At 37.0% G+C, this 57,671-nt stretch carries 51 protein-coding genes (2 of these 51 cut by a window edge); 35 read left to right on the forward strand and 16 right to left on the reverse strand.

Going from position 1 to position 57,671, the window contains the following annotated elements; genetic code table 11:
• From JKA74_RS01475 to JKA74_RS01485, 3 genes are all read right to left on the reverse strand, one after another.
• A protein-coding gene (locus JKA74_RS01475) for a toll/interleukin-1 receptor domain-containing protein (protein ID WP_201429377.1) crosses the window boundary here: on the reverse strand, positions 1–165 show its 5' portion. Its footprint begins 420 nt before the window's first position; the window shows 165 of its 585 coding nt (coding positions 1–165); the start codon lies at positions 163–165; the stop codon falls past the left edge of the window.
• Between the two features lie 749 nt (positions 166–914).
• The gene (locus JKA74_RS01480; protein WP_201429378.1) at positions 915–1,499 is read right to left on the reverse strand and encodes a hypothetical protein; all 585 of its coding nucleotides are present in this window, start codon (positions 1,497–1,499) and stop codon (positions 915–917) included.
• Positions 1,500–1,708: 209 nt separating this feature from the next.
• Positions 1,709–2,971 (reverse strand): acyloxyacyl hydrolase, encoded by a 1,263-nt coding sequence (locus JKA74_RS01485; RefSeq protein ID WP_201429379.1) that lies wholly within the window; start codon positions 2,969–2,971, stop codon positions 1,709–1,711.
• 450 nt (positions 2,972–3,421) lie between these two features.
• Between JKA74_RS01485 and JKA74_RS01490 the strand changes: the two genes are divergently transcribed.
• Both JKA74_RS01490 and JKA74_RS01495 read left to right on the forward strand, forming a co-directional pair.
• A complete protein-coding gene (locus JKA74_RS01490; protein WP_201429380.1) occupies positions 3,422–4,033 on the forward strand; it encodes a hypothetical protein in 612 nt (203 codons plus the stop codon).
• Between the two features lie 20 nt (positions 4,034–4,053).
• The gene (locus JKA74_RS01495; RefSeq protein WP_201429381.1) at positions 4,054–5,463 is read left to right on the forward strand and encodes a hypothetical protein; all 1,410 of its coding nucleotides are present in this window, start codon (positions 4,054–4,056) and stop codon (positions 5,461–5,463) included.
• A 117-nt stretch (positions 5,464–5,580) separates the two neighbouring features.
• Here JKA74_RS01495 and JKA74_RS01500 read toward each other — a convergent pair whose 3' ends face one another.
• The 4 genes from JKA74_RS01500 to JKA74_RS01515 form a co-directional block, all read right to left on the reverse strand.
• Complete coding sequence (locus tag JKA74_RS01500) at positions 5,581–5,991, reverse strand: magnesium citrate secondary transporter (RefSeq protein WP_201429382.1); 411 nt, start codon at positions 5,989–5,991, stop codon at positions 5,581–5,583.
• Positions 5,988–6,275 (reverse strand): hypothetical protein, encoded by a 288-nt coding sequence (locus JKA74_RS01505; RefSeq protein ID WP_201429383.1) that lies wholly within the window; start codon positions 6,273–6,275, stop codon positions 5,988–5,990. Before JKA74_RS01505 ends, JKA74_RS01500 begins: the two co-directional genes overlap by 4 nt.
• A 128-nt stretch (positions 6,276–6,403) precedes the next feature.
• Entirely contained in the window at positions 6,404–6,778 is a 375-nt protein-coding gene (locus tag JKA74_RS01510) for a DUF423 domain-containing protein (protein WP_201429384.1), read from the reverse strand.
• A gap of 1 nt (position 6,779) precedes the next feature.
• Complete coding sequence (locus JKA74_RS01515; protein ID WP_201429385.1) at positions 6,780–7,451, reverse strand: YggS family pyridoxal phosphate-dependent enzyme; 672 nt, start codon at positions 7,449–7,451, stop codon at positions 6,780–6,782.
• A gap of 213 nt (positions 7,452–7,664) precedes the next feature.
• Between JKA74_RS01515 and JKA74_RS01520 the strand changes: the two genes are divergently transcribed.
• The 4 genes from JKA74_RS01520 (at position 7,665) to JKA74_RS01535 (ending at position 10,541) form a co-directional block, all read left to right on the forward strand.
• Positions 7,665–9,218: a GH3 family domain-containing protein gene (locus tag JKA74_RS01520; protein WP_201429386.1), complete on the forward strand. Its 1,554-nt coding sequence runs from the start codon at positions 7,665–7,667 to the stop codon at positions 9,216–9,218.
• A 4-nt stretch (positions 9,219–9,222) separates the two neighbouring features.
• Complete coding sequence (locus tag JKA74_RS01525; RefSeq protein ID WP_201429387.1) at positions 9,223–9,846, forward strand: LysE family translocator; 624 nt, start codon at positions 9,223–9,225, stop codon at positions 9,844–9,846.
• 130 nt (positions 9,847–9,976) lie between these two features.
• On the forward strand, positions 9,977–10,222 hold the full coding sequence (locus JKA74_RS01530; RefSeq protein WP_201429388.1) for a ribbon-helix-helix protein, CopG family: 246 nt from the start codon (positions 9,977–9,979) through the stop codon (positions 10,220–10,222).
• On the forward strand, positions 10,209–10,541 hold the full coding sequence (locus tag JKA74_RS01535; protein WP_201429389.1) for a type II toxin-antitoxin system PemK/MazF family toxin: 333 nt from the start codon (positions 10,209–10,211) through the stop codon (positions 10,539–10,541). Before JKA74_RS01530 ends, JKA74_RS01535 begins: the two co-directional genes overlap by 14 nt.
• Here the strand turns inward: JKA74_RS01535 and JKA74_RS01540 are convergent.
• The 5 genes from JKA74_RS01540 to ald all read right to left on the reverse strand — a co-directional run bounded on the left by JKA74_RS01540 (position 10,538) and on the right by ald (position 16,844).
• On the reverse strand, positions 10,538–11,533 hold the full coding sequence (locus tag JKA74_RS01540; RefSeq protein WP_201429390.1) for a formimidoylglutamase: 996 nt from the start codon (positions 11,531–11,533) through the stop codon (positions 10,538–10,540). The genes JKA74_RS01535 and JKA74_RS01540 overlap by 4 nt on opposite strands.
• Positions 11,524–12,753: an imidazolonepropionase gene (hutI, locus tag JKA74_RS01545; protein WP_201429391.1), complete on the reverse strand. Its 1,230-nt coding sequence runs from the start codon at positions 12,751–12,753 to the stop codon at positions 11,524–11,526. Before hutI ends, JKA74_RS01540 begins: the two co-directional genes overlap by 10 nt.
• Before the next feature lie 117 nt (positions 12,754–12,870).
• Positions 12,871–14,547, reverse strand: a complete 1,677-nt coding sequence (hutU, locus tag JKA74_RS01550) for a urocanate hydratase (protein WP_201429392.1) — start codon at positions 14,545–14,547, stop codon at positions 12,871–12,873.
• Between the two features lie 189 nt (positions 14,548–14,736).
• A complete protein-coding gene (locus JKA74_RS01555; RefSeq protein WP_201429393.1) occupies positions 14,737–15,558 on the reverse strand; it encodes a mechanosensitive ion channel family protein in 822 nt (273 codons plus the stop codon).
• A 164-nt stretch (positions 15,559–15,722) separates the two neighbouring features.
• On the reverse strand, positions 15,723–16,844 hold the full coding sequence (gene ald, locus JKA74_RS01560; protein WP_201429394.1) for an alanine dehydrogenase: 1,122 nt from the start codon (positions 16,842–16,844) through the stop codon (positions 15,723–15,725).
• Positions 16,845–17,175: 331 nt separating this feature from the next.
• Between ald and JKA74_RS01565 the strand changes: the two genes are divergently transcribed.
• From JKA74_RS01565 to JKA74_RS01660, 20 genes are all read left to right on the forward strand, one after another.
• Positions 17,176–19,593 carry an alpha-ketoacid dehydrogenase subunit alpha/beta gene (locus JKA74_RS01565; protein ID WP_201429395.1) on the forward strand — a complete coding sequence of 806 codons (2,418 nt, stop codon included), beginning with the start codon at positions 17,176–17,178 and terminating at the stop codon, positions 19,591–19,593.
• A 210-nt stretch (positions 19,594–19,803) separates the two neighbouring features.
• Entirely contained in the window at positions 19,804–20,457 is a 654-nt protein-coding gene (locus JKA74_RS01570; RefSeq protein WP_201429396.1) for a c-type cytochrome, read from the forward strand.
• A 544-nt stretch (positions 20,458–21,001) separates the two neighbouring features.
• Positions 21,002–22,279, forward strand: coding sequence for a c-type cytochrome (locus JKA74_RS01575; RefSeq protein WP_201429397.1), 1,278 nt, complete (start codon positions 21,002–21,004; stop codon positions 22,277–22,279).
• A gap of 36 nt (positions 22,280–22,315) precedes the next feature.
• Entirely contained in the window at positions 22,316–25,423 is a 3,108-nt protein-coding gene (locus JKA74_RS01580; RefSeq protein ID WP_201429398.1) for a TAT-variant-translocated molybdopterin oxidoreductase, read from the forward strand.
• A gap of 18 nt (positions 25,424–25,441) precedes the next feature.
• Positions 25,442–26,815, forward strand: coding sequence for an NrfD/PsrC family molybdoenzyme membrane anchor subunit (nrfD, locus tag JKA74_RS01585; protein ID WP_201429399.1), 1,374 nt, complete (start codon positions 25,442–25,444; stop codon positions 26,813–26,815).
• Between the two features lie 2 nt (positions 26,816–26,817).
• On the forward strand, positions 26,818–27,345 hold the full coding sequence (locus JKA74_RS01590; protein WP_201429400.1) for a DUF3341 domain-containing protein: 528 nt from the start codon (positions 26,818–26,820) through the stop codon (positions 27,343–27,345).
• 10 nt (positions 27,346–27,355) lie between these two features.
• Positions 27,356–27,994 carry a c-type cytochrome gene (locus JKA74_RS01595; RefSeq protein ID WP_201429401.1) on the forward strand — a complete coding sequence of 213 codons (639 nt, stop codon included), beginning with the start codon at positions 27,356–27,358 and terminating at the stop codon, positions 27,992–27,994.
• 28 nt (positions 27,995–28,022) lie between these two features.
• Positions 28,023–29,384 (forward strand): quinol:cytochrome C oxidoreductase, encoded by a 1,362-nt coding sequence (locus tag JKA74_RS01600; RefSeq protein WP_201429402.1) that lies wholly within the window; start codon positions 28,023–28,025, stop codon positions 29,382–29,384.
• Positions 29,385–29,408: 24 nt separating this feature from the next.
• Positions 29,409–30,467, forward strand: a complete 1,059-nt coding sequence (locus tag JKA74_RS01605) for a cytochrome c oxidase subunit II (protein ID WP_201429403.1) — start codon at positions 29,409–29,411, stop codon at positions 30,465–30,467.
• Between the two features lie 11 nt (positions 30,468–30,478).
• A complete protein-coding gene (locus JKA74_RS01610; RefSeq protein ID WP_201429404.1) occupies positions 30,479–32,350 on the forward strand; it encodes a cytochrome c oxidase subunit I in 1,872 nt (623 codons plus the stop codon).
• Positions 32,328–33,425, forward strand: a complete 1,098-nt coding sequence (locus JKA74_RS01615; protein ID WP_201429405.1) for a COX15/CtaA family protein — start codon at positions 32,328–32,330, stop codon at positions 33,423–33,425. Before JKA74_RS01610 ends, JKA74_RS01615 begins: the two co-directional genes overlap by 23 nt.
• Entirely contained in the window at positions 33,412–34,314 is a 903-nt protein-coding gene (cyoE, locus tag JKA74_RS01620) for a heme o synthase (protein WP_201429406.1), read from the forward strand. Before JKA74_RS01615 ends, cyoE begins: the two co-directional genes overlap by 14 nt.
• 2 nt (positions 34,315–34,316) lie before the next feature.
• Positions 34,317–34,910: a cytochrome c oxidase subunit 3 gene (locus JKA74_RS01625; protein WP_201429407.1), complete on the forward strand. Its 594-nt coding sequence runs from the start codon at positions 34,317–34,319 to the stop codon at positions 34,908–34,910.
• Between the two features lie 25 nt (positions 34,911–34,935).
• Positions 34,936–35,679: a cytochrome c oxidase subunit 3 gene (locus JKA74_RS01630; protein ID WP_201429408.1), complete on the forward strand. Its 744-nt coding sequence runs from the start codon at positions 34,936–34,938 to the stop codon at positions 35,677–35,679.
• Between the two features lie 11 nt (positions 35,680–35,690).
• A complete protein-coding gene (locus tag JKA74_RS01635) occupies positions 35,691–36,017 on the forward strand; it encodes a cytochrome C oxidase subunit IV family protein (protein ID WP_201429409.1) in 327 nt (108 codons plus the stop codon).
• A gap of 275 nt (positions 36,018–36,292) precedes the next feature.
• Positions 36,293–36,925: a hypothetical protein gene (locus JKA74_RS01640; protein WP_201429410.1), complete on the forward strand. Its 633-nt coding sequence runs from the start codon at positions 36,293–36,295 to the stop codon at positions 36,923–36,925.
• 1 nt (position 36,926) lies between these two features.
• Positions 36,927–37,514, forward strand: a complete 588-nt coding sequence (locus JKA74_RS01645) for a DUF420 domain-containing protein (protein WP_201429411.1) — start codon at positions 36,927–36,929, stop codon at positions 37,512–37,514.
• Between the two features lie 53 nt (positions 37,515–37,567).
• Positions 37,568–37,840 (forward strand): hypothetical protein, encoded by a 273-nt coding sequence (locus JKA74_RS01650; protein ID WP_201429412.1) that lies wholly within the window; start codon positions 37,568–37,570, stop codon positions 37,838–37,840.
• Positions 37,841–38,002: 162 nt separating this feature from the next.
• Positions 38,003–41,665 carry an ATP-binding protein gene (locus tag JKA74_RS20925; RefSeq protein WP_201429413.1) on the forward strand — a complete coding sequence of 1,221 codons (3,663 nt, stop codon included), beginning with the start codon at positions 38,003–38,005 and terminating at the stop codon, positions 41,663–41,665.
• A gap of 25 nt (positions 41,666–41,690) precedes the next feature.
• Positions 41,691–45,101 carry a hypothetical protein gene (locus tag JKA74_RS01660; protein ID WP_201429414.1) on the forward strand — a complete coding sequence of 1,137 codons (3,411 nt, stop codon included), beginning with the start codon at positions 41,691–41,693 and terminating at the stop codon, positions 45,099–45,101.
• Between the two features lie 118 nt (positions 45,102–45,219).
• Here JKA74_RS01660 and JKA74_RS01665 read toward each other — a convergent pair whose 3' ends face one another.
• Positions 45,220–45,972, reverse strand: coding sequence for an ABC transporter ATP-binding protein (locus JKA74_RS01665; RefSeq protein ID WP_201429415.1), 753 nt, complete (start codon positions 45,970–45,972; stop codon positions 45,220–45,222).
• 3 nt (positions 45,973–45,975) lie between these two features.
• Positions 45,976–46,707, reverse strand: a complete 732-nt coding sequence (locus JKA74_RS01670; protein WP_201429416.1) for an MlaE family ABC transporter permease — start codon at positions 46,705–46,707, stop codon at positions 45,976–45,978.
• A gap of 368 nt (positions 46,708–47,075) precedes the next feature.
• On the opposite strand from JKA74_RS01670, the gene JKA74_RS01675 reads away from it, so the two are divergent.
• Genes JKA74_RS01675 through JKA74_RS01685 form a run of 3 tightly spaced genes read left to right on the forward strand, consistent with a single transcriptional unit; the run spans position 47,076 to position 50,905 of the window.
• Positions 47,076–47,780, forward strand: a complete 705-nt coding sequence (locus JKA74_RS01675) for an SDR family oxidoreductase (protein ID WP_201429417.1) — start codon at positions 47,076–47,078, stop codon at positions 47,778–47,780.
• Positions 47,781–48,902 carry a DegT/DnrJ/EryC1/StrS family aminotransferase gene (locus JKA74_RS01680; protein ID WP_201429418.1) on the forward strand — a complete coding sequence of 374 codons (1,122 nt, stop codon included), beginning with the start codon at positions 47,781–47,783 and terminating at the stop codon, positions 48,900–48,902.
• Positions 48,903–48,952: 50 nt separating this feature from the next.
• Positions 48,953–50,905: a polysaccharide biosynthesis protein gene (locus JKA74_RS01685; protein WP_201429419.1), complete on the forward strand. Its 1,953-nt coding sequence runs from the start codon at positions 48,953–48,955 to the stop codon at positions 50,903–50,905.
• A gap of 1,106 nt (positions 50,906–52,011) precedes the next feature.
• On the opposite strand, the gene JKA74_RS01690 is transcribed toward JKA74_RS01685, so the two are convergent.
• The gene (locus JKA74_RS01690) at positions 52,012–52,389 is read right to left on the reverse strand and encodes an HU family DNA-binding protein (RefSeq protein WP_201429420.1); all 378 of its coding nucleotides are present in this window, start codon (positions 52,387–52,389) and stop codon (positions 52,012–52,014) included.
• 416 nt (positions 52,390–52,805) lie between these two features.
• On the opposite strand from JKA74_RS01690, the gene JKA74_RS01695 reads away from it, so the two are divergent.
• The 6 genes from JKA74_RS01695 (at position 52,806) to JKA74_RS01720 (ending at position 56,660) form a co-directional block, all read left to right on the forward strand.
• Positions 52,806–53,654 carry a DUF5677 domain-containing protein gene (locus JKA74_RS01695; protein ID WP_201429421.1) on the forward strand — a complete coding sequence of 283 codons (849 nt, stop codon included), beginning with the start codon at positions 52,806–52,808 and terminating at the stop codon, positions 53,652–53,654.
• A 140-nt stretch (positions 53,655–53,794) separates the two neighbouring features.
• Positions 53,795–54,400: a tetratricopeptide repeat protein gene (locus JKA74_RS01700; protein ID WP_201429422.1), complete on the forward strand. Its 606-nt coding sequence runs from the start codon at positions 53,795–53,797 to the stop codon at positions 54,398–54,400.
• Positions 54,401–54,721: 321 nt separating this feature from the next.
• Positions 54,722–55,147 (forward strand): MarR family winged helix-turn-helix transcriptional regulator, encoded by a 426-nt coding sequence (locus tag JKA74_RS01705; protein ID WP_201429423.1) that lies wholly within the window; start codon positions 54,722–54,724, stop codon positions 55,145–55,147.
• Positions 55,148–55,194: 47 nt separating this feature from the next.
• A complete protein-coding gene (locus JKA74_RS01710; protein ID WP_201429424.1) occupies positions 55,195–55,647 on the forward strand; it encodes a RidA family protein in 453 nt (150 codons plus the stop codon).
• The gene (locus JKA74_RS01715) at positions 55,644–56,141 is read left to right on the forward strand and encodes a DOMON domain-containing protein (RefSeq protein WP_201429425.1); all 498 of its coding nucleotides are present in this window, start codon (positions 55,644–55,646) and stop codon (positions 56,139–56,141) included. The genes JKA74_RS01710 and JKA74_RS01715 overlap by 4 nt, the downstream gene beginning before the upstream one ends.
• 93 nt (positions 56,142–56,234) lie before the next feature.
• Positions 56,235–56,660 (forward strand): nuclear transport factor 2 family protein, encoded by a 426-nt coding sequence (locus tag JKA74_RS01720; RefSeq protein ID WP_201429426.1) that lies wholly within the window; start codon positions 56,235–56,237, stop codon positions 56,658–56,660.
• A gap of 337 nt (positions 56,661–56,997) precedes the next feature.
• Here JKA74_RS01720 and JKA74_RS01725 read toward each other — a convergent pair whose 3' ends face one another.
• A protein-coding gene (locus JKA74_RS01725) for an NUDIX hydrolase (protein ID WP_201429427.1) crosses the window boundary here: on the reverse strand, positions 56,998–57,671 show its 3' portion. 13 nt of this gene lie beyond the right edge of the window; the window shows 674 of its 687 coding nt (coding positions 14–687); the start codon falls outside the window, past its right edge; it ends in the stop codon at positions 56,998–57,000.

The following is a 57,671-nucleotide window of genomic DNA, read 5'->3' on the forward strand; positions in this document are numbered from 1 at the left end:
TTGTTCAACTTTATCTTTGTCTAGATGAGAGTGAGATAAAAAAATACTCGTTACAGATGTTGATTTTGAGAAAATTCGATTTTCATTTACAAATCCTTTTAGACCTGAAAAACCTGCATTTTGGCTTACTATACTCCGAAACTGTGACTCTGTTATTATTGCCATTGTAAATTAATTTAATATCTTTTTCTTTATTTACCTCAGTTCGTAAAACTCTGAAACCTTCAATTGATAGGGACTTTTCAGGTTTTGGCGAATATTAAATGCTAAAAGTAGTTAATCAATCACAAAATTGGACGTTATAAATATAGAGTTTATCGAAAAGAGACAATTAATTCTTGCTTTTAGGCTACTAAATAAAGTAGTGGGGTAAGTGGGTAGGGAATTTGAGAGTTTGAAAGAGTTTTATAGGGGTCTGTTATTAAATTCATTGGTTAAATTATCAATCAAATTTGTCTTATTGCTCTCATGTTGCTTCATACTTTTTCCAATGATGAAAAAGTATGCAAAAAATCTAGGCAAAACGAAGTTTCCTCGCTACATGCCATCGCTGGCTCACCGTTTTGCCCTCCCTCCCGCTTTTTTCGCTAAGGCGAAAAGTGGGGGAGTTAGCTTTAAATCAATTGAGTAGGAACCATTAGTTTTTATTAGGGTCTGGCTAATAATATTTATCAATTAGAAAAATTCCACCGACAGTTATATCAAGAGAGTGGATAGATTCAATCCATTGTTTTACAGAAAGAACAAAGTTATTACTACCTGCTGCATTTTTAATTGTACCGAATTCGGTATAATTAAAATCCGGATTATAAAGGGACTCCCATTCCCCAAGCGTCCGCTTGGATCAAATAGCTGAAGGGGAAGGAGATTTCGAAAGAACTTTAGTGCAAGCCCTTCCTCATCTCTTCCAAATATTATTGAATACCAAAACTGAGTCCCATACCAAGGATGATTCCTCCCGGTGACAATATTTGCAATACTTGCTGGTCAATTTGTGATAATGTTGAACCGTCTTTTACTTCCCAAGGCTGGTCTTTCAAGGCCAAAGCATAACCAAGGGTTAAATTAAAGGTGTTATATTTTCCAAACCACCAGTTATAGCCCACTTTAAAGTTTAGGGTGCTGACACTTTCCAGTCGCATGTTGACTGTATTCGGTGAACCGTTGCCTGAATCAAATTCCACATCAATATCATCGATACCTGAAGATCTTGTCAAATTAACTCCGTAAGTGACCCCATGTCGATAAGACCTATCATAACGAAGTCCAATAGAAGTTCTAATTCCCCAGGTGCTTAAGCCAAGGCCACCTTGCAGGAAGAGTCTTTTATCAAGAATGTAATTAGCGGAAATTCCTGCTAATCCGGTGTACGTATTAATGCCTGTTCCAATGCCTAAATAAAACTGTGGTCTGTGATCGGGGTCATAATACTCTCCCGTCTGACCATTTAATTCTAATGAGATAAAGATAATACTCAAGAAAAGCAGGGCTTTTTTCATCTATTTATAATTAGATTATACTTTGATTATTTACAAATCGAGCACAAAATTATTCAATTAATATTAATAACCTATTAAGCTATATAATTATTCATTCTTTTCCTCGTCTAACGAACACAAGCTAGTGATTTTGGGGTGAGGTGATTTATCAAGCCTTTTTTAATTTCCATAGTGACACTTGTAAGTGACTTTAGTTGTAAGTAAAATTCCTATTCATACCGCTTCTGAAAAGTATAGGCTATCCGGAAGTCCAGAAACTCTGCTACCTGTCGGTGTGCCAGCAGATTAATGCCTGCACTGAGGTAACGGTTAATCCGGTACTTTATCCCCCAACGATGGAAGAGACGGTCGTAGTAAGGCGTTTGGTCAAAGATGTATACGCCCAAGCGTTGGCTAAACTGGAACCGTCCAAGCAAAAACTCATGCCCCAGCAGTAGGCTCGCTTTCACCGGGCTGGCATTAAGGCCTTCTCTGTGAAGTTTTTCTTCCAGCTTCTCATCGTGGTAGACTTCTGCTCCCAAAGTGAGCATACTCAGGCTTCCTACCTGTCTTCCGGCCTGCAAGGCGAGACCGCCTGCCAGATACCTTTTGCGATTGCCTGCTACATTGTAGCCTCGGCTCATAGCACCGAGTATAGCAATGTCGTAACGGGGGGAGTATTTTCTCCAGTATTTTTCAGTAGTTCGTGCGCCAGTGTACCAGGGGCGTGAAATAGGCTGGTAACTTAACGCTATTCCGGCAGTGGGCCAGTTGATGCCTTTGTTAGGTTGCCGCATGCCCCCATTGGAAATGTGCTGATAATTTATACCAGGATTTAGCCACCACTGTTCCGATAACTGCACCCAGACACCGACACCCACCAGCAAATAGATACTCAAGTGGGTACTGTACGACTGGTTGCCGGGATTGCTGATGCTATCATAAGGGTTGTTTAGGTATGAAAGTCCTGCTGCGCCTTTCAAGGAGAAAAGGACACGCTTGCTAATACGGAAAGTGGGTTCCAGAAAGTAAGCTGCGGTGCCACTCTTGCCCAATAAACCCACATCGTAATCGTAATAAGTTAGCAACAGTCCCTGACGAGGATAGCAGTGGCAAAGGGCATAGGTGGCAGAATCGTTGCGCTGCCAGCTAAGTAGGGCTTCTATGCCGGTTGGTCGTGCTCCGCTGGTGTTTTGCACATCTTCAGAATGCGCAAAAATAAAGCCATGTTGTACACCCAGGCCCACCGAAAATAGTGGTTCCTGCTTAGTTGTATTTGCTGTTATTTCTGTAGAGTCTGTCTGGGCAAGAGCATGGGTTGTAGCGCATGTGGCAAAAATAACTACCCCAAGCCATATCTGTGCCGGCACCTGCCTTTCAACATACCGATTGCATTGGCAGACATTTAGGCAAATCTTCTTGAGAAAACAGACCATTGTCAGCAGAACCATTGCCTGGAATTTTATCAACATCCATATTATATTTCTGTCCATATAATGCGTCTTTTGCTTTGACTAATTCACATGTTCCCTTCCCATCTTATACCACCACATGTTTAATCCCACGAAAGGAAAATCTGGTAGTTTATGATTATTGTTACGTGCTTCAGCTACATTATACGATTTTTTTATATCAGAATAAATTGATCCTGATGTTACCTCTGCATGGCAGATTTGTATTGAACCTTTTTTTATTGTTTACATACTTAAATAAGTGAAGAAAATCGAGCCGAAAAAGCTTATCACAAACTATTTTAAGCTTATTTCGGCTCTTTTTTGGTTTCAATCTACGGATTTAAGGTATTATAAAATCTTTAAATAATTAGATAAAAATAAGGTTTTGAATATTTGATCCGTTAGTTTTGAGTTTTGCTTTACTCAAATTTTCACAAAACGAATGGTAGTACCTTATATGGAAAACCCATTTCATTAAATAAAAATCTATTGAAAAAACTATTATTTTTAAGCACCTTATTTTTTATAGGGCAAAGTCTGATCGCCCAAACTAGTCAAGTCTCTTTTGAAACTTATTTCGAGTTTCCCCTTGATGAACAGAAAGACTATTTTAATGTTGCCATAGCTCCTACACTAGGCTACTTTTCATTAGATTCCTACAAAAGAAAAACTTCGAAGTGGGGTTTTGAACTAGGTTTGAGCAAGGCAAGCCCTGTTGCAGACACCATACTGATTGAAAAAGATAACAATACAGAGAAAAGAGTTTACCAACAATTTCAATCTATCAATCTCCAAATTTCAAAAGGAGTTGAATTCGCTTTGACTTCAAGGATATTTTTAACCTATGGATTACAGGTCTCCTTCAGATACGTCACTTATGATTTCACCATAATTGAAAATAATTATGCCAGTGAAGAGGGTGTTCTACAGTTCAGAGGAGGAATAATTCCGAAAGCAGGCCTAAAGTTTAAAGTATTTAATGAAGTGTACATTGGACTTGAATCCTTCTATTTCCTTTCTGTTAACAGTGCGGGAGAGTTTGGAAAAGATACATTCAATAGTTATGCAGGTATATCACCCTCATTATCAATCAGATTTTAAAATCAAATAAACGATACTCAATGCAAAAGAAATATCAAAAATCCACATTACTAATGCTGCTTGGCTTACTCCTTTTTTTCAAGCTGTCAGCTCAAGATGTAGAAAGAATCAAACTAAACGCAGAAGGGCGTCTTCTTAAAACCCTGCCTGTTGAAAATGGTGTTGTATTCATTACCATTAAAGGCATGGATATTAAAATCACCCGTTACAGTAATAGCTTCGAGAAGGAATGGAGTAAGGATTTAGATGTAGCCTACAGAGATACTAGCATACCTCTTATCGAGACTGTAACAACTCCATCTGGAAAATTCCTTTTTACTACTCAGGTTCATTCCAAAGGCTATCATAATAAAACTCATTATATTAATAAATTAGACTCAGAAGGAAAGCAAACGAAATTTGAAATTGAGGGTAGGGACGAACTGGGCAAAGAACTTCAAGCCATATTCTGCAATGATGACTACTTTTACTATTTAGCTACAGATAATGGTGACCAGAAACATGACAGAAAGAAAAGAGATGAAAAACTTATCCTTAATTCATTTGGGGCGGATGATTTTTCCTACTCTAGAAAAATATTAGATCTACCTCCTGTAGAAGGCGAAGAACAAATTTTCTGGGAGTTTATCGGTCATACAGACTCGGAATTTTATGTAGCTTCTAAGAAAGTTGATTATAGAGAAAATTTTTCTGAAGTAACGATCATCACATTTGACAACAAGGGAAACCGTCAAAGAAGCTTTAAATTAAATGTAAATCTTGAAAATGCCTATATCAGGCCAGCACGTTTAGATAAAACCCGTCATCGAATCTTTTCAGATCAGGAAAATTTAGATTACACCATTAACCCCCAAAATGGTTCAATATACCCAACATGGGGTGGCTTCACAGGGGTTTATTTTGGAGGAGATCATATTTATCTCTATGGGTTGCTTGGTCCAGATAAGTTTAAAAAGGTTGCAGCGAAATACGAGGGAGCTTATGTCATTAAATATGACCTGAAAGGAGAGCTAGTTTGGAAAAAAGAGCTTACAGATAATGCTGATTTGATCAATAACAAGAAATTCAATAAACATAATACACCAGGTTTAAGAGGTATTTCATTAGTAGTGTTACCTGATGAAACAATAAATTTCAACATTGATGTTGCAGCAGCATTTTCCGGCTCTTTATATAAATACATTATTAGTGCTGATGGTTTAAACAAAAAGGTGGAAGGCGTGGATATTTCCAGAAAGAGTTATAAGAATGCGCTGGCATTATATTACGATGATGCTAAAAACCATGGAAAGCAATTTATTAAAACCACCGATATTGGAAACGAAAAAGGAACCATTTTTGGGAATTTGCTTTATAATAATTTAGAGGTTCTATATGAGTTGAATGTTAAAGGTAGACAAATAAAAAATATCTACCTGTTAAAAAAATAGAAGGAAAGCCCCTGATGAATACCATTCATCAGGGGCTTTTTTTTTTTAGATACTAAACACAACTGAATTTATAGTAGTAATTAATCAAAAGAACCTTAAATAAAAATATGTGATTCTCTATTTTTTATGATTTACTCTTTCCTCCCACTGCTTTTTGCTTTTACGCGCAATTAGCCGGTAAAAAATGAGGGCACCCACTATATAAAATCCGATATCCAGGAAATCTGAAGTGAAATTGGCAGGATCTGTAATGGGCAAAACACCCTCAAAAATGACGCTGAATATTACAATAGCAATAGCGATATGACTTTTGGAAAGGTAATAAAAATTACCCGCAGGATGGATCCATTGTAAAATCTGTGTGGCTATTCCCAATACAATGGGCATACATAGTAAATCATCTAAATAGGCATGTATAAAAGGGATATAAACACCATAAATCCTTTCCAATATCTGATTAATAAGGAATAGTATAAGAGAAACCCAGAAAAGAGGATGTTTGAAAGTGTATAATTTATCTTCACTCATGCAGGTAGAATGGCTAAAAGCCAGGAAATAAATGCAATTATGGAGATGAAAATCAGGTAGAGGATATTGCCGGTTTTTTTAAAGAACTTTGTGAAAGCATTGTCGTCTTCTTTAATGGTGAACATCCATTTGTCCAATTGCTCTTTCCTTATCTCGCTAAGCTTATTGAGCCTTTCCTGCATTTCATCTTTTAATACCTCTCCGCAATTGCTACATCTCTGGTTCTTTTCTCCGGTTAAAACATTCCATGTTCCACAATTTTGACATTTAATACTCCGCTTCATCCTTTTCCTTTTTTTGCTTCACTTTCGCTGGGTGTGAAAGCCCATTCAATACATACAGGTTAAACGGTCTCGCTAATTGGCATGTTGGGAAAAAGGCTTTACAAATTGACCATTTCTGGATCAGGAGGTTATAAGCTTTTTCCTACACCTATGGCCAGCAATATCCAGGCAGCAATAAGAAAAATGCCTCCTATAGGTGTAATGGCGCCTAATTTAGTGATTCCCGTAGCACAAAGTAGATAAAGGCTTCCCGAGAAAATAATTATTCCCATTAAAAAAGAATAACCGGAAAACTGCATGAATTTATGGTCAAATTGTGCCATCATAATGCCTAGCAGAATTAAAGCCAGGCTATGGTACATTTGATATTTTACCGCAGTTTCATAGGTTTCCATCCTGCCGGTAGCAGTTAAGGTGTCTTGTAAAGCATGTGCTCCAAAAGCACCAAGAATTACAGATACGGCCCCGGATACTGCTCCAATTATAATAAATAATTTATGCATCTTATTTTTGATAATTTCTTTCTCCAAATATAGCACTTCCCACACGAACCATCGTACTACCTTCTTCTATAGCTATTTCATAATCACTACTCATACCCATAGAAAGCTCTTTCAGGTTTAATTTTTCATCATTGAATTGCTTTCGTGTGTTGTCAAAAATATTTCTTAAGGATTTGAACTCCCTTCTGATTTTGTCTTTGTCTTCCGTAAAAGTGGCCATGCCCATTAAACCTCTTACTTCTATGTGCTTCATTTCTTTGAATTCACCTGAAGCAAGCAGTTCTTTAAGTTCATTTTCATCCAGGCCGAATTTGCTTTCTTCTTCCGCAATATGTATTTGTAGAAGCACAGGTATTGTCCTTTCAACTTTATTCGCTTGTTTGTTGATCTCTTTCAACAACTTAAAACTATCCACAGAATGAATTAAATGTACATAAGGAGCGATGTATTTTACCTTGTTTCTTTGTAAGTGGCCAATCATATGCCATTCAATATCATTAGGCAAAACTTCGGCCTTTTCAGTCATTTCCTGCACTTTATTTTCCCCAAAAGCTCTTTGGCCGGCCTGGTAGGCTTCCATTAAATCCTCTTTTGGTTTGGTTTTGCTTACAGCTATCAAAAGACAGTCCGGTAATTTTTTTTTGATTTCATTTATGTTGGATGCGATACTCATTGAATATATTTTATTAATTTTCCGATTATATTTAAGTCATAAATGGACAAGAGTGTTTGAAACCATTCCTAAGATTTTGAAAGGGGAAGGAGTAGTTCAGCAAAGTAAATTAAAGTACGTTTGATCATATTTCACAATTAATTTTCAATGTAAAGGTTTAAAAACCTATTATAATTACATAATTTAAATTTTTATTATTTTCAATTTCTATAGATGGCACTTTTAGGAAACCTTATTAAAAGAGGAATACGGATCAGGGAAGGTTTGGATCAGGATTTTACACCTCCTTTTGATTTACAAAAGTCTGAACTGCGTAAAATGCTGATTGCAGCCAGAAATACGCAATTTGGCAAGCATTACGATTTTAATGCTATTCTTCTCAAACTCAAAAGTTACGACAATAAGGCTTTTTACGAGGCATTCAGTCAGCATGTTCCTATTCATACTTATGATAAAATGTATGAAGATTGGTGGTACAAATTAAGGGAAGGAGAAAAAGATGTGACATGGCCGGGCAAGATTAAATATTTTGCTTTGAGTTCTGGTACATCCGGAGCTTCCTCAAAACATATCCCTGTATCCCTGGAAATGGTAAAAGCTATTCAAAAAACGAGTGTAAGGCAAATTTTATCTTTATCCCGATATGAAGGTTTACCTTCTAAGGTATTTGAGGGAGGCACTTTAATGGTGGGAGGAAGTACAGATTTAAATGATAATGGTAATTATGCAGAGGGGGATTTAAGTGGAATTACCACTTCAAGAATTCCTTATTGGTTTCAAAGATTCTACAAACCCGGCAAAGCAATATCCCGGAAAAAGGACTGGGAGGAAAAGCTGGAGCAGATGACGCTTAAAGCCAAAGACTGGAATATTACCATCATTGCCGGAGTGCCAGCCTGGATCCAGATTTTACTGGAAAAAATCATTAAACATTATAATGTAGCCCATATACATGAAATATGGCCTAATTTCGAAATTTATGTTCATGGAGGGGTGGCTTTTGAGCCTTACCAGAAGAGCTTCGAGAAATTATTGGGGAGGAAAATAAACTATATCAATACCTACCTGGCTTCTGAGGGATTTATAGCTTTCCAGGCCAATCAGGGCGTGAACACCATGCGCCTGGTATTGAATAATGGCATTTTTTATGAATTCATCCCTTTTAATGAGAAGAATTTTGACGAAGACGGAAATCTTTTAGATAATCCTGAAACGGTAATGATAGACGATGTGGAAGAGGGTAAGGATTATGCATTGTTGATAAGTACTTTTTCAGGTGCATGGAGGTACCTGATTGGTGATACCATTAGATTTGTATCCAGAACGGAGACTGAAATAGTAATTACAGGTCGGACAAAGCACTTCCTGAGTTTATGTGGAGAACATTTATCAGTGGATAATATGAATAAGGCATTGATAGAAGTTTCACACCAACTGGGTTTTAGTATGAAAGAATTTACGGTGGCCGGAGTTTCTCACGATTCACTCTTTGCCCATCATTGGTTTATTGGTATTGATGATAAAGTAGATGTGAATATGCTTAGAGATCAGCTGGATGCCAAGCTGAAAGAGCTTAACGATGATTATGCTGTAGAAAGAACTGCGGCACTTAAGGATATAAAGGTGACGGTTCTACCAACAAATGTTTTTATTGAGTATATGGAAGAATTAGGTAAAGTGGGTGGTCAGAATAAGTTTCCAAGGGTGATGAAAGGAGATAAACTGGAAAGCTGGCTGAATTATTTATCAAATAGAAATTTAGTATAACTACATGCTTTCAGTAATATTTAATGGAATTTTATTCGGCTTGCTTCTGGCAGTCATGTTGGGGCCGGTTTTCTTTGCCCTCATTCAAAATAGTATTGTAAAAGGCCTAAAACCGGGCCTTTATATGGCTTTAGGTATTGCATCTGCAGACATTACTTATATTTTTCTGATGTACTTCAGCGTGCGACTCTTTAGTAACAACGATACAGTATCAGTGCTGTTGGGAAGCATTGGAGGAGCCATTATTTTCGTTACAGGTATACTGAGTTTGTTTAAGAAATCCCACACTTCTGAAGAGCAAGTAAAAACCATCAAAAAGGGTTTTACCAGACAATTTGTTAAAGGCTTTGCACTTAATGGAATCAATCCATTTGTTTTGCTTTATTGGTTAGGTGTGATGACGATGGTAACAGTTAATTATAAATACGACCATACAGAACTGGTTACCTTTTTTGTGGCACTTATTGCTACTCTGTTAGTTACAGATACAGGTAAAGTTGTTTTAGCACAGCGTCTTAGAGCCTGGATTACCGATCAAAGATTAAACTGGATGAATAAAATTGTGGGGGTAGCACTTATACTTTTTTCCTTTCGATTGTTTTATTATGCCTTTGAGCATTATCATTAATTAATATTTCCTGCTATTTTGGATATTTAGAAGTATTGTAAACTCCTTACTTTGAAAAGAGTTGAGTGTTTTTCGATAAATGAATTTTATCCTTTATAAATATGTTTTATATTTATAAATAACATTTATCATGACGACAATCACCACCTCTTTGCCAGATGATTTAGTGGAGAAATTAGCAGAAAAGGCGCAACAGTTGAATCTCCCGAAGAATAAATTGATTGAAAAAGCTTTAAATCTATACCTGGAGTACCTAAATAAAGCAGAATACATCCAATCCTATAAAAAGGCTTCTTCCGATACTGATATTTTAACTATAGCAGAAGAAGGAATGGAAGAATATTTAAAGCAATTGCCGAAAGATGAAACAAGCTGAAATTTGGTATGCAGATTTAAATCCGGTTAAGGGTAGCGAACAAGCCGGATATAGGCCTGTAGTTATATTAAGTGGTAATTTGCTGAATGAATACCTGGAAATTGTGATTGCCTGTCCTCTCACCACTAAAATTAAAAGGTATAAGGGAAATCCAATTTTACTACCAAACGATGAAAATGGATTAAAAGCTACCTCTGAGGTATTGGTATTTCATGTCAGGTCTATTTCAAAATCAAGGTTAATTGAGAAAATAGGACAGATTGAAGCAAGTGAATTAGACCTTATGATCAAGACTCTGGGGGAACTTATTAAGTACTAATTTTTTTCCGATACCCCTTTAATGAAATCTGTTACTAAATAGGAGAGGAGCTTCCCTGTAGTACCTGAGCTCAAGCTGTTTTCCAATTGAGAAGACGCTTCACATAAATGTAAATAAGTGGCCTCTGTTTGACGTCCGCATCGGTAGGCGAATTGCCTTGCTTGTGTACTGCTAAATCCGCTAGGGCTCATGGCACTGCTAAGTACACCTTCCACACTGTCTAAATCCAGCTCTATTCCACAACTTCCTTGTGTGATTTCAACTAGATCCTGAAAGGCGTCATCAAAAGAAATTTTATTTCTCAGGAAGATGTCTTCCCAAAAATAGTGATGAATGTCTTTATGTTTGGCCATGTCAGTAAGCATGGCCTGGCTGTTATAATTTTCATGGAGGCCCAGCATTGTATATTTTTCCATAAAGCCAGCTTCTTTTGCAAATCGGAAAGGATTCCCACTGTGTCGCCCTTCTTTTCTGCGGAAATCAGCATGTGCATCCATATTGATCACATGAATGGGTTTCCTGTTTTTACCCAAAAAGGCACCTTTTATAATAGGATAGGCATTTGCATGGCTTCCGCCTATAATAATAGGTGTTTTTCCTGCTGCAATAATTTCTTCAATAACAGGAAAAACCTGTTCATCCATTTTTTCTGTCGCTTCTCGATAGTCATTAACGGATGCATTTATATCTGCAAAAGCCGAAAAATCGAAAGCTCCAAGTATATGAATATTGCTTCCATTTAATCTGTCAGTATGCTGCACATTCAAAAATGAACTAAGGTAGGCGTCCCAGGCTGAATGGGTTCCTGCAATACCTAAATTGGCTTTCACCCCTATAGATTCCTGAATGCCCAGCACTACAAACTGAGCTTGCGCAACTTTCCAATTAATTCCAAAACTGACAGTTTCACCTAACTTGCTTTCACCTTCTCGCGAATTGCAATGGGTGTTGATTGTTTGTTGGTCAGCGTAATGAAAGTATTTTAATTCCATTTTCCGTTAATCATTACTTTGTCAATAGAATTGGAACCAAATGCATAAGGCAAATAGGCAAGGGAAGGGATTTTCTTGGTCAGAATAAGATTGGCTCTTTTTCCTACTTGGATAGATCCCACTTCATTCTCTACTTCCATGGCACATGCACCATTCAGAGTAGCTGCATTGATCGCTTCTTCCGGAGTCATTTTCATTTGAATACAAGCAAATGAAATCAATAGAGGAATATTTCCGCTAGGAGAGGAGCCCGGGTTATAATCTGTTGCCAAAGCCACAGCTGCACCGGCTTCTATCAGTTCCCTGGCCGGAGGAAAGCGCATCCGTAAAAAGAAAGCTGCTGAGGGCAATAGTGTGGCAATGGTGGAATTGTTGGCTAATAACTCAATTTCTTCTTTTCCAATTGTTTCTAAGTGGTCTACGGATAGGGCATTGTGTTCAATTCCTAATTGTACCCCACCACTGTTGTTCAGCTGATTGGCATGGATTTTTGCTTTTAAGCCATATTTGGCACCGGCTTCTAATATTCTGGTACTTTTTTCTTTGTCAAAAAATCCTGTTTCACAGAACACGTCTATGTAGTCAGCCAGTTTCTCTTCGGCAATAGCCGGCAGCATTTCGTTGATGACGAGATCGATGTAAGCCTCATGATTTTCTTTGTATATTACAGGAAAAGCATGTGCTCCCAAAAAAGTGGATTTTATGGGCAAGGCAGTATTTTCTTTGATCCTGCGGATTACTCTTAACATTTTTAACTCGGCTTCAACACTTAATCCATACCCACTTTTGATTTCCAAAGCACCCGTACCTGTTTGAATGACTTCTTTCACCCGAACCATTGCTCTTTCATATAAATCATCTTCGGAAGTATTGGCTAGTTTATTCGCTGAGTTGAGTATTCCTCCACCTTTTGCGGCTATTTCGGCATAGCTTATGCCTTTTATTTTGTCCACGAATTCTTCTTCACGACTTTGGGCAAACACGATGTGAGTGTGAGAATCACAAAAAGCCGGCAGAATAATTTGTCCCTTCAGATCCATCACTTCCTCATACTCAAAATCGACATCCATATCTTCCATAGAGCCAAATGCTGCTATCTTTCCATCTGTAACCTTTAAGTAGGCATCATGGATTACAGGCAGCTTTCCTAAATTGTTTCCCCGAAGCAAATCATTTTTTTCATGTGTTCCGTAAAGGGATTTTATGTTGATAAAGAGCATATTTTATTTTTTGTAGTTTGAAGTCGGGAGTCAGAAGTTTGAAGTCGGAAGTTTTAAGACAGTTGTTTGAAAAAGAGCGGAAATGAACTGATGATCAATCCATTTCCGTATTTTTATTTATTTATTCAATCTGTCTTTAATATTCAGGCCATGTTTTCTGGCAGTATCTTTGGCAATGTCATAACCGGCATCTGCATGACGGATAACTCCCATACCGGGGTCATTGCTCAATACTCGTTTTAATCGTTTTTCAGCATCTTCAGTGCCATCTGCTACTATTACCATGCCTGCATGGATAGAATAACCCATTCCAACACCACCGCCATGGTGCAAAGAAACCCAACTCGCACCACCTGCTGTATTGACCAAAGCATTAAGAATTGGCCAGTCAGCTACCGCATCGGAGCCATCCATCATTGCTTCTGTTTCCCGGTTAGGCGAAGCAACAGAGCCTGTATCCAAATGATCACGACCTATTACAATGGGTGCTTTCACTTTGCCCTCTTTTACCAGTTTATTAAAAGCTAAACCTGCTTTTTCTCTCTCTCCTTGTCCTAACCAGCAAATTCTGGAAGGTAAACCCTGGAAAGCAATACGCTCCTGAGCCATTTTAATCCATCGGTGCAAGGATTCGTTTTCAGGAAATAATTCCAGAATCAGATCATCAGTTGCTTTGATATCCTCAGGATCTCCTGATAAGGCCGCCCAGCGGAAAGGTCCTTTTCCTTCGCAAAATAGCGGACGGATGTAAGCAGGTACAAATCCCGGGTAATCAAAAGCATTTTTTAAGCCTTTTTCGTGGGCTCTCGCTCTTAAGTTATTACCATAGTCAAAAGTAATGGCTCCTTTTTGTTGAAGTTCAAGCATTAACTCCACATGTCTATACATTGAAGCATAAGCTAATTCTTCATATTTAGCAGGATTTTGCTCACGTAAAACATTAGATTCCTCCAATGATATTTCATGGGGAACATAACCCACTAAAGGATCATGTGCAGAGGTTTGGTCAGTCAAAACATCTGGTATAATGTTCCTTTCTACCAGTCTTTCCAATAAATCCACTACATTGCACCTCACGCCAATGGAGATTCTTTCTTGATTGTTTTTGGCTTCCAGGGCACGATCAATTGCCGCATCAATTCCCTCAACAGCTATATCAAGGTAGCGGGTGGAAATTCTTTTGTCGATTCTCCATTGTTCTACTTCAGCAACAAGGCAAACACCATCATTCATGGTAACGGCTAAAGGTTGGGCTCCACCCATTCCACCCAATCCGGCAGTTACTGTGAGTGTGCCTTTAAGGGAGTTGTTAAAATCCTTTTTACCAATAGCTGCAAATGTTTCAAAAGTACCTTGTACAATACCTTGCGAACCAATGTAAATCCAACTTCCAGCAGTCATTTGGCCGTACATCATCAGGCCCTTTTTCTCTAATTCGTCAAAATGTTTCCAGTTGGCCCAATTAGGTACTAATTGTGAGTTGGAGATCAACACTCTGGGAGCATCTTTATGTGTAGGGAGAATGCCGACTGGTTTTCCGGATTGTACAATCAATGTTTCATCCTCTTCAATTTCTTTAAGTGCTTTAATGATCAAATCCAGCGATTCAAAATTCCGGGCAGCCTTTCCTCTTCCTCCGTAGACAATTAATTCTTCCGGCCTTTCTGCTACCTCCGGATCCAGGTTGTTTAAAAGCATGCGCAAAGCAGCCTCCTGTACCCATCCCTTGCAGTTTAATTTTGTCCCGGTTGGTGTTTTATATAATTCAGCTGTATATCTTTTTTCAGTTTCCATAGAAGGGAATTTGTTGTTGAATGTTTATAGGCATGAAATAGCAGTTTTTTAGACAAAATTCCAAGGAAAAGCAGTTTCAAATTGGTTTTTAAAGCTGATTTTAATTCTGTTTTCAACAGAAGTTAATGTTAAGAAAAAAGGCCTGGAACGTAAATCCCAAGCCATGTAATTTTTCATTTTCGAAGAAAACTATTTCGTTTGCATATGAAGGTCTCTTTGAGGGAAAGGAATTTCAATATTATGATCATTGAATGCATTATTGATGGCTTCCATATTGTCCCAATAAACAGGCCATAAATTGTTAGTGGCTGTCCAGCATCTTACGCTCAGGTCTAGTGAGCTATCTCCAAAATTAGAGAATAGTACAACCGGTGCAGGGTCAGCATTTATTCTCTCGTCTTTAGCTAATGTTTCTAATAGCACTTTTCTAACTTTCTGAATGTCGGAACCATATGCCACACCAACAGCCATATCTACCCTTCTTGTATCTTTAGCTGTCAGGTTGGTAATATTTGAATTCGCTAAAGCACCATTAGGCATAATCACTAGTTGATTATCAAATGTTCTTACATGAGTATGAAGAATATCTATTTTTTCTACCACACCTAAAAAATCTTGGGCTTTGATGATAGAATCTACTTTAAAGGGTTTAAATGTTAATATCAATATTCCCCCTGCGAAATTGGATAAGCTTCCTTGCAATGCCAGGCCAATAGCCAAACCTGCGGCACCAAGTACACCTAATAACGCAGCTATTTTCACATCCAGTGTTTGGGCAATAATGAGTATTAAAACTATATATAAGATAAAACGGAATAAGCTGGATAGAAAGGAATTTAAAGACTGTTCAATCTCCCATTTCTGGAATCCCTTTTTTATTGCTTTCATTATATACAGAATGGCAATTCTTCCGATAATGAATATGAGAATGACCTTGATTAGGGCTATTCCTATCTCAATTCCATAAAGTTGGATTTTATCCAAAATATCAGGATCTAAATTTTCAAACATAATAGGGTTGTTGATTAAATTTCAAATATAGAAAAAATATAACAGCTAGATCAACAATTACCACAGGGCAGATGTTTTCTTTACACTGAAAACAAATTATAAAAAAAAGGACCAGAGAATATCCAGTCCTTTTAATTTAAAAATCCGATTGTATATGAAGAGTATTATTTCTCTCCTAAATATTTTTCAAATGGCACATGTTGCAGGTCAAAAGCTTCAGCTACTGCTTCATAAACTACATCTCCTTTAATAATGTTTAATCCTAAAGCTAGATCCCTGTTGTCCTGACAAGCTTTTACCCATCCTTTATTGGCCAATTGCATGGCATAAGGCAAGGTAGCATTTGTTAAGGCTAAAGTAGAAGTGTAAGGTACCGCTCCTGGCATGTTGGCAACACAATAATGTACTACATCATCAATGATATAAGTAGGATCCTCGTGAGTGGTAGGTTTACAGGTTTCAATACAACCTCCTTGATCTACAGCAACATCCACTAAAACAGTGCCTGGTCTCATTTCCTTTAACATATCACGTGTAATCAAATTGGGTGCTTTAGCTCCGGGAATCAATACAGCCCCTACTATTAAATCACTTACTTTAATCATTTCACGAATATTATATTCATTGGACATGAAGGTGTTAACGTTTGCAGGCATTACATCATCCAGATAACGTAATCTTTGCAGGTTAATGTCCATGATGGTCACATCAGCACCCATTCCGGCAGCCATTTTTGCAGCGTTAGTCCCAACTATTCCCGCACCTAAAATTAAAACTTTTGCAGGTCTAACTCCCGGTACGCCTCCTAATAATATACCTCTTCCTTTTAATGGTTTTTCAAGATACTTAGCACCTTCCTGAATAGACATTCTTCCTGCTACTTCAGACATAGGAATTAATAATGGTAAACTTCTGTCAGGTCTTTCTACAGTTTCATAAGCCAGGCAAACAGATTTACTTTTGATCATTGCATGGGTTAATGGCTCATAAGAGGCAAAATGGAAGTATGTAAATACTAACTGGTTTTCTCTTATTAAACTATATTCCTGTTCAATAGGCTCCTTTACCTTCATTATCATTTCAGCCTTAGCATAAGTGCTTTCAATGTCAGGTAAAATCTGTGCTCCGGATTGAATATATTCCTCATCCAAAAAGCCACTACCTTCTCCGGCTGTACTTTGGATATATACGGTATGTCCTTGTTTTACAAATTCTTGTGTGCCTGCCGGTGTTAATGCCACTCGGTTTTCGTTATTCTTGATTTCCTTAGGTACCCCAATGATCATAATTGTGCAATTTTTTAAATGTAATAACTTGCGGCAAATATAATTAAGTAAAAAGAATTAAAAGAGCAAGAAGCAGTTTTTTTAACCCCTTGAAAATGAGATTTTTCTAATCAATTTAATATTTTATTTTGATGATTTTGCCATTGTTAAAATTTGGCAAAACAATGTATTGGCAAAATGTTAAATTGTTATTCTTAATTTTTGCAATTCACAAATCCTCTTAAAATGCATAGGATTACACAAGAGGGTTTGAAACCGTCATCATTTTGGTTATTTTTGTTGCACTTACTGCAATCAGTAAGCTTGTATTATTTTAATAAAAGGCTTCTATATGTCAAATTCAAAAATATCAAAAAGCACTGATCAAAAAATAAATACAGAGGAAATTCTGAAAGACTATCAAATTGCCTGCGAGAGCAGACAAGCTAGTTTGATAGGTAGGAAGGAAGTGTTTATGGGTAAGGCTAAGTTTGGTATTTTCGGAGATGGAAAAGAGCTGGCCCAGTTGGCCATGGCCAAGAATTTCCAAAATGGGGATTTCAGGTCCGGGTATTACAGGGATCAGACTTTCATGTTTGCTATAGGACAGTTGTCTATTCAGGAGTACTTTGCCCAATTATATGCACATACTGATGTGAATGCTGAGCCGGCTTCTGCCGGGCGACTAATGAATGGTCACTTTGCCACCCGAATGCTGGATGAAGCGGGTGAATATACAGATTTGACAAAATCAAAGAATAGTTCTTCCGATGTTTCACCAACAGCAGCGCAAATGCCCAGATTATTGGGATTGGCATTTGCTTCAAAGTTATTCAGGGAGAACAAGGAATTACACCAGAAAGAATTTAATAAATATTCTATAAAAGGAAACGAAGTTGCTTTCGGAACTATTGGCAATGCCTCTACCAGTGAGGGAATGTTTTATGAAACCATCAATGCAGGAGGTGTATTGCAGGTACCTATGCTTGTTTCGGTTTGGGATGACCATTATGGCATTTCCGTACCACAGGAATTTCATACTACTAAAGGTAGTATTTCTGAAGTTTTAGCAGGATTCCAAAGGACCAAGGATAAAAAAGGGTATGAAATACTGGTTGTAAATGGTTGGGATTACGAAGCATTGAATGAAACTTATCGAAAAGCTGCAAAAATCTCGCGTGAAGAGCATGTGCCGACTTTGATCCATGTAACTGAACTAACTCAGCCACAAGGACACTCAACCAGTGGTTCGCATGAGCGGTATAAATCTAAAGAACGACTGACATGGGAAGCTGAGCATGATTGCCTGGTGAAATTCAAATCCTATATTTTAGATAAAAAATATGCTTCTGAAGAACAGTTAAATAAAATAGAGGAAGCCGCAAAAAAGACAGCCAGGGAAGCGAAAGAAGCGGCATGGAAAGCTTTTATCAATGATATTAAAGATGAACAGAAAGAAGCATTGCAACTTCTATCCAATTTCCAGGAAAATGCGGATGCCAAATCTGAAATAGAACAAATTATTAAAGATTTAAAGGCTGTCATGAATCCATTACGCTTAGATGCTGTCAAGGCTGTGAAAAAAGCATTAAGATTAGAGCGCAAAAATGATACTGATGCCAAGAAAAAGCTGGTTAATTGGCTCAATGCAATTGTTGATCAAAGTCATGATCGCTTCAGTTCTCACCTATACAGTGAATCTGAAAATGCAGCTATATCTATTAAAGCTGTGCCGGTTGAATATGATAACGATGCCAAAAAAGTTGATGGAAGGGAAGTATTGCAGGCATGTTTTGATGCAGCCTTGCAAAGAGACCCAAGAGTTTTTGCTTTTGGTGAAGATGTAGGGAAAATTGGAGATGTAAACCAGGCTTTTGCAGGATTACAGGAGAAATTTGGCGAGTTGAGGGTGATGGATACAGGAATCCGTGAGTGCACTATTTTAGGTCAGGGAATTGGTGCTGCACTTCGAGGTTTACGTCCTATTGCTGAAATCCAATACCTGGATTATCTTTTGTATGGCATTCAAATCCTTTCAGATGATTTAGCCAGCTTGCAATACCGTACCAAAGGTGGGCAAAAAGCGCCACTTATCATCAGAACAAGAGGACATAGATTAGAAGGGGTTTGGCATTCAGGATCCCCAATGGGAATGATTTTGCATAGCATTCGGGGAATCCATGTATTGGTACCAAGAAATATGACCCAGGCAGCCGGTTTTTATAATACTATGTTGCAATCAGATGATCCGGCTTTAATTATTGAGTGTCTGAATGGCTACAGATTGAAAGAATCGATGCCTAAAAATATTGGGGATTTCAAAGTGCCATTGGGTCAGCCGGAAATCATCAGAGAGGGGAGTGATGTGACTATTGTTACTTATGGTTCCATGTGCAGGGTAACAATGGATGCAGCTAACCAGTTGGAGGAATTGGGTATTTCATGTGAAATTATAGATGTGCAAACCTTATTGCCTTTTGATTTGGATCATCAGATAGTGGAGTCAGTAAAAAAGACGAACAGAGTAATTTTTGCTGATGAGGATGTACCTGGTGGTGCTTCTGCTTATATGATGCAAAAAGTAGTAGAAGAACAGCAAGCTTTTAAATACCTGGATTCACAACCTCTTACAATTAGCGCCAAAGCACACAGGCCAGCCTATGGTTCCGATGGTGATTATTTCTCCAAACCTAATCCGGAGGAGATACTAGAGAAAATCTATGGTATGATGCACGAAAGCAATCCACAGAAATTTCCTGAACTATATTAATCTTTTCTGGAAAACCCATTGAAGGTTTTCCAGAAAAGTTTCTTGCATGATAGCTAAAGTGCTAAGAACACAATAGCAGAATGGCTTGGCTAATTTTCTCCTATCACTTTATAAGCTCAGCCGGAATAAATATGTTCAAAATAAAAACTTCGTAAAGATCCTTGTCGTCTTAATGTAATCAGAGTGTTAGTGTTAAATTAACTAATAATCATGATATCATTAAAAAAGAATCTTGCTTGTATTCCCTTCTTAAAAGTGTTTATGGGAGCTTTTTTATCCCTGGCTATTCTAAATTCATCCTATGCACAATCAGATTCAGGGGAAATCCCCACAGATGAAGAAGTAGTGTCAACCGGAGCCACACTATTTAGAAACAACTGTGCCGCTTGTCATGCTGTTCATGAAAGCATAATAGGTCCTGCACTTGTGAATGTTTACGACAGGAGGCCATTGCCATGGTTGATGGATTTTGTTAAAAATTCTCAAAGGGTGATAGAAAGTGGTGATGAGTATGCTGTGAATTTGTATGAGGAATATAATAAGGCAGTAATGCCCAGTTTTGATTACTTTTCTGAAGACGAAATAATGAGCATACTGGCATATATTAAAAATGAAACAGAAAATAAAAGAGCTGAACAACCACAAGCTATTCCAAAAGCAGATTCAGGGGAGGACAGGGCTGTAACAGTTTCCGGGAATGAAGAGTTGTCTTCTGATTATTTCGGATTAATATTTGGAGGGTTTATTCTAATATTTATACTCATATTAGTGGTAATGATTTTGGTGATAGTAGTACTTAGGAAATTCATTGAGGAGGCAAGAGGCTATGCCAGTAGAAAACCTGAAAATGATGTTATTAGGTAGTGGAAAGTCATAGCTGTTTTTGAAAGAGAAATAATGCCATCTTAAAATCAAATTTAAGTAAGTAGAAAATTAAATAACCTTTCCGCAACGTAAATTCTTTGCATTCTGTTTTTTGGCACCGCACGTAATAAAAAAGCATCATTTTGAGCAAAAAAACATAATCTATTCATTAACAGTTACTTGTATTCCGGATTCATTTTTCCAGAGATGAATGACTCTACGAAAATTGTAAATTGCTTTGTATTTCCTATGTTTAGCTTTTGTTAACCAAAATGGCTCTAAAAAGCTGTTTTATGGATCATTTTAATTTGTTCTGGATAAAAACTGAGAAATAATTATTTATAATTATTCTAAATTGCTAATACAGCTTCAGAGGTATTCATCAATAAAGTGCTATAAAACAGAATTTTAGGCTATAACTAAAAAGAGCAAGTAATAATACCCGAAAATAGTATTTAAAATGTATTTGAAATAAAAACTACGGGTGGTAGATTTGTGCTGTCTTAATTATTAGTATTCTTATATGCTAAATGAACAAATAAATATGTCATTAAAAAAGTATATCACTCGCTTATCCTTCATAGCTTTATTCTTAGTGGGTCTTTTATCCTTAAGTACAGGTAATCTGGCTTTTTCACAAGCATCTGAAATACCTACTGAGGAAGAAGCCATAACAAACGGTAAAACACTCTTCGAAAGTAATTGTACAGTTTGTCACGCAGTACATGAGAAAGTAGTAGGGCCTGCACTTATTAATGTGTACGAAAGAAGAGAGCTGCCATGGTTGATAAGTTTCATTAAAAATTCTCAGAAAGTTATTCAGGGAGGAGACGAATATGCTGTTAACCTTTACAATGAGTATGGTAAAGCAGTTATGCCTAGCTTTGACTATTTCTCGGATGATGAAATCAAGAACATTTTAGCCTATGTTAAAAATGAATCTGAAAATCCTCCGGTGGAGGAATCAGCAGTTGCTGCCGGAGATGGTTCAGGTGTTGCAGGTGGAAGCGGTGGAGGAATCCCATCAGAATATCTTAACTTAATCATCATTGGTTTTGTAGTTGTTCTCGTTTTAATTTTGGTGGTTTTAGTGCTGATTATTTCAGTATTGAAAAAATTCATCAATCAAAAGGAAGATCTTGATCCGAATGAAAAAGAGTATGCCAATCAGAAGTTTGAAATTGGTAAACTGGTTAAGAGTAATGGTTTTTTATTCTTTGTAATATTTATATTCACCGCAGTAGTAGCTAAAACAGTAATAGATGGACTTTATACTGTTGGTGTACAGCAAGGATATCAGCCTACACAGCCTATAGCCTTCTCTCACGAAATTCATGCTGGTCAGTTCAATATTGAATGTCAATATTGTCATACCGGTGTAATGATCAGTAAAAGTGCCAACATACCTTCTGCTAATATTTGTATGAATTGTCATACGGTTATCAAAACTGAATCCAAGGAAATAGCTAAAATTTACGAAGCAATTGATTATAATCCTGAAACTGCAGAATATGGTACTAATGTAAAGTCTATTGAATGGGTAAGAGTACACAACCTGCCTGATTTAGCTTATTTCAATCACTCACAGCACGTTAATGTGGCCGGTTTGGAATGTCAGACTTGCCATGGCCCAATTGAAGAGATGGCTGTTGTAAAACAATGGAGTACATTAACGATGGGTTGGTGCATCAATTGTCACAGAGAAACCAATGTTAACTCCAAAGGAAATGATTATTATGATGACTTAATAAAAGCACATGACGGTGAGCCGTTGAAAGTAGTGGATATCGGGGGCTTGGAATGCTCTAAATGTCACTATTAATATATAATTTAAAAATCTATTTCATTAATCATAGATATGAGTAAGCATCAAAAAACATATTGGAAAGGAACAGAACAATTAACAAATGATCCTTCATTTGTTAAGAACGCTGAAAAGGAATTTCCTGAATATTTACCAATCAACTCCAATAAGGATTCTGAAGGGGGAACTTCAAGAAGAGATTTCTTGAAAATGATGGGTTTTGGCGTAGCAGCAGCCTCCTTAGCCGCTTGTGAAGCTCCCATTCGTAAAGCTATTCCTTATCTTAACAAACCAGTAGATGTTGATCCTGGTGTTCCTAATTACTACGCTTCAACCTATTCGGAAGCTGGGGAGTATGCCAGTATAGTGGTAAAAACACGAGAGGGACGACCTATTAAAATTGAAGGTAACCGCCAGTCACCTATCACACAAGGTGGTGTGAGTGCTCAGGTGGAGGCCTCTGTTTTATCCTTATATGATAAGGAAAGGTTAAATGGTCCTTTGAAAGATGGCAATAGTACTGAATGGTCTGTTGTTGACAAAGAAGTAACTGAGCAATTGAATGCAATAAGTGCAAATGGCGGACAAATCAGAATTGTTTCCAACACTGTCAACAGCCCTTCTACCTTAAGAGTGATTAATGAATTTGCTAATAAGTTCGGCAATACCCAGCATATCATGTATGATGCAGTTTCTGCACAAGGTATGATAAAAGCCAATGAGTCTATGTTTGGTGTAAGTGGTATCCCATCGTATGATTTTAGCAAAGCCAAAACAATTGTGAGTATTGGTGCTGATTTCCTTGGAACATGGATGTCAACAATAGAATTTTCTAAACAATACAGCAAGGGTAGAAAAGTGACAAGTGATAAGAGGGATATGTCCCGTCACTATCACTTCGAATCCAATTTATCTTTAACAGGAGCAAATGCTGATTACAGAACTGCTATCAAGCCATCTCAGGAAGGATTGGTAGTTGCAGCACTATACAATGAAGTAGCTAAATTCACAGGTACACCTAATGTAAATGCTGCTAAAGTTGATGTTAAAAATATTGCTAAAGCGGCTAAAGATTTAGTAGCGGCTCAAGGCAAGTCATTGGTGGTTTCAGGTTCGAATGATGCCGACATTCAAATGTTGGTGAATGGCATCAATAATATGCTGGGCAACTATGGTACTACACTAAACCTCAATAAAGTTTCTAATTACAGAAAAGGAAACGAGCAGGATTTAGTGAATTTAGTAAAAGAAGCTAATGCAGGAAGTATTGCCGCAATAGTTTTTTATAATGCCAATCCTGTTTATGATTCCGGTATGGGATCAGAAATAATGAAGGCACTTAAGAAAGTTAATTTAACTGTTGCTACAAACGACAGGAAAGATGAAACTGCTAGCCTTGTTAAGTATGTAGCACCGGATCACCATTACTTGGAATCATGGAATGATGCTGAGCCTAAACAAGGTGAATTAAGTCTTGCACAGCCGGCCATTTCTCCATTGTTCAACACAAGACAAGCTCAGGACAGCTTCTTGAAGTGGAGTGGGAATAACAGTTCATATTACGATTTCCTAAGAAGAAACTGGGAATCTAATTATTTTGCTTCTCAGGAGCCAACTTTCGATATTTTCTGGGATAGAACTTTATTTAACGGAGTGCTTAGCACAGAAACAGCTGGTCAGGAAGTCAGTATGAATGCAGACGTTGATTTTTCATCAGCTGCCTACCGCATCAATCAGAATTATAAAGCCAAAAATGATGGCTTAGAGTTAGTACTTTACCTGAAAGGTTCTATTGGAACCGGACATCATGCCAACAACCCATGGTTACAGGAATTACCAGATCCAATTACTAAAGCAACCTGGGATAACTATGCTACTATTTCCCAAAAAATGGCTAATGAGTTAGGTATTAAAATGTTTGAGGGTAAAACTTCAATGATTAATATGACCATTAATGGCCAGGCTATAAAAATTCCTGCTGTAGTTCAGCCGGGACAAGCAGATGGTACTGTTGGAATAGCCTTAGGTTATGGTAGAGTATTAGCAGGAAAAGTAGGGAACGGTATTGGTATAGATGCTTATCCTTTTGTAAATTATGTTAACGGAACCCAATCGTTATCGATTACTAAAGGTGTTTCTATAGATGGTGTTGGTGAGTCATTCCAGTTGGCTCAAACTCAGACCCATCAAACCTTCATGGGGCGTGAAACAGTTATTCAGGAAGCCCTATTAGAAGATTATAAGAAAAAAGATTGGGAGAGGGATTTTCAGCCTCATATCGCTACCAGTAAAGGGAAAGTAGCTCCTTCAAAGTTAACGCTTTGGAATGGGCACAAATATAACAACCACCATTGGGGAATGGCAATTGACCTTAACTCTTGTACAGGTTGTGCAGCTTGTACTGTTGCTTGTCAGTCGGAAAACAATATTCCGGTTGTAGGTAAAGCTGAGGTAGCTATGAGAAGGGATATGCAGTGGATGCGTATTGACAGATATTATAGCTCAGATGCTAATCCTGAGGATTTAAAAGGTTTGGAACAAGCTGCGGAAAACCCTGAAGTTGTTTTTCAACCAATGCTATGTCAGCATTGTAATAACGCACCTTGCGAAACGGTTTGCCCCGTAGCTGCCACAACGCATAGTTCAGAAGGCCTGAATCAAATGACTTATAACAGATGTGTTGGTACAAGATATTGTGCAAACAACTGTCCGTATAAAGTGAGACGATTTAACTGGTTCAAATATCACGATAACGAGAAATTTGACAAAAACTCTTCCATGAATAACACATTGGGTAAAATGGTATTGAACCCTGATGTTACAGTACGTTCCCGTGGGGTAATGGAAAAATGTACCATGTGTGTACAGCGTATTCAGGCAGGTAAATTACAGGCTAAGAAAGAGAAGAGAAAGATGAATGACGATGATGTAACTACAGCTTGTGCCAGTGCATGTCCTTCAGATGCCATTATGTTTGGTGATTTAAATAATCCTGAATCTTCAATTTCAAAATACTTAAAATTGGAACAGGTAAATAATGAACCAATCAAAGAGGTAAATAATGAGAGAGCTTACCATGTGTTGGAAGAATTAAGGGTTGCCCCGAATATCTGGTACATGACTAAGATCAGGAATAAAGATAAAGTAAATAAAGAAGCTTAATTAATTAACAATAGCAATATGGATGTCACTTCACCTGTAAGAGAGGTACTAGTAACAGGAAATAAAACTTATCATGATGTATCTCATGATATATGTAGGCATGTGGAAGCAAAGCCTAACCCTAGATGGATGGGCGCTATGGTGCTTTCATTAGGGGCTTTATTTGTTGGAGGTTATGCTTTAGCCATTACCCTTTGGGATGGTATCGGCATGTGGGGATTAAATAAAACTGTAGGCTGGGCCTGGGATATCACTAACTTCGTTTGGTGGGTAGGTATTGGTCACGCAGGTACTTTGATTTCTGCAGTATTATTATTGTTCCGTCAAAAGTGGAGAACATCCATTAACAGGGCGGCAGAGGCGATGACTATTTTCGCTGTAATCTGTGCTTTGTTATTCCCTTTAATCCACACAGGAAGGCCCTGGTTGAGTTTCTACTGGTTTGTTCCAATTCCCAATACCTGGGGGTCTTTGTGGGTGAATTTTCACTCGCCTTTGCTTTGGGATTTCTTTGCTATTAGTACTTACTTTACTGTATCATTAGTATTCTGGTATATCGGTTTAATTCCTGATTTTGCCACTATACGTGATAGAGCAACCAATAAAATTTCAAAGGCCATATACGGGGCTTTAAGTTTTGGTTGGGATGGGGCAGCAAAAACATGGCAGCGATACGAAACTGTATCTTTGGTTTTAGCAGGCCTGGCCACACCTTTAGTACTTTCTGTACACACTATTGTATCAATGGACTTTGCCACCTCTGTAATTCCTGGTTGGCATACTACTATTTTTCCTCCTTACTTCGTTGCAGGAGCTATTTTCTCCGGATTTGCCATGGTACTGACATTAATGTTGGTTACCAGGAAAGTTTATAAGTTGGAGGATTATATTACCATTAACCATATTGAGTTGATGAACATCATCATTATGATTACCGGATCTATAGTGGGTGTTGCTTATATTACCGAATTATTTATGGCCTGGTATTCAGGAGTTCAATATGAACAATATGCGTTTTTAAACCGGGCAACAGGACCTTACTGGTGGGCATATTGGGCTATGATGACTTGTAACGTAATCTCCCCACAACTCTTCTGGTTTAAGAAAATCAGAACCAGTTTATGGGCTACTTTTATACTGTCCATTATTGTGAACATTGGGATGTGGTTTGAACGTTTTGTAATTATAGTAACCTCTTTGCACAGGGATTATTTACCATCAAGTTGGGCAATGTTTAGCCCTACTATATATGATATGGGTATTTATCTCTTCAGTTTTGGTTTATTCTTTACTTTGTTTTTCTCTTTCGCTAAGTTTTTCCCGGTGATCAACATGGCAGAAGTGAAGGCAGTATTGAAATCTAGTTCAGGTGAAATTTCAAATAAGAAATAAAAATGGAAAGTGGTAAAAACTTTGTCGTAGGGATTTTTGATGATGAGAGTATCTTATTAAGTGCTATCAAGAAAATCCGCGGAAATGATGTTAAAATACATGAATGCTATACTCCTTATCCGGTTCACGGTTTGGATGATGAGCTAGGATATAAAAGATCAAGAATTTCAATTGCTGCTTTTGTATTCGGACTAACAGGTACATCATTGGCTTTTTTGATGATGATTTATATGATGGGAATTGACTGGCCAATGATAATTGGAGGTAAGGATCATATAGCTATACCTTCTTTTATTCCTGTTGCTTTTGAGGTAACAGTGTTACTTGCTGCATTAGGTATGGTGGCTACTTTCTTTGTCATCAGTAATTTAAAGCCTTACGGAAAACCGGTTACTTTTGACATCCGAAGCACTGATGACAAACATGTAATGGCTATTGATTTGGCTAAAAACAGTAAGAACACCAAGGAATTAAGCACTTTATTAATGGAATCAGGTGCGTCTGAAGTAAACGAAAAATCATTTAATTGAATCAAGCAAAATGTTAAAATTCAATAACTATAAAATAATTTCAATTCCTGTGCTTGCCTTTGTATTGACTTCATGTGGAGCAGGCAAGGATGATCCCGGTACTGAATTTGCACCCAATATGTATCATGCAGTTCCTTATGAGCCCTTGATTCAAATCACTGATAAAAGTGAAGGTGATTGGGTCGTTTCAGATGAGGATGAATATGGAGAATATTACAGTTCAAATCCTAATAATCCGTTTGAAATGAATATGAGGCTACCTGCTGAAAACTCTGTGCCTCGTTCAAGAAATGGAATGATTCCATACAGGCTTCACAAAGATAGTGTAGATTTGGCTGCAAGAACATTAGAAAACCCTTTCCCTGCTGAAGACGCAGTGATAGCGGAAGGGAAGGTTTTATATACTAAGTATTGTACCCACTGTCACGGTGAAAATGGTGGTGGCTCTATGGATGAGACGGCTTTAGTGGGACAAGCTTTAAAAGGAGTGCCTGCTTATAATTCTGGTGCGACATCACAATTATCCGGAGGACATATTTTTCATGTGATCACACATGGAATTCGCAGAATGGGGCCTCATGGCTCTCAAGTTCAGCAAGAGGACAGATGGAAGATTGTTCGATATGTTGAAACTTTACAGAAACAATAAATAGAAACAGTTTATAAGATTATAAATCATGGCTGAAGAACAATTTCAATTTACAGCGAAAGCAAAAAAAATCCTTTCTATTCTTGCAATTGTAGGTGTAGTATTACTAGGGCTAGGCATATTTACAGCCTCTAATACTGATCATCATGCCACAATTGATGATCCGGATGCTACTATGCATAATGCCCCTATAGTAGTGGATGATCTGGAAGATGCGCATGCAACTGAGGATATTGATCAGGATCATTTTGGTGAACCTGAGCATGCTGAGGAAGCTCATGGAGATGGACATGCTACATGGCTAAAGAGAATTTTTGCCAATTTGTGGATTAACAATATGTATTTTTTAGGGATTGCTTTATTAGGAGTATTCTTTGTAGCAATTCAATACGTTTCCCAGGCTGGTTGGTCAGCATCACTTATTAGAATTCCATTGGCATTTGGTAGTTATTTGCCTATTGCAGGAATTTTAACATTAATCATCTTTCTTGTTGGAGGTCATGATATTTTCCATTGGACCCATAGTTATCTAATGGACCCCAATGACCCAAGATATGATGAAATCATTGCTGGAAAGGAAGCTTACCTTAATACGCCATTTTTCATTGCCAGAATGATAGTTTATTTCGTTGGCTGGTACATCATTTTCCGTTTCATCAGGAAAAGGTCTTTGGAAGAAGATATTAATGGTGGAAATAATTACTTCTTTAAGTTAAGAGGAATTTCAGCTGTATTTATTGTTTTCTTTGCAGTAACATCTTCTACTTCAGCATGGGATTGGATATTATCGATTGATACACACTGGTTCTCCACTATGTTTGGCTGGTATGTATTTGCCAGCTGGTGGGTTACTGCTTTAGCGGCAATTACATTAATAACTGTTATTTTAAAGGAAAATGGTTATTTAAAAATAGTTACCACAGGCGTATTGCACGATTTAGGTAAATTTGTATTTGCTTTCTCTATTTTCTGGACTTATATATGGTTCTCCCAGTTTATGTTGATTTACTATTCCAACATTCCTGAAGAGACAGTTTATTTCATAGAGAGGCTTTCAAGTGATCATTATAGCACGGTGTTTTTTGTTAATTTAATTTTAAACTTTTTCTTCCCCTTTCTGGTTTTCATGCCTAGGGATTCAAAGCGACACACTGTGTTTTTGAAGATTGTGACTATCATAGTTTTGATCGGACATTGGTTTGATTTCTACTTAATGATTACACCAGCTGTATTAGCGGAAAATGGTGGATTCGGGCTTCTGGAAATAGGGATGGCCATGATATTTGGTGTAGGGTTCCTTTTTGTAGCACTTACCAGCCTTGCTAAACATCCATTAGTGGCTAAAAACCATCCGATGTTGGAAGAGTCTAAACATCATCACGTATTTTAATTTATTAAAAGTAATAACTAGTATATGTTTAATTTAGCTATAGTATTAGGTGTAGTGCTTTTGTTGGCGATATTGTTTCTGATCTTCAGAATTTCATCGCTAATCAGTGTTGCCAAAGGTGGGGATTCAGGTAAAGTGGATAAGGGTTCCAACAGGATAAATGGAGCCATGTTCATGATTTTCCTGGTTGTAATGGGTTTTTTATTCTTTTGGTATTCTTTTAAGGATTTTGAAAACTATAATTTGCCTGTTGCTTCAGAGCATGGAAGCGAATACGAATTTATGTTCTGGGTAACAATGGCCGTAACGGGAGTAATATTTGTATTAACGCAAATATTATTGTTTTACTTCTCCTGGAAGTACCAATACAAAGAAGATTCCAGAGCGCTGTTTTACCCTGAGAATAACAAATTAGAAGTTATTTGGACTTTTGTTCCGGCCATTGTATTGGCCATCCTGGTTTTTACAGGTTGGAGAGTTTGGACTGATGTAACGGCTCCGGCCCCAGAAAACACCAATAATATAGAAATAATGGGTTACCAGTTTGCATGGGCAGTAAGATACCCTGGGGTTGATGGCGAATTAGGTAATAGTGACTATAGAGTGGTTGATGCCACAAATGCTTTTGGTATTGATTTTAGTGATAAAGCTGCTTATGATGATTTTATCCCGAGAGAGATGCATATTCCGGTTGGAGAGCCTGTAACTTTCAATATCAGAGCGAGAGATGTTTTGCATAGTGTATTTGCACCTCACTTCAGATTGAAGATGGATGCAGTGCCAGGTATGCCTACTTCATTTACATTCACTGCCACCAAAACAACTGAGCAGATGAGGGAGGAATTAAACGACCCTGATTTCAATTATGAAATTGCTTGTACTGAAATTTGTGGAAAAGGCCATTTTTCCATGAAGTTGACAATGGTTGTGGATGAAACTGAAGATTATTTAAAATGGTACGCTGAACAAGAATCATTCTTGAAGAGAAATCCTGAATATTTGGCTAATGTGCCGGCTGATTTAAAAGAATTGGCAATGATGAAAACAGGAATCGATAACAAAGAGTTAGAAAAACAAAATTAAATAATAAAGTTATGTCAACAACGACAGAATTGAATATAGGACATGATGTTCACCATGATGAACATCATGACCACAAGCAAAGCTTTATCTCTAAATATATTTTTAGTACAGATCATAAAATGATTGCCAAGCAATACCTGGTTACAGGTATTTTTTGGGGGATTATAGGAGTTTTAATGTCTGTGCTGTTCCGTGTACAGCTGGGTTTTCCAGGTGCTAATTTGGAGTGGCTACGCCCCGTATTAGGTGGCTGGTTAACTGAAGCCGGAAAAATTGATCCTGAATTTTATTTGGCTTTGGTAACAATGCATGGTACCATTATGGTATTCTTTGTTCTTACCGCAGGCTTGAGTGGTACTTTTAGTAATTATTTAATACCTCTTCAAATAGGAGCCAGGGATATGGCTTCCGGTTTTATGAATATGTTATCTTACTGGTTTTTCTTTATTTCCAGTATTGTTATGTTATCATCAATATTTATCGAGTCAGGACCTGCTGCCGGTGGTTGGACAGTTTATCCTCCATTAAGTGCGTTGCCTCAGGCTATTCAAGGATCTCAACTTGGGATGACACTGTGGTTAGTGGCAATGGTATTTTTTATCGTATCTATATTATTAGGTGGTATTAATTATATTACTACGGTTATCAACCTTAGAACTGAGGGTATGACCTTCACCAGATTACCTCTGACAATCTGGTCATTTTTCCTAACAGCAGTTATTGGTTTGTTATCTTTCCCTGTACTATTTGCTGCAGCATTATTGCTGGTTTTCGACAGAAGTTTCGGTACATCGTTTTACTTATCTGATATTTATATAGGTGGTGAAGCTTTACCTAATATGGGGGGGAGCCCAATTTTGTACCAGCATTTATTCTGGTTCCTGGGACACCCTGAAGTGTATATTGTTTTGTTGCCTGCTTTGGGTATTACTTCTGAAATTATTGCTACCAATTCAAGAAAACCTATTTTTGGATATAGGGCCATGATTGGTTCTATGTTGGGAATTACGGTTCTTTCTTTCGTGGTATGGGCTCACCATATGTTTGTATCAGGCTTGAATCCATTCTTAGGATCAGTCTTTATGTTCCTGACATTAATTATAGCGGTACCATCAGCGGTTAAAGTGTTCAATTACATAACCACACTTTGGAAAGGAAATATCATCTTTACACCGGCTACATTATTTTCAATTGGTTTGGTTTCCTTCTTTATTTCAGGAGGTTTGACGGGTATTTTCTTAGGGAATTCAGTAATTGATATTCAATTGCATGATACTTACTTCGTTGTAGCTCACTTTCACCTTGTAATGGGTAGTTTATCTATCTTTGGTTTATTGGCAGGAATTTATCACTGGTTCCCAAAAATGTTCGGGCGAATGATGGATGCTAAATTAGGACATATTCACTTCTGGATGACTTTCATTGGTGTTTATCTGATTTTCTTCCCGATGCACTATATTGGTATTGCAGGCTTCCCAAGAAGATATTATTCATGGACTAATTTTGACGCTTTCAGTGGTTATACTGATTTGAATATGTTTGTGAGTATAGCTGCTTTCGTTACAGTGGCTGCACAGTTTATATTTCTGTTCAACTTCTTTTATAGCATGTACAGAGGTAAAAAAGCACCGCAAAATCCTTGGAATTCAAATACTTTGGAATGGACAGCGCCTATAGAGCCGGGACACGGTAACTGGGTGGGTGAAATTCCTAAAGTGTACAGATGGCCATATGATTATAGTAAGCCAGGTGCAAAGGATGATTTTATTCCTCAGCATGTTCCGTTATCTACTACTCCTGAGTCTAATCTTCCTCATGAGCAAGAGTTAGCTAAACAAGAACAGCTGAATACTTCGGCTCATGCAAAGACAACAGAATCTTAATAATGAGAAATATATAGGCAGCTACTATAGTAAACTGACAACAGTTACTCTGGTAGCTGTTTATCTTTTAATTCTTGCTGGCGGTATAGTGAGAAGTACAGGTTCTGGAATGGGCTGTCCGGATTGGCCCAAGTGCTTTGGAAGCTGGGTGCCTCCAACAGAGGTAGGCCAATTGCCGGAGGATTATCAGGAATTTTATGCAGATTACAGACATCAGAAGAATATAAAATTCGCGGAATATCTTGATTTCTTTGGATATGCTGACATAGGGGAAGCTATTTTGGCTGATGAATCTATCAAGGAGGAAGCTGAATTTAACAAGTATAAAACCTGGACTGAATATGTTAACAGATTATTAGGAGCACTTGTTGGATTTCTAATCATTCTATGCTTTATAGGGTCTATAAAATACTTTAGTACGAATAGAAAGCTTTTTTGGCTTTCATTTAGCAGTCTGATTTTGGTGCTAATTCAGGGGTGGATAGGATCTATTGTCGTTTCTACTAATTTGTTGTCATGGCTAATTACACTGCATATGATTCTGGCTTTGGTGATCCTGGCTGTACTAACGGCACTCTATTTTTATTCTGCGAATAAAGTTGCCCCGGGAAAAATAAAGCAATCGGGTAAATTAAAAGTGTTGTTGATTATAGGATTATTCTTTATGCTGTTGCAAATTGTTTTTGGCACCCAGGTGAGAGAGTCTTTAGATATGGTAGCGGAAAGATTGGGACAGAGTCAGCGGGATAGTTGGATAGCAGGATTGGGACTTCAGTTTTATATTCACAGGTCGTTTTCCATACTTATAGCCATTTATCACTTTTATCTGTTTTATGTGTTGTTACAATCGAACCCTAAGCATCAAAAATTGGTTTTTCATACCAAGGTTTTGATATCATTTATATTAATCGAAATACTCTCCGGGGCAGTAATGGCGTATTTTGGAGTCCCTTTTTGGGTTCAGCCTTTACATTTGGTTTTAGGGAGTTTGATTTTCGGATGGCAATTTTATTTATTGCTACAAGTATCATTTATGGATAAAAAAGTAAATACATCAGCTTATGCAATATCCTGAAACACAAAGTTTGGGTATCTCAGAAATATTAAGTACTTATTTGAAGGGTTTTTATACCTTATTGAAGCCAAGGCTAAGCTTCCTTGTAGCTTTTTCCTCAGCATTTGGGTACGTTTTGGGCTTCTCCGGTGGCTCTATTAATTGGATGGTTTTAACATTTCTGGCTTTTGGTGGATTTTTGGTTTCAGGTTCTGCTGTTACCATCAATCAGATTATTGAAGTAGAGCATGATAAGAAAATGGATAGAACCAAGAACAGGCCATTACCTACTGGCATGATCAGTAAAAATGAAGCTATTCTTTTTGCCATCATAACAGGTATTGCAGGACTGGGACTACTTTTGGTGTTTACAAATCTATTGACCACCTTACTATCACTACTATCTTTGTTGCTTTACAGCTTTGTATACACACCTCTCAAAAGAGTAGGGCCTATTGCAGTATTTGCCGGGGCCATACCAGGAGCTCTGCCTCCATTATTGGGTTGGGTAGCTGCAACTAACGGATTTAGTGTAGAGGCCTGGATTATCTTTGGTATACAATTTATCTGGCAATTCCCACATTTTTGGGCTATAGCCTGGGTAGCTGATGAAGACTATAAAAAAGCTGGATTTAAACTGTTACCTTCAGGGGGACAAAAGGATTTGAATACTGCTATTCAAATTATGATTTATACTTTGTTTTTAATTCCATTGGGTTTGCTACCTACTCTGTTTGGAATTACCGGAGTTACTTCAGCTTTGGTGGCCACTATTTGCGGTGTGTTATTTTTAAGTCAAACTTTCTATTTAATGAAAGAATGCAGTAAAGAAGCTGCATTAAAAATAATGTTTGGATCTTTTCTTTATTTACCGATAGTTCAGGTAGCTTATTTATTAGATAAAATTTAATTATGGATAAATCAATTGAAATAGATCAAAAAGACATTAAGCCTAGCTTAAAAATTTTATCGATGCATCCTTTGAAATTTGCCATGTGGCTTTTCATTGTGAGTATAGTAATGATGTTTGCAGCATTAACAAGTGCCTATATAGTGAGGCAAGCAGAAGGTGATTGGTTGATTTATGAACTGCCTACTGTTTTTCTTATCAATACTTTTATTTTATTATCGAGTAGTGTTACCATGCATATTGCTTATGCAGCTGCCAGAAAGGATAATTTTAAAACTTTAAAAGTTGCAATGGTGCTTACATCAGCTTTGGCTATTGCATTTTTGGTAGGTCAATATTATGCATGGGGAGCCTTAGTAGATATTGAAGTCTATTTTGTGGGTAATCCTGCGGGGTCATTCTTATATGTAATTTCAGGACTTCATGCTTTTCACCTGATTACAGGAGTGATATTCATATTTATTATGTTATTTTCGGCTTTCAAATACAAGGTTCACTCAAAAAACATGGTGAAAATGGAAATGTGTACTACATATTGGCACTTTTTAGATGGACTTTGGGTATATTTATACATATTTTTGTTGTTAAATCATTAATCAATCTAATAGAACAGTAAACTTTATGGCAACTACTGCAACAATGGATACGGCTAAGAGCCGATGGGGTGGAGGAATGGCTCCCATGAATACGAGTTATGGGAAACTTATGATGTGGTTTTTCCTACTATCCGATGCTTTTAGCTTTTCGGCATTACTAATCACTTATGGTTTGATCCGTTACTCACATCCTGCTTATTCGGGATCTGTAGCTGATTTTGAATTCAGTACAGAGTATTGGCCAATACCTGAGATGGTTTTTGAAGCTCTCCCTTTTCTACATGGTGTACATGCGCCATTGATATTTGTGGGTATCATGACTTTCATTTTGATTTTAAGTAGTGTAACAATGGTGCTTGCAGTAGAAGCCGGCCATAGAATGGATAGAAAAGGAGTGATTAAATGGATGCTCTGGACTATTATTGGTGGTTTGGCATTTTTAGGTTGCCAGGCCTGGGAGTGGAGTCACTTTATCCATGGTACGGATGAAGGAACAATGACAGCTGCCGGAGAAGTTATCTATGGAGCTAATCTCACTATTAATCAGTATGGACCGCCATTATTTGCCTCTTTATTCTTCTTCATCACAGGCTTTCATGGCTTCCATGTATTTAGTGGTGTGGTAATTAATTTTATCATTTTCTTTAATGCAGTGGTAGGAACCTACGATAAAAGAGGCCATTACGAAATGGTTGAGAAGTCCGGATTATACTGGCACTTTGTCGATTTGGTGTGGGTTTTTGTATTTACGCTTTTTTACTTGATTTAATCTATTGAACTATGTCTAACGAAGAAACTAACAATGTTCAGGTAATCCCTGAGGATAAAGAAAAAACCAAAAAGATTTGGAGGGTTGCAGGTATACTTGCCGTAGTGACCATTATAGAGTTTATTTTCGCATTCACTATGGAGAGGGGGATTTTGCTTGTATCTATATTTTTAGGTCTTACAGTAGTAAAAGCTTTCTATATAGTTGCTGAATTTATGCACTTAAAACATGAGCAAAAAACATTGATATGGTCTATTATAGGTCCATTAGTCCTTATTGTTTGGCTAATTATAGCCCTGATGTTTGAAGGTAGTGCCATTTTTGATGTGAGATATTAATAAATTATTCTCTTTTAAGCAAAATTGAAATCAGGTTGAAGTCTCAACCTGATTTTTTTATATATTATGAAATGAGCATCCCGAGTACTCGGGACCAACCGCCAGATGAATATTTATCGCGAATTCCATGTGGCAACTTAAAACGAACATATACACATGAAATGAGCATAAATTTTAGAATCCTTAACATACCAACCGAGGATGAATAAAATTTATTGAATTCTCCCGAAGGGATCCCTTTGGGGCATGTGACCATTGATAATAAACTTATACACATGAAAATTTCTAAGATTCTAATTCTTTTTGTGGTGTTAAGCTTGCCGGTGATATTATACCTATTGCTTACTTTTTATGGGAAGAATGAATTTGATCTGCCTAAATATTTTATTGATAGAAATGAACAATGTACTGATTTTGTTCAAATTAGCGAAATAGAGGACAGTCTGCATACTGTTAATGGAAAAAGGTTTAAGCTACATGAAGTACTTAAAGAGAATATCAACGTATTGCATTTCCCTGAGTCTGGTGTTGATAACCAACCATTACAGAATGAATTGAAGAGGCTGTTAGATACTTTTTCAGATCAGGAAAAAATTGAACTTCATACAATACTAGTAGCCAAGGATAGTAGCTATTTCCAGGGTAATAAATTCATTAATTCTGAGAATGCATATCAGTATCATGTAAGTTCGGATTTTTATGATTTATTAACTACTTGTTATTTAGCACTACCCACCAAAAATTGGGTAGGAGACCATCCGGCAGAAATGAAGTTAGACCTATCAAAAATTCTTGTGCTTATTGATGGAGATATGCAAATTCGGGGATATTACGATGGTTTGGAAACAAAAGATGTGGATAGACTGATATTGGAAATAAGAATACTATTAAGTAAGAAGGGAAATTAAGATGAATACAGAAATTCAAACCAAAAGATCATTTTCAGGATTAATATGGATTCTTTCTATTGTTATTCCTGTGGTAGTGGCTGTTTTAATTTTTGCCCCTCAGAAAATTGAAGGTGCAGGTGATTGGGTTTATTTACTACCACACCTGAATGCTACTTTTAATAGTGTGACCTCTATTGTTTTAATACTTGGCTTGGTATTTATTTTAAGGAAGAACATTCAGGCACACAGGCTGATGATGTCTATTGCTTTTACGTTAGGTAGTTTGTTCCTGGTGTCTTATGTGATTTATCATGCCACTGCAGACTCAACTGTATTTGGTGACCTTAATGGAAATGGAGTACTTGATGAAGTTGAAAAGACGCAAGAATTGATGTCTTTGAGAAGCATTTATATTGTTGTATTGCTTTCTCATATTATATTAGCAGCTATTGTAGTTCCTTTCGTGCTGTTTGCCTTCTATTTTGCTTTAACAGATAAAATTGACAAGCATAGGAAAATTGTTAAATATACTTTTCCTATTTGGTTGTATGTCTCTATTACAGGTGTGGTTGTTTATTTGATGATAAGTCCTTATTATATGCATTGATTGAACTCTGAATAGTAAAACCGGGTTTGATAATTAACACAATATTCCCTATCATGAAAAGAATTTTTCTATCAGTTATTGTATTTATTTTCTTTGGAATAAATGAAGTATTGGCGCAATGTGCCATGTGTAGGGCTACTGTAGAAAATAATGTAAATAATGGAGAAGCCGGGATTGCACCGGGACTTAACTATGGGATTTTATACCTTTTTGCAGCACCTTATCTTTTGGTGATGATAATTGCCTACTTTTGGTACAGGCAAAGTAAAAAACAAAAAAGAAGCAGAAGCTTTAAGGACTTAATTGCCAATAGCAGAAACAATTAAAGCTGTTATATAATCTAGCCTTTTCAATTATTTACTATTTGTATTTGTTCTTTCTTCTATTCCTTACACCATATCGAAGCCTGGTGCTGGCTTAATTTCTTCTTCCTTCTTAGTCCTGAGTACGATTATTGCTATCTTGTTATGATTAAATAAATTCTGCCTGTGAAAACACATCAATATTTATGGTTTGGCTTATTGATTATCATTGGAATAGTATTTCTTAGAATTATTTATACTTCCCTGGAGAACAATGAGGTGGATTATATCACTTCTACTCAAAAGCATCTTGATGAGGAGGTTAAAAAGGTCAGAGAGAATGAAGCCGGAGTCATAGCTTATTTGAGTGATCATCCTGATTTTGAGTTTCAGGAGTTGAATAAGTTAAAAAGTGCTTATCCGTTCTATCTCTTTAAAAATAACCAATTGGTTTATTGGTCAGATGATAGAGTTATTCCTCAAGTGGACCGTAGCCTGAGGGAGGGTTGGCAGTTTCAATCCCGGAAGTCAGGTGAATTTCTCTATTTAGTCAGGAGATCTTTGGAGAGCAATATTACTTTGATATTTGTGCTCCCCCTTCACCAGAACTATGATATTAACAATGACTACATTCAACCTTCATTTAATACTGAAATATTTAAGCAATCCGATATTTCTTTAAGGAAATCAAAACTTTCCAATAGCTTTCCTTTGTACAACAATGCAGGTGAAGTGCTGTTTTATATCAACCTTAAGAAGGAGTTTAAAAACCATAAGGAGTGGCTTCATATTTTAATTATTTCGCTTGAAATACTTTCCGTAATCCTACTAATCATATGGTTATGGCAGTTTTCTGCCAATCGCTCTGCAAAGGGGAATTATCAGCCTTTATTGTTTTTTATTGTAGGTTTAACTTTGATAAGGTTCCTTATGTGGATGCTTAATGTGCCATTTCAATCTGAGGAAATGGATTTATTTAATCCCAAATACTTTGCTTCCTCTATACTGAATTCATCATTTGGAACACTTATCCTCAATACTATCTTTCTGTTTGTAGTAGTATATTTCATCATTAACCAGTGCAGGCTACTTACTCATAAGCACTTGATCCAATATCATATTGTCAGGTCTGCTCTTTTCCAGTTTATTACCTATGGAATTGTACTCCTGATTTATGGTTTTATCGAACTTATTTACCGCCATTCCCAGTGGGGACTGGATATCACCAACAGTGTGGATTTAAATGTTTTCAAATTTTTGACCTTTGCCGGGGTCATTATTTATGGGCTCATCATTTTTCATGTGTTAAGGTGGGTCCATCAATGGAATAGCAGCTTTATAACTGGCCCCAAGGTATTCCTTCGGGATCAATCTTTGGGAATATTATTGTTTATTCTGCTTTGCCTGAAAATTAATGCCCCATTTGTGTGGGTAACTGTAATTGTTTTAGTACTCAATTCAGTTGTTTACTATTGGCATTTGGCCCATAGTTTATTGAAATTAAGCTTTCTTAGTTTCATTTATCTTTTTCTGTTGGTAAGTGCTATTTCTTTAGTTTCTTCATGGGCAGTTTTGTACATGGAGAATGTTATTGAAAGAAATAACCTCAATAGCCTTGGTAACCGCATAATGAACGACAATGATGTGTTGGCTGAATATAGCCTTTCACAAATAGATGCAAGCCTCAAACAAGATCAATTTATTCGCAAGCAGTTTTTACTTCCTATTACTCCCTACAAATCGGTGGTTGATAAAATTGAAAAGTATTACCTAAACAATGATTATTTTGATAAGTATGAAAAGAAAATAACAATCTATGATGCGAGTGGCCAATCATTATATCCGGCTAATTCTGCTTCGTTTTCTGCTTCCTACCCTGTAGATCAGTTAAGTAACAGAAATAGCAGGTCCGACATCAATTTATTCCTGGTGGGCACCAATGAAGGAAGTCAGATTAAAAACAAGTACATCTATTTATTGGAAATTAAGATTGGTAATTATGTTTTGGCCACGATTGTGCTGGAGCTGAAACTCAAAAAGATACGCCCTGACAATGTTTTCCCTGAATTATTGGTAGATAAACGCTTTGTGCCCACTGTAAGTGAAATACCCTACGATTACGCTTTGTATAAGAATGACACATTAGCTTATAGTGTAGGTAATTTGAATTTCCCTAGAACAATTGAATCAAAGACTTCTGCTCTTGACGAAACCTTTCAGGATATGGAACGAGAGAGGAAATTGAAATTAACCATTTTAGAGGACGGTAGTGAAGTATTGGTGTTTAGTGCTGTTGATCAAAGCATGTTTAGGTTTTTCTCCAACTTTTCCTTCTTCTTCATTCTTTGCTTTACCATTATTTTCACATTTTCTGTTTTTTACTTTATTCGTGCCCAGTGGCAGGCGAATACGGTGGGTTTGGGAGCAAAAATTCAGCTCTATTTTTCATTGGCATTTTTAGTGCCACTAATATCAGTAAGTGTAAGTACTGTTAGCTTTGTTAATGCTACTTTTTTGCAGGATATAGTTACTTCCTATCAAGACAGGACCAGACGGGTAGCTGAGCAAATGACTGATTTAATCATGAAGTTTAACAGGGGGGAAGTTGATCGGGAAAGCTTTAATAGTGAATTGGTTACTATCACCAAAGTAGTTAACAGCGACATGAATATTTATGGGCTCAATGGAAAGCTATTGGTGACAAGCCAACCTCAGATTTTTGAGAAGAAAATACTTTCCGAGTATGTAAACCCGAATGCTTTTGCAGCTATCAAGTTTGGAGAAAAGAAAATGGTGACTTTGGAGGAAACAATTGGTAAGCTAAATTACCAATCTGCTTATATAGGCATTCGCTCTTATGATTCCGGTGATTTATTGGCGATTTTGGCCAGCCCATTTTTTAAATCCAATAAGGAATATGATGCTTTATTGACGGACTTATTAACTAATGTATTCAATATTTTTGTGGCCTCATTTATCATATTTATGTTTTTGGCGTATGCTGCTACTAAAATTTTAACGGACCCATTGAATTTATTGAAGGAAAAATTGGCCCAGGTAAACCTTGCTGCCAATAATGAACCTTTGGTTTGGAAAGTAGATGATGAAATAGGTTTGTTGATTAGCGAATACAATGATATGTTGCTTAAACTGGAGAAAAGTCGTTTGGCATTAAGCCGTACTGAAAAAGAATCCGCATGGCGTGAAATGGCACAACAGGTGGCTCATGAAATCAAGAATCCCCTTACACCTATGAAGTTGTCCTTGCAACATCTTCAAATGAGATTAGAGAATAGTGATAATCCTATGCCTGAAGCATCTGCAAAGATAAAAGCTATATTGTCACAAGTAGACAACCTGAGTGATATTGCTACTTCCTTTTCTTCTTTTGCAAAAATGCCTATTCCTGATAATGAAAAGGTTTGCGTGTCAGAAATCCTTACGAGAGTTGTTTCTTTTTTCCAGGCACAGCATAATCAGATTGAGTTGAATCTGCCTGAGGAGAATATTTTTGCATGGGTTGATAAAAAAATAATAGAACGTATTTTTAACAACATGATTATTAATGCACTGCAAAGCAAGCCTGATACTGATGCAGCCAAAGTGAGAATAGAATTAAGTTGGACTGAGGATAAAGTGCTGATTTCCATAGCAGATAATGGTATTGGAATACCGGAAGAAAATCATCAAAAGGTATTTTTACCTAACTTTACCACTAAAGAAACGGGTTCAGGAATAGGATTGGCCATTGCTAAAAGAGGTGTGGAGCATGCAGGGGGCAAAATTTGGTTTGAAAGTTCAGTTGACGAAGGGACTACTTTTTATTTAGAATTGAAGTATATGGAATAATTTGTACAGACGCCATTTAAAAATATTGCTTTTAATTGTGGTGTTTAGTGAAATTTCATTTTCGCTACAAGCACAAAATATTTGCTTTGCTACAGAGCAAGCGAATATTATTTTGCCCGATTCTGTGATAGTAATTCCTTCTTCTATCGTGGTTAAAAATGCTCAGAACGAATTTTTTTCCTTTGAATATGATAAAGTTTCAGGATTTTTAAGGCTTACTGAGCACGTAGATGCTTCGTCTTATGAAATATGTTTTAATTATGTTCTCAAAAAATCCGGGCTGGTAAAAGCTCCTGTTTCCATTGATTTATATGATAGCACAGTGCTTTTTAAAGACGAGCTATCATTCAGGGATAAGAATCTTACTACGCAGGAAGCTTTAGGCCTTTCAGGATTGAAAGTTGATGGTGCATTTATGCGTAGCGTATCCGGAGGTGGTCAGCAATCGGTTTTCATGCACTCAGTGATGGACCTGAGTATATCAGGCAAAATATCAGATGAACTAATGCTGCAAGCCCGGTTAACTGATCAGCAAATGCCTTTTGAACCAGAAGGCAATACTCAGCGACTGCAGGATTTTGACAGGGTAAATGTAAAAATTAAACACAGGAACTGGTCACTTCAGGGAGGTGATATATTGGTAAAATCTGAACCTTCATCCCATTTCCTCAGGTATAATCGGCAAGTTCAGGGAATTGGAATCTCCACTAATAAACTGTCGGTAGATACCACGGCATCCCATACTGAAGCTGTTACTTCATTCTCTCGAAGCAAAACAGGGATGCAGCTAATTGAGCCTATTGAAGGGGTTTTGGGTCCATATCGAATAAAGGGGCCACAGAATGAACCTTTTATTTTTCTTTTAGCTGGCTCAGAGAAAGTCTATCTGGACGGCAAACTGTTGCAGAGAGGCATGGAAAATGATTATATCATTGATTATAATGCAGCAGAGATTTCTTTTAATGCTACACTCTACATTAATAAGTTTAGCAGGATTCAAATAGAATTTGAATATTCAGATCAGCAATATGCCCGAAATGTAAATATATTCAAGCATCAGCAGTCTATTAATCGCCTGAATATACGAGCCGGGATTTTTCAGGAGGCTGACCAACCCAACAGAGCATTGTATGATCTTTCATTTGATGATATGGAGGCTTTGTCCGAACTAGATAAAGATGCGAGCGTGGGGGAAATTCCTGCATTTGATAGTGTGGTTTATCAGCAGGATAAAGTTCTTTATGCAAGAATGGATACCGTAACGGAAGGAAATACCTATTCCATCTTTCACTTTTCAAAAGATCCTGAGCGGGCTTTTTATCAGGTTTATTTTTCTCTGGTAGGGGAGAATAAGGGTAATTATATTGTTTCAAATAGTGCGGAAAATGCCGTGATATACCAATGGGTGGCTCCTTTGAATGGAGTGCCTCAGGGTAATTATGCACCTTTGAAGCAGGTAGCATTGCCCAAAAAACAAAGAGTAATTTCTTTAGGTGCTGATTACCAGTTGAAAAACAAAGATGTTATTTCCTTTGATTTTGCTTCCTCAGAGAAGACGGCCAACAGATTTAATCCCCAAGGATCCAAAAATACCGGTAATGCATTTTCCCTGGGCTACAAAAGTGGATCAAAAAAGCTCAGTATCGGCAATGGTTTTTCTTATCAATATCACCTGACATACGAATACCTTGATTCTGCTTTTTTACCTATTCAGGTTTTCCGTTCTGTGGAGTTTAACAGAGATTGGGGAGTAGAACAGGCGGGTAATTATCAGGCCGGACAGGAACATTTGATTGGTTTTGGTAATAAACTATCAAATGACAAACAAACCCTCACTTATCAGACCTATTGGAGACAGAAAGAGCAATTTGGTCAAGGTCATCAGCAACATCTGCAATATCAATACGAAGGGGATTGGACGGTTCATTCTTCCTTGTTTTATATGCAAAATGATGGTGGGGCAAATGATACACAATGGATTAAAACTTTACTGGATGGCTCCTATACTCAATGGAAAATTACGCCAGGTTATCGTTTTCAAATGGAAAAACATAGTGCTTTTCAGGCGGATTCCCTGATTAATAGTTTTATGAATTTTGAAAATCATCAGTTATACCTGAGAAAGCAGGATTCCTCCCGCTGGAGTTTCAGCCTTACACATGATTTCAGGGTAGACTATCAGATTTTTGAGCATGAATTTCAGGTTTTCGAAAGGTCGCAAACCACACAAATAACCACCGGATTGCAGTACAATCAGCAAAGTAGCCTTGACCTTAGTATGACAAAAAGAAGTATTAATGCTGCACATGAATCTTCTGTGGCGGAAGATTTTTATCAGGGAGCAGTTCAATGGTCCACAGCTTTTTGGGAGGGAAATATTGTACAGAGATTCTATTATCAAACCGGAACAGGAAGGGTATTGGAGCGCAATTATTTCTTTCAGGAAGTAGCCCGGAGAATGGGCACTCATTCATGGTCGGACTTAAATGGCAATGGGGAGAGGGAACTCAATGAGTTTTTTGAAGATCAAACAGAATATGGTGATCGTAATTTCATCAAAATTCTGACAATGGGGGATAACTATCAAACAGCATATATCAATACAGCGCGCTACCAGTTACAAGTAAGAATGCCGGGCAGTTGGCGCAAGTCCAACAGTTTGCTGAGATATATTGGGAAAATCTCTGCTCAGTTTCAGGCAAACCTGGAAACCAGGAATTTATTTGAAAATTGGGAAAATAGAATCTCACCTTTTGTCAATAATTCAAACCAGGATGAATTACTTTCCGGGAAGCAATTTGTAAAAGCTAACATGTATTATAACAGAGGAGGGAAGGCATCATTAGATTTTGGTCTGATAGAGTCACTCAGAAAACAGCTTTTAATGAATGGTTTTGAAGGAAACCAAATGAAATCCTATCACATCAATGGGATGTGGAATGCCTTCAACGCATGGAATATTATGACTGGCTACCGCTTATCTTCCCATCATTCCTATTCTGAGGTGGTGGCACAGCGTGATTTCTCTTATAATGCGCAATGGATCAATCCGCAACTACAGTGGCAGGGTTCTAAAAATTGGCGTGCCATCTTAAGTTATGAGTCACAAATTAAAGTTAGTCCTGATGAAGCTATTGGGGGAAAGGTACTAGTGGACCAACTTTCCATCTCCAATAAATTTATTCATAGTAATGGGGGGATATTTGAAAGTAAAGTAGGCTTTGTGAATGTTGATTCAGATTTGCAAAGTGATGTTACTCCTTTGGCCTATGAAATGTTTGAAGGATTGCGGGCCGGTAAAAACTATATCTGGAACCTATCTGTCAGGCAGAAAATCATAGGAGATCTCAACTTGGTGCTCCAATATGGTGGGCGGAAATCTACTGACTCACACACCATTCATAATGGCTCGGTTCAACTTTCTGCGCTCTTCTGATCTTCATTTGTCGGATCAGGGGGTTTACATTTTACTTCATGTATTCAATGGTTAATTATCTCCTGTACATCTACGCCTATTAGAATTAGCCCAATGTATTTGAAAGACCAAGAGGGAGCTATAATGACTTCCTTAATTTTTTCATGAATTTACTGGCGAAAATGAAATCCTCCAAATCCTCCTGCCCTGAAGTAAGTATGGTATCTGAATTTCCCTCCCAAACATTTCGTCCTTTGGATAAATACATAATGTATTCTCCTATCCCCATTACGGAATTCATGTCATGGGTAACAACAATGGTAGTTACATTTAATTCGTGGGTAATTTCCTGGATTAACTCATCAATTAGGAGGGATGATCTCGGATCTAGTCCTGAATTAGGTTCGTCACAGAATAAATAATTGATATCATTTACAATAGCCCTCGCCAGACCTACCCTTTTTTTCATACCCCCACTTATTTCCGAAGGCATTTTTTTATTTACATTCTCCAAGCCTACACGCTCCAGCACATGGTTCACTCGGTCAAGCCTTTCACTTTTATTCATATCAGTCAGCAAGTCGAGTGGGAACATTACATTTTGTTCAATATTTTTAGAATCAAAAAGTGCATTTCCCTGGAAGAGCATCCCTATTTCTCTTCTCATTTGAGCTTTTTCTTCTTTATCAGCTTCTAAAAATTTTCGCCCATCATACAATACCTGGCCTTCTTCAGGAATGTTTAATCCTACTATACACTTTAGTAATACGCTTTTCCCGGTACCACTACCTCCAATAATCAAATTGGTTTTTCCTCTTTCGAATTTACCCGAGATGTCAAACAATATCTGTGTATCACCAAACGACTTAGAAATATTTTTTACTTCGATCATAATTTAATTAAGTAATAATTCTGCTAAAATATAGTCTGCCAATAATACAGCAATAACACTTTTGGTTACTGCACTGGTACTGGAAATACCTACTTCCAAAGCTCCTCCGGTTGTATAATACCCCTGATAGGCTGAAATAGAAGAGATTAAGAAAGCAAATACAACAGCTTTTATCATAGCAAAGGATAAGGTGAAAGGATTAAAACCCACTCTGATACCATAAATATATTCTGTTTCTGTAATAATTCCTGTTAAAGTGCCGGCTAAATAGCCCCCATATAATGACAGAAAGCCTGCAATGACGACCAACATAGGATACATGAGCATTGCGGCAATAATCTTAGGTAATACCAGGTAGGAAATAGAGTTTACCCCCATTACTTCAAGAGCATCTATTTGTTCAGAGATGCGCATGGTGCCCAGCCCACTGGCCATGCTTGAACCCACCTTACCGGCAATTACAATAGCTGTAATAGTGGGAGCTAACTCTAAAACTACCATTTCCCGGGTTACCTGGGCTACCACATAATTCTGTATTAACGGGCTTACTAAATTATAGGCTGTTTGTACCGTAGTAACTGCCCCCATAAATGTAGAAGTTATAGCAACTATAATAAGTGAATTCCAGCCAATGGTATGACATTCACTAATAGTGAGCTTGACGTAGGAGGAAAAGGTTTCCCGCCTTACAAACATGGTTCCTAAGAATATAAGGTATGATCCGAATGATTTCATGAATTTATAATTGATTTTTTAAAGGTCATAATTTGTTTTTTCTCCAGAAAAGAAACTCCTATAGCAGGTTGGCTAGCCACCTTAAAACTATAACTATTGATGGGGATTTCCTTAAATGTATTTATCATTAACCAACCCTCATTTTTGTATAGTGATACTTGTGGCAAAGAATATTCCATGCGCCTGTAATAATTTATCTTAAAGATAATATTCAATCTCAGTTTTTCTATTATTTATTTAATATCATTAAGCTGATTTAACAATATATGATACATAAGTAAGTAGAACTCGAATAATTATCATTAGTTTCGCTGCTTGATAATTATCAAAATTATATTAATTAATCGACAGATAAAATTATTAGGGATATGAAAGGTTTTGTTGTTGTTACAGGTGGCACAAAGGGCATCGGACGTGCTTTAGTACAACGGTTTGCTTCCGAAAACTATGAAATTATAACATGTGCAAGAAATCAGAATGATTTAGATAGTTTAAAAGCTGAGATTGAAGGAAATTCGAATACTACAATCCATATACGAGTTGCTGATTTGTCCAAAAAATCCGAAGTGCAAACTTTTTCCGAATATGTATTAAGTATAACAAATAAGATTAAAGTTTTGATAAATAATACAGGAGTGTTTGTTCCTGGCAGTATTATGGATGAGCCGGATGGAAATCTGGAGTTAATGATGAACACCAACCTTTACTCTGCCTATTACCTTACAAAAAGTTTGTTGCCATCCATGATAGCACAAAAAGAAGGACATATTTTCTCTATTAGTAGTGTTGCAGGTATAAGAGCTTATTCAAACGGAGGATCCTACAGTATTACAAAACATGCAATGCAAGGATTTACCAAATGCCTGAGAGAAGAGATGAAGGAAAAAGGCATTAGAGTAACGGCTGTATTGCCGGGAGCCACCTTAACTGCTAGTTGGGAGGGAGTGGATTTACCGGAAAGCAGGTTTATGAAAGCGGAAGATGTTGCAGCGGCTGTGTGGTCTGCATATGCTTTGTCTGATTCAACAGTTGTAGAAGAAATCGTTTTAAGACCACAATTAGGAGATATTTAAATGGAAGAGAGAATATACTTATCAGCACCCCATATGGGTGGAGAAGAAATTAATTTTATTCATAAAGCATTTGATGAAAACTGGATAGCACCATTGGGCCCAAATGTTAATGGAATGGAAACTGACCTGGCCGAGTATGCGAAAGTGCCCTATGCTGCTGCCTTAAGTTCAGGAACAGCAGCTATACACCTTGCGCTCATTCTTCTGAATGTACAAAAAGATGATATTGTATTGGCTTCCAGCTTCACTTTTTCTGCCACTATCAACCCCATTGCCTATCAGGGAGCCTTACCTGTTTTGATAGATAGTGAAGAGGAAACATGGAATATGGACCCGGAACTTCTGGAACAGGCGATTAAAGATTATTCGGCCAAAGGAAAAAAGCCAAAAGCGGTAATTTTTGTTCACCTCTATGGTATGCCCGGTAAAATTGAAGAGGTGTCAAATATATGCAAGCAATATGATATTCCTTTAATTGAGGATGCTGCGGAAGCATTGGGAGCCTCATGGAACAACAAAAGAGCCGGTAGTTTTGGGGATTTCGGGATATTTTCATTCAATGGTAATAAAATCATTACAACATCAGGTGGTGGGGCGCTGCTTTCCCAAAATAAAACTTGGATTGATAAAGCCCGTTACTTAGCAACGCAGGCAAGGGACCCGGCTCCTTACTATCAGCATTCTGAAATTGGCTATAACTATAGAATGAGCAATATTTCTGCAGGAATAGGCCGTGGTCAAATGCAGGTACTGGATAAATGGATAGCTCTGCGTAGGGAGAATTTTAATTTCTATCAGGAGAATCTGGGAAGCCTGGGATTTGCTTTTCAGAATGAAAGGCCTGGTGCTTTTGCCAATAGATGGTTGACCTGTGTTCTATTTGATGAAAACCATCAGATCGGCCCGGAAGAATTGAGACAAAATTTAGAAACTTTTAATATTGAAACAAGACCTCTGTGGAAGCCAATGCACATACAACCTGTTTTTAAAGATTGTGACTTTTATGTAAATGGAGTGTCTGAGAAATTGTTTGGAAAAGGCTTATGTCTCCCTTCAGGCTCCTCTTTATCTATGGGTCAAAAACAATTGATAGTCGAAAAAATTAAACAATTGGTACAATAATTAGATGGAATTGTTTAATTTATTATTAAATAGTTTATATTTGTAGTTGAATGATCAGGAAAATTAATAATATAAGCTTTTTACCCAGATGGATCATACTATTGATCGATCTGAGTTTTCTATTGGGCTCAATTATTTTCGCTTATCTCTTACGCTTCAATTTTGATATTGTAGATGTACTGGCTTTCAAATTTACGGAAGGGATCGTATTGTTCACCATTTGTCATTTGTTGGCTATTTTCATCACCCAAAGTTATGCGGGAATTATTCGCTATACTTCTTTGCAGGATGGGATAAGAATTGCCTATACTACAGTGTTGGGTACTTTTCTAAGCGGTGTAGTCAGTTATATCAATTATCTTTATCAAGGGAGTGTAATTATTCCTCTTTCAGTATTAATTATCAGCCTTGCGGTTGCAGTGATTTTACTTTTTTTTTATAGGGTAATGGTCAAGAATTTATTTTCTTATTACCGTGATGCCGTACGTCACAGGAAAAATATAATGATTTTCGGAGCAGGTCAATATGGTATTATTACCAAGCAGGTAATTGACTTTGATCCTAATGCAAGAATGAAAGTAATTGGATTTCTGGATGATGATCTGCACAAGATAGGAAAAGTAATCAATGGCTCGCTCATATATGACGCAGGATATAATCTCTCCGAAACTTTAAGAAAACAGAGGGTTCATGAGGTTATTATAGCGATTGCAGGCCTTTCCGTTGATAGAAAGAATGAATTGGTGGATGAATGCCTGAAAGCGCATGTAAAGGTTCGTACAGTGCCGGCTCCTGATAAATGGATCAATGGAGAGTTGAGTATGAACCAAATAAAAGAACTCCGAATAGAAGATCTTTTGGGAAGGGCTTCCATTAAGTTAAACAATCCTAAGGTACGTGAAAGTATTGCAGGAAAAGTGGTGCTTATTACGGGTGCAGCAGGTTCTATAGGGTCAGAAATTTCAAAACAGGTTCTGAAAGAACAACCCAGGCAATTAATATTATTGGATCAGGCAGAATCATTCCTTTATGCAGTTGATATTGAGTTGCATAATATGAAGGAAAGTGAGCAGGTGGATATAGTGCCTATGGTGATGGATATCACTAATAGAAGACGGTTGAATAGTGTGTTTAATAAATATAAACCACAAATTGTCTACCATGCAGCTGCTTATAAACATGTGCCATTGATGGAGATCAATCCATTTGAGGCGGTTGCCTGCAATATATTTGGCACCAAAAATCTGGCTGATTTATCTGTAGTACACCAGGTAGATAAATTTGTGATGGTATCAACTGACAAAGCTGTGAACCCTACCAATGTAATGGGAGCCACTAAGCGTATTTCAGAGATATATGTACAATCTTTGAATGACTACCAACATGATGAAGATAAAAATGTAACCAAATTTATTACCACAAGATTCGGTAATGTATTGGGCTCCAATGGATCCGTAATCCCATTGTTTAAGGCGCAAATAGAGAAGGGGGGGCCTGTTACAGTTACTCACCCTGATGTTACTCGTTATTTTATGACTATTCCTGAGGCATGCCAGTTGGTGATTGAGGCCGGAGTAATGGGTTTTGGAGGTGAAATATTTGTTTTTGATATGGGTAAATCCATTAAAATAGTGGATTTGGCTAAAAAGATGATACAGCTTTCAGGTTTCGAAGTTGATTTGGACATTGAAATCAAGTTCTCAGGATTAAGGGAAGGAGAGAAGCTTTTTGAGGAACTTCTTAGCAATAAGGATACTACCTTACCTACTCATCATGAAAAAATCATGATTTCCAAAACTGACAGAATGAACCATAAACATGTTTTGATTCAACTGGAGAAATTGAACGATTTGCTTATAAATGAAAATGAGCTGGGAATGGTTATGCAAATGAAAAATATGTTGCCGGAATACATTAGCCAGTCTTCCCGATATGAAGTTTTAGACGAACAGCTAAAGGAAGAACGTTCCGAGAAATGGAAAATCACCCGAAAGATAAGTTAAGAAACAGGTGGTGAGGTTACTTAGTATTGAAGTGACTAAGTGTGATTTGTTGATGCAATTGAAAGATGAAATCCCAAACTTTCCGTCATTCCTGCAAAGGAAGAAATCTCCTTGAAGGGGAAAAAATGGTCGTTCTCAATTTTGGGGATGGATTCTTGAAAAAAGGGTGCTCTTGATAAATACCTGAAAGCTTCCAAACCAAATAAAATCCCGAATACGGGACAAGTTTTGCTCGGAGTATGCGCTGGGGTGGACAAAAGGCGGGGAGCGCGTGGAACTGTAGCGTGGAAGCCAGCCAAAGGCTGGTCAGCCTCTGGCTGAAACTCATCCCGATCCCGATACCCGGGACCACCCTTCTCTTCCCAAAAGAGAAGGGAATACTATGAGTGATCAGTTTTAAGTTGGCAAATATTGTATGTATAGTAAATTTAAAAGAATCATATAAATACCTACGAGATTTCTCCCCCTTTTCTTCAAAGGGGGACTAAGGGGGATTCTTTAGATTGAAATTAAGTAAAAAAATAAGGATTACAATTGTCGAAGACGAATCAGGAGCCTGTCACCCTTTGGTTGATTGAGTTCAAAAGAGGCGGCTTAACCACAGCCATCAGCGTTAGTTATACTAGTGACCTGAGTTCAGTTATTGAACCAACTTAATAAAAATAAGATACTTTTTTCTACAGAGATGGGGCAAAACTTTCCAAATTTTAAGGGATTAGATTAGGGTACTCTTGATAAATACTTCGATGTTGAGAACCAAATAAATTCCCGAATACTGACAAATTTTGCTCGGAGAGAGCGGGAGGGAGGACAAAACAGCGGGCCAGCGTTGGGATAAGCGTGGAAGCATTGTTTTGTCTTGATTTTTTGTTTCTTTTGTATCAAAACAAAAGAAAGTAAAATAAAATTTGGAAATGAAATGTTAGAAACTCGATATAACGCCTCACTTTTTGACGAAACCTCTGATTTTTGAGGTTTTTCACTGTCAAAACGTTTTATAGGGTGCTTTATAAAATCTACAGAGATGAATTTTACTTCAAAATCAATTTTCATGAGATGCCGAAAAAAGTCCAGCCCCTTTAGTTCAGGACGTTCTCAATAAACAACTATTTCGCCTTTTTAAATTTGAAATCCTTAAGTGCCCGTTTGATTCGTTTGTCAGGCAAAAAGGACATCTTTAACTCACTTATATCCTTTGAAGTAACTTCCTCGGCCGAGTCCTTGCCTTTACTGGATGCATGTACGCTGAATGTCCCCAAGCCATCCAGATGTACATTGCCCCCCATAGATATAAAATAGGGGACAGCCACAACCAGTGCCTCTACTACCCCAACTACATCTGCAGCATGAAAGCTCGAACTTTTGGAGATGTACTCACATACCTGATGAAGACCTATAACCTTCCGGCCGGTAAGCACAGGATAATAACGGACCTGACTGCTTAAACCAGGTTTTTTGCTAACTACTTTGTATTGTATAGACATGATTTGTTTGATTAATAACGTTGCTTTGTGTTATTCAACGCTAGTAATTAATAAAAAGATATATATCTTATATGAAAATTATATATGTTATTTATTATTAAGATATAAAACTTATTAAATATATGTAAGCAGGTTTTAATTGAAAGATGCTTTCTTTCTTAACCTTATCAAATTATAAGTCTGTTCTATAATAAAACCACTACCTACATATAGGTATTTTTCCTTGCTTTTGGTTGAATAATTAGGATTTGACAAAGGGAGAAGCTATGTTCATAGCTTTGAATAAGATAACCGACAAAAAACTGTTTGTAAATGCTTATAAGCGTTTACAGTCGCTTGTTGTCGGTTAATAAAAAATACATTGCGGATAAAACACACTATGGTTATTTTATTCGGATGTTACCAACTATACTAAAATGAAGCTTACTACAGAAATAGAACAGCTAAAGATTCAAACGGATTTATTCAAAGACTTAATAAATGCGATCTCTGGATCGACCATAGGCTTTTCAGAATTAACATCTGTAATTGGACCTATTTTAACTCTTAATGAAACAACACTGAGAAGTGTAATTTTACTTGCTGAGAATAATCATCACAGAGACTTGATTATTCTATCAAGACCTTTTTTAGAATCTGTTATTAATGTTGGATTTATTTGTGCTAAAGGAGATAGTGCGGTTATTGACTCTAAAAAATATGCATACCAGAAAGGATATCGAGATTTATTTCGAGGGATTGACATAAATAGTTTCAAAATTAAAAGTGGTTTTAGTGATTATATAGAAGAATTTGAAAAAGCTGCTCCTAATGAAATGAAAGAAGCTTTGGCTGATTTTACAACCAATAAAGGGAAAGAAATAATGAGTTGGACTCCAGAAACCACTAAAGCTAAACTTGAATTAATTGGAGAAAAATACGGAGGATATGTAAATGGACTTTTGTCATTTGCGTTTTTTTCAATATATCGTGACGTTTCTGAAATTATACACAACAGCTTTTATGGGGTTCGAGTCTATTTAGGAATGCAACAAAAAGATATGACTGCATTTAAAAATGCTGAAGAAGCGGCTGAATATTTCGGTAAACATCAAGAAAACCTTGCAACATTAATACTTCAGCAGATTAATATTTCTGTAAATGCCTTATTGAATATTATAAATCAAAAATTTAAGGTTGATTCTACTGATAAAATCTTCAAGAAATCAAATGACAATTTAGTAGAATATGCAAATAAAGTAAGTACAGTTGGTAACAATGTATAAAAATAATAGCCGAGATACTAGTAAATTCGGGGGTTGTAGCCCGCATCAACTCTCTTGTAGCTTGACAGGAAAGTGCCACGCATTCGGCTACTATTCTTATACTAAACGTTAGGTACAATATTGCAAAATAGAAGATGAAGTTGCGTCAATTAATATTTGTTAAATTTTTGATTGTTGGATTGTTAGTAAGGATAGAGTTGCAAGCAAAGGTTGTCAATCCTTGCGATTCAATAAAACTGTCAATATTGATACAAGAATTTGAGACGAATAATAGCTCAAATCTAGGGAAGCAGATTTCTAAATGTTACAAGGAAAGTAAAAAATATGAAAACGCTTTAAACTGGCATAAAAAGGCAATGGAGATTACTTCTGAGAAATTAGCCACAGACTATTTTGAATTAGCGAAACTGTATTTCCTAACAGACAGAAAAGTAGAAGCAAGAGAAAGTGCACTAAATGCGTTACCTATTGACGCATCATATCATTCTAAAGTATATACTTTGATTGGAGACTTGTATGTGACAAGCTATAAGGAATGTAAGGACGATGATCTCATAAAAAGCAGAGCTATATATATTGCTGCATATGAAATGTATAAAAAGGCAAATAATAAAGAAAGGATGGAACTAGCAGAAAATCAATTTCCATCAAGAGAGGATGTTTTTCATATTCCAAAAGGAGAATTAGTACAAGTAGGTTGTTGGATTGGAGAGGAAGTGGAATTAAAATTCAGAAAAGAAAAATAAAAGTACCTAACATTTGCTAAAAATGTATTTGCTTACTGCTTCTAGATAAGTGAAGAGTAAAATCGCCACAAAGCCAAACACGATATTTCATTTAGATTTAGGTTAAGCAATCAGCTCAGTTTTCTTCTTTTCTCTTTCAATAATTGCGGTTATGGTTTGGCTTCGCTACTTTAGTATTTCATCAGCGAAGTGTGGTAAACGCATTTTAGCTTCGCGTTGTGCACAAGCCAAGCAACCCCATCAATTAAAAATAAATTCCGGGATTTTTTGCATTCTGAAATTTTAGCCATATTATTGCGGTTTCAATAATTGTTATATCAAATGAAAATTGAAAACGTTATACTTTTCCAAATTGACAAAACAAGCAAAATCGCTAAGCTATACTCGCAACGAGAATTTGAAAGATTAGGAATGGGTATAACTGTTGAACAATGGATTTTATTAAAGATAATTGAAGAAAATGATGGTCTAACTCAAAAAGAGCTAGCTGACAAATCTCTCAGAGATCCTGCCTCTATTACAAGAACATTAGACCTATTAAATAAAAAAGAGTTCGTAGAAAGAAAGCCCGTTGAGGATAATAGGCGACAGTACAGCATATGTCTTACAAGAAATGGAAAAACCTTTATTGATAAATTTATGCCCATAATCAATAATCATCGGGCAAAAAGTATTGATGGTATTTCCCAAGATGAGTTAAATACGCTAAATCGACTGCTAGAAAAAATTCAACAAAACATGTATTAAAAAAATTTGCACAAAAAATTGATATATCAACTATTGATATTAAAAGAATGAAAACAATAATTATCTCTATTACTCTTGCCCTAAGTTCATGTAGTATGAAATTATCTACCATTAATAATTCTGATGTCTATAAAACCAGTGAATTGGGTTTTTCACAAGCAGTAGTTTTCAATCAAGTAATCTATGGCTCAGGACAGGTGGGTTGGAACACAGACTACAAGTTACCCGAACATCCCACCTTCAATAATCAATTTGAGCAAACCCTGCAAAACATAGAACACTTATTACAAAACCAAGGGTGCGGTTGGCTAGATGTACTACATCTTAGGTTTTATGTTGTTGATATTAATGCCAGCAAGATAACACGTATAAGCAGTTTTCTAAAAACGACTTATCCAAACAACTATGCACCTGCTACAACTTTGCTTGGTGTATCTGCATTGGCAAGAGAAAACCTTCAAATTGAAATCGAATTCATCGCTAAAATCAAAAAACAATGAAAACATTAATCATTTGCATGGCAATGCTTTCAGTTTGCCAATTTCATCAAAAGACTAACATGAAAGAAATAACCAAAAACAACATGACGGTAAAGTGGGAGATTGAGCAAGGTCTCATCTACTTTGAAATGGAAGCAACTACGGACGGTTGGGTAGCAGTTGGTTTTAATGAAAACAGCTCTTTAACCGGCACATACTTACTAATGGGGCGTGTAAAGGACGAAAAACCCGAAGTTGTAGAGCATTACACATCCAAACCAGGCAGCTACAAACCTATTATTCAATATGGAATAGCTAGCCAAATAACGATCATCTCAGGAACTGAAGCAGGAAATTTTACCAAATTAAAATTTTCGATACCAGTAGCAGCCGCAAGTAAGTATCACAAAGAACTCTTAACTGACAGCAAGTGGACACTGTTAATGGCCTACAGTTTAGATGATGACTTTCAGCATCACTCCATTATGCGAACATCCGTAGACATAAAACTTTAAAATTATGTGCACCAATAAACAAATCAGACCACCCTAAAATCAGGATTTACCCTCACAAATTCAGTAATCATTAATCAAAATTTAAAAAAAAAAATGAACAAAATAATCTTAATGAGCATATTTGCTCTTTTTACCGCTGTAAGCTGCTACGCTCAAAATTCTGACGAGAAAGCTATCAAACAAACAATTATAGGATTCTCGAAAGCAGGAGACGTCAATGATGCCGATAAATTAGCCACCTATTTAGATGACAGTTATCGTATTGTTATGAATAGATTGTTTGGAAGTACGGAAGTCACCATAATGCCTAAGGATGTTTATCTTGAAAAAATCAAAACGAAGGAGTATGGCGGAGATAGCAGAAAGGTTGATATTGAATCCATCACACTAAATGGTACTTCCGCAAGTGCAAAGGTTTCATTTATAGGAACCAAAATGACCTTTGTATCTATCCTGACACTCATAAAAGACGGAGACAATCAATGGAAAATTGTGAGTGATGTACCAATCGTAAAATAGTGCCTGTGCACAACATCGTATGCTAAATGCAATAGCGGTTTGAGTGCGAACTCAAGCCGTTTTTGTATTTAATTGAGTATCTTGCTATTTGAAAGTAAGTAGCATTTAATCCGCTACTGCTCTTATACTAGCCCGTGGTAGGCAATCCCCCCAATAGCTAAGCCATTATTTACTTCGCAAGCTAACGGGAGAGCAGGTAAATTAATCATTCGAGGCATAGCCTGCCCTGACTAATTTGGGATGGTAACTAAAAAGCAATTATATACACACGAGCCCGGCAAATGGTTAAAACAAAGGTTTTGTCCACTATTGGCTTATGAAAAAACAACTCATTACTTCACTTCGTCACCAAACCCTCCTGATGTTCATGGAATTTTTTCATCACATACCTAATTGATCTGTAGGTATTAACCAGTACAGTCCGCATTTCTTTTTTATTGACCCAGATTACCTTTTCAATCCCTTCCTCTTGCTGAGGTTCCATTTTGGAGTCATCGAGGGTATTCATCTGATACCAGGAAGTTTTCTTCAAATGGTTTTTTCCATTTCGAGTGTAGGTATGCCAGGTTTTGCAAATTTTATAGCCAAGTTCTACTTCTATATTACATTCTTCTTCTACCTCCCGAACTGCAGCATCCTCTACTTTTTCCTTCTTTTCCAGTTTCCCTTTGGGTAGGTCCCACTTCTTCAGGCGATAGATAAATAAAATTTTATCGGACTTCATCACAACACCGCCTGCAGCCTTTACTATTTTGAATTTCTTTTTGAATTCACTTACTACCTGATCATAATCATATACCTTACAGGTAAGAGAATCAAGTTTCTTGTTTTTATCGTTTCTGAGGAACTTATAAAAACTATAGATGAAGTCGGAATTTGCCTTTCTTACAAGTACGTCATCAATCAAGTCATCAAATTGAACATCCTCCTTTGTGGCATCAATAATTAAATCATAATGCTCCCTGTCCAGTTCCTTATCCATAGAAACAATATAGAGAGGGACATCATTTA

Source organism: Marivirga aurantiaca (assembly GCF_016679925.1).
GTDB classification, from domain to species: domain Bacteria; phylum Bacteroidota; class Bacteroidia; order Cytophagales; family Cyclobacteriaceae; genus Marivirga; species Marivirga aurantiaca.

Coding starts and splice junctions, on each gene's coding strand:
- JKA74_RS01480 (WP_201429378.1), bottom strand. CDS start 1,499: ATGAAAAAAGCCCTGCTTTTCTTGAGTATTATCTTTATCTCATTAGAA.
- JKA74_RS01485 (WP_201429379.1), bottom strand. CDS start 2,971: ATGGACAGAAATATAATATGGATGTTGATAAAATTCCAGGCAATGGTT.
- JKA74_RS01495 (WP_201429381.1), top strand. CDS start 4,054: ATGCAAAAGAAATATCAAAAATCCACATTACTAATGCTGCTTGGCTTA.
- JKA74_RS01500 (WP_201429382.1), bottom strand. CDS start 5,991: ATGAGTGAAGATAAATTATACACTTTCAAACATCCTCTTTTCTGGGTT.
- JKA74_RS01505 (WP_201429383.1), bottom strand. CDS start 6,275: ATGAAGCGGAGTATTAAATGTCAAAATTGTGGAACATGGAATGTTTTA.
- JKA74_RS01510 (WP_201429384.1), bottom strand. CDS start 6,778: ATGCATAAATTATTTATTATAATTGGAGCAGTATCCGGGGCCGTATCT.
- JKA74_RS01515 (WP_201429385.1), bottom strand. CDS start 7,451: ATGAGTATCGCATCCAACATAAATGAAATCAAAAAAAAATTACCGGAC.
- JKA74_RS01520 (WP_201429386.1), top strand. CDS start 7,665: ATGGCACTTTTAGGAAACCTTATTAAAAGAGGAATACGGATCAGGGAA.
- JKA74_RS01525 (WP_201429387.1), top strand. CDS start 9,223: ATGCTTTCAGTAATATTTAATGGAATTTTATTCGGCTTGCTTCTGGCA.
- JKA74_RS01530 (WP_201429388.1), top strand. CDS start 9,977: ATGACGACAATCACCACCTCTTTGCCAGATGATTTAGTGGAGAAATTA.
- JKA74_RS01535 (WP_201429389.1), top strand. CDS start 10,209: ATGAAACAAGCTGAAATTTGGTATGCAGATTTAAATCCGGTTAAGGGT.
- JKA74_RS01540 (WP_201429390.1), bottom strand. CDS start 11,533: ATGGAATTAAAATACTTTCATTACGCTGACCAACAAACAATCAACACC.
- hutI (WP_201429391.1), bottom strand. CDS start 12,753: ATGCTCTTTATCAACATAAAATCCCTTTACGGAACACATGAAAAAAAT.
- hutU (WP_201429392.1), bottom strand. CDS start 14,547: ATGGAAACTGAAAAAAGATATACAGCTGAATTATATAAAACACCAACC.
- JKA74_RS01555 (WP_201429393.1), bottom strand. CDS start 15,558: ATGTTTGAAAATTTAGATCCTGATATTTTGGATAAAATCCAACTTTAT.
- ald (WP_201429394.1), bottom strand. CDS start 16,844: ATGATCATTGGGGTACCTAAGGAAATCAAGAATAACGAAAACCGAGTG.
- JKA74_RS01565 (WP_201429395.1), top strand. CDS start 17,176: ATGTCAAATTCAAAAATATCAAAAAGCACTGATCAAAAAATAAATACA.
- JKA74_RS01570 (WP_201429396.1), top strand. CDS start 19,804: ATGATATCATTAAAAAAGAATCTTGCTTGTATTCCCTTCTTAAAAGTG.
- JKA74_RS01575 (WP_201429397.1), top strand. CDS start 21,002: ATGTCATTAAAAAAGTATATCACTCGCTTATCCTTCATAGCTTTATTC.
- JKA74_RS01580 (WP_201429398.1), top strand. CDS start 22,316: ATGAGTAAGCATCAAAAAACATATTGGAAAGGAACAGAACAATTAACA.
- nrfD (WP_201429399.1), top strand. CDS start 25,442: ATGGATGTCACTTCACCTGTAAGAGAGGTACTAGTAACAGGAAATAAA.
- JKA74_RS01590 (WP_201429400.1), top strand. CDS start 26,818: ATGGAAAGTGGTAAAAACTTTGTCGTAGGGATTTTTGATGATGAGAGT.
- JKA74_RS01595 (WP_201429401.1), top strand. CDS start 27,356: ATGTTAAAATTCAATAACTATAAAATAATTTCAATTCCTGTGCTTGCC.
- JKA74_RS01600 (WP_201429402.1), top strand. CDS start 28,023: ATGGCTGAAGAACAATTTCAATTTACAGCGAAAGCAAAAAAAATCCTT.
- JKA74_RS01605 (WP_201429403.1), top strand. CDS start 29,409: ATGTTTAATTTAGCTATAGTATTAGGTGTAGTGCTTTTGTTGGCGATA.
- JKA74_RS01610 (WP_201429404.1), top strand. CDS start 30,479: ATGTCAACAACGACAGAATTGAATATAGGACATGATGTTCACCATGAT.
- JKA74_RS01615 (WP_201429405.1), top strand. CDS start 32,328: ATGCAAAGACAACAGAATCTTAATAATGAGAAATATATAGGCAGCTAC.
- cyoE (WP_201429406.1), top strand. CDS start 33,412: ATGCAATATCCTGAAACACAAAGTTTGGGTATCTCAGAAATATTAAGT.
- JKA74_RS01625 (WP_201429407.1), top strand. CDS start 34,317: ATGGATAAATCAATTGAAATAGATCAAAAAGACATTAAGCCTAGCTTA.
- JKA74_RS01630 (WP_201429408.1), top strand. CDS start 34,936: ATGGCAACTACTGCAACAATGGATACGGCTAAGAGCCGATGGGGTGGA.
- JKA74_RS01635 (WP_201429409.1), top strand. CDS start 35,691: ATGTCTAACGAAGAAACTAACAATGTTCAGGTAATCCCTGAGGATAAA.
- JKA74_RS01640 (WP_201429410.1), top strand. CDS start 36,293: ATGAAAATTTCTAAGATTCTAATTCTTTTTGTGGTGTTAAGCTTGCCG.
- JKA74_RS01645 (WP_201429411.1), top strand. CDS start 36,927: ATGAATACAGAAATTCAAACCAAAAGATCATTTTCAGGATTAATATGG.
- JKA74_RS01650 (WP_201429412.1), top strand. CDS start 37,568: ATGAAAAGAATTTTTCTATCAGTTATTGTATTTATTTTCTTTGGAATA.
- JKA74_RS01665 (WP_201429415.1), bottom strand. CDS start 45,972: ATGATCGAAGTAAAAAATATTTCTAAGTCGTTTGGTGATACACAGATA.
- JKA74_RS01670 (WP_201429416.1), bottom strand. CDS start 46,707: ATGAAATCATTCGGATCATACCTTATATTCTTAGGAACCATGTTTGTA.
- JKA74_RS01675 (WP_201429417.1), top strand. CDS start 47,076: ATGAAAGGTTTTGTTGTTGTTACAGGTGGCACAAAGGGCATCGGACGT.
- JKA74_RS01680 (WP_201429418.1), top strand. CDS start 47,781: ATGGAAGAGAGAATATACTTATCAGCACCCCATATGGGTGGAGAAGAA.
- JKA74_RS01685 (WP_201429419.1), top strand. CDS start 48,953: ATGATCAGGAAAATTAATAATATAAGCTTTTTACCCAGATGGATCATA.
- JKA74_RS01690 (WP_201429420.1), bottom strand. CDS start 52,389: ATGTCTATACAATACAAAGTAGTTAGCAAAAAACCTGGTTTAAGCAGT.
- JKA74_RS01695 (WP_201429421.1), top strand. CDS start 52,806: ATGAAGCTTACTACAGAAATAGAACAGCTAAAGATTCAAACGGATTTA.
- JKA74_RS01705 (WP_201429423.1), top strand. CDS start 54,722: ATGAAAATTGAAAACGTTATACTTTTCCAAATTGACAAAACAAGCAAA.
- JKA74_RS01710 (WP_201429424.1), top strand. CDS start 55,195: ATGAAAACAATAATTATCTCTATTACTCTTGCCCTAAGTTCATGTAGT.
- JKA74_RS01715 (WP_201429425.1), top strand. CDS start 55,644: ATGAAAACATTAATCATTTGCATGGCAATGCTTTCAGTTTGCCAATTT.
- JKA74_RS01720 (WP_201429426.1), top strand. CDS start 56,235: ATGAACAAAATAATCTTAATGAGCATATTTGCTCTTTTTACCGCTGTA.